Genomic DNA, 57671 nt, shown 5'->3' with positions numbered 1-57671 from the left:
ATCTATTTTTCGAGCAGTATCAAAGCCGTCGAAGTCGTAGTCAGTTGGCCCGATCGATTTGGGCAGACGAAAACGCTTTCCTTACAAACCCAATTCTCCAATTACAGTGAATTTGATTAATATCGACGAAGCTAAACTTGTTATCAATTAACATTGTTACCGCACTTCTGTTACTTGCTCTATTCCCTCTACCGCTCATCACTTTCAATGAATAAAAGTGTATGGCGCATTGCCAGTCCGATTTGACTGATTTATACACTATGCTTATATAATCGGGCAGTTTGCGTGCTAGTTAGTGGAATGTTTTGGATATGTGTACTCTGATGTTGTTTTTCTGTTACTTGTTCGGGTGTTTTTTGCAAAATAAGTCTACAAAAATGGAAATACTTCCAAATTATCTACTAATTTAATTTTTTTTACATAAAATAGTCGCGAAGAAAAATGACACAGTGAAGCTGCCTTAAAGTTCACGAACCACAACATCACAATGGAGTTACCATGAGTAACCAGACTATCAACCAAGCGCCAACGCCAAAGCCGAGTGGCATGGATCGCTTTTTAAACGCAATTGAGAAGGCAGGAAACAAGATCCCAGATCCTGCTATTCTATTTTTCTGGGCATTAGTTATTGTTTGGGTCGCATCTGCCGTTCTATCTAATGTTAGCTTTGATCTTATTAACCCTCGTACTGGTGGTGCGTTAGAGGTTAATAACTTGCTAACGGGTGAGGCACTTGCCAGCTTCTTAGCAAACATGGTAACCACGTTTACTGGCTTCGCACCTCTTGGCATCGTATTGGTTGCGATGTTAGGTGTTGGTGTTGCAGACTCTTCAGGCTTTATTCAAACTGGCTTGAAGAAAATGCTTAACTTCACGCCAGCAAAATTGCTAACGCCAATGCTTATCTTGGTTGCAATTGTTTCCCATACCGCTGCTGACGCAGGTTATGTATTGGTTATTCCGCTTGGTGGTATCATTTTCCACGCGGCAGGTCGTCACCCTCTTGCTGGTATTGCCGCTGCATTTGCTGGTGTATCGGGCGGTTTCTCTGCAAACTTCATCCCATCTGGTATCGACCCACTGTTGGCTGGCTTCACACAAACGGCTGCTCAAGTACTAGACCAAGACTATGTGATTAACCCACTTTCGAATATTTTCTTTACTGGTTTATCTTCTGTTTTGGTTATCGCGATTGGTTGGTGGGTTACTGAGAAAGTAATCGAACCACGTCTAGCAAACCTTCCTGTCGATGAAGATGCAGAAGAAGCACCAGATCTTGGTTCTTTTACTGCTGTTGAGTCTAAAGCATTCCGTGCGGCTGGTTGGGCAATGATGGCGGGTATCGCCTTGCTTGTTTTCGCACTTTTGCCAGAAGATTCAGCACTACGCTCTCCTGAAGGTGAAATTACTGCATTCTCTGCGCCGATCATGCAATCCATCGTACCGTTAATCTTCATCCTGTTTATTATTCCAGGCATTGTTTACGGTCGTGTTGCGGGTACGTTTAAAGATAGCAATGACATCATTAAAGCGATGTCTCACACCATGTCTACCATGGGTGCGTACATTGTTATGTCGTTCTTCTGTGCACAATTCTTGTCAGCGTTTGCTCAGTCAAATATCGGTACTATGTTAGCGCTTTACGGTGCGGAAGGTCTGAAAGCAATGAACCTACCAGGTCAAGCGACCATCGTGGGTATGATTTTGTTGACGGCTTCAGTTAACTTACTGGTCGGTTCTGCATCGGCTAAGTGGGCGTTGATTGGTCCAATCTTGGTTCCAATGCTAATGGCTGTAGGCATCTCTCCTGAGCTATCTCAAGCAGCATACCGTGTTGGTGATTCAGTATCGAACATCATCTCTCCATTGATGGTCTTCTTCCCATTGGTTGTGGTTTACTGTCAACGTTATGTGAAATCAACAGGTATCGGTACATTGGCTTCTCTAATGATGCCATTCTCTATCGCGATGCTAATTGGTTGGACACTGTTCTTGCTAGCTTATTGGGCGCTAGGTATCCCACTAGGTATTCAAGCACCGTACACGTACACCATGTAAGTTATAGCTAACTAAATCAGGTATAAAATACTGATAAGCCCGCCAGAATTGAACTGGCGGGCTTTTTTTATCTGAGTCTTAGTAACTCAATGGGGGTGTTACGCTGTTAAGAACTGAGCGTGGAAGCGTAAGTGGTCCTCAATAAAACTCTGTATAAAGAAATAGCTGTGGTCATAACCTGGTTGCATTCTAAGCGTCATGTCACTGCCTGAAGCTTTGGCTGCCGCGACCAGTAGTTCAGGCTTAAGCTGCTCTTGTAAAAAACTGTCGTCTTCCCCTTGATCAACCAGAATAGGTAAGGCAGCTTTACTATGTTTTAGAAGCTCAACGCTGTCATAGGCCTTCCAATCTTCAATATTATTCCCAAGGTAGTGGCTAAATGCTTTTTGCCCCCAAGGACAGTTAATAGGGTTCGTTATTGGGCTAAAGGCTGAAATCGAACGGTATTGTTCGCTATTTTTTAGACCAATAGTGAGTGCACCATGCCCGCCCATGCTGTGGCCAGATATCGACTTGGCTTGTGTGACAGGGAAATGCTGTTCGATTAATGCCGGTAGCTCGTCAACAATATAGCTATACATGTGGTAATGCTTATCCCAAGGTGCTTGGGTGGCATTGAGATAGAATCCTGCGCCAAGGCCTAAGTCATACGCCCCTTCTGCGTCATCAGTCACCCCTTCGCCTCGTGGGCTAGTATCAGGAGCAACAATCGCAACGCCAAGCTCCGCAGCTATTTTAAATGCCCCTGCTTTTTGCATGAAATTTTCGTCGCTGCAGGTTAAGCCAGACAGCCAATAAATGACAGGCACGGGATTTTCTTTGCTCGCTTGTGGTGGAAGGTAAACGGCAAATCTCATCGCGCAGTTTAGAACGTTAGATTGATGCGTATATTGCTTGTGCCAACCACCAAACACTTTTGCTTGGCTGCTATTTTCGATAGTCATGTTTACTTCCTTACTAAAGGTCAATAAGACGCGGCGACTTAAGGGGCATTATTACCAGTAAGACTAGCCTAAATGGCGCCGTTTGTTTTGATAGGTATAGTATATTTATTTCTAATGAGATGATAATTAGGACTATTTGAAATAAACTATTACGGTACTGTAACAATAGGCGGCGTAGGTCGTTGAGAATAGAGTAAAGGGTAGAGCAATGGCAGATTGGGAAGGCGTCAATGAGTTTGTTGCGGTGGTGGAAAGCCAAAGTTTTACAGGTGCTGCAAATAGACTTAATACATCGGTTGCAAATATCAGCCGACGAGTCAACGCACTTGAGCAGCGACTCGGGGTGAAGCTGTTAGTCAGAACAACGAGAAAAGTCTCGGTTACTGAGGCTGGAGAAAGTTATTTTCGCCACTGTAAGCCATTGCTTGAAGGGCTAATGTCTGCCGAATTGGCGGTGACTCAGCTGCAAGTCGCACCGAAAGGGTTGATTAAGGTCACCGCCCCAGTGACATTTGGTGAGCAAGCGTTAGCGCCAATTCTTCATCAATTTTTGAAATCACACCCACAAATTGAGCTGGATGTGATGCTTTCAAATCAAAAAATAGATCTGGTGCAAGAAGGGTTTGATCTGGCAATTCGTTTAGGGCAATTAGACGACTCTTCGATGATGGCGAGAAAGTTACTGGATCGGCAGGTTTTTGTTTGCTGTAGTCCTGAGTATCTATCGACCTATGGCGAGCCTCATACCTTGTCTGAGCTAAAAAGGCATCAGTGTTTACGAGGGTCTGTTCGCCACTGGCGTTTTAGCGATGCAGGCAGTGAAAGAGTGATTAATATTAACGGCAGACTACAGTGTAATAGTGGCTATGCGTTGGTTGATGCGGCACTAAAGGGGTTAGGGATCGTGCAGCTTCCTGATTATTATGTGCAGTCTTATCTGGAGTCTGGTGAATTGGTGGAATTGCTGAGTGACTATCGTGGTAATCGAGAGGGTATTTGGGCGCTCTATCCACAAAATAGAATGCTGACGTCCAAAGTAAGAACATTGATAGATTATCTTGTAGAGGCTTTTAGTCAATATGGAAAGTAATGACAATTCCGTACCTTGTACTGAAGAATATAGCGAGGAAGATCGCCAGTTTATGCGACGTGCCATTGCACTTGCTCATGAAGCTGAGCGTGAGGGTGAGGTTCCCGTTGGGGCGGTGTTGGTGAAAGATGGCGAAATCATCGCTGAAGGTTGGAATCGCTCGATTGGGCTGCATGATGCAACGGCGCATGCTGAAATTCAAGTATTGAGAGCGGCTGGGAAAACGCTTGAAAACTACCGACTACTTGATACCACGCTTTATGTCACCTTGGAACCGTGCCCAATGTGCGCGGGTGCTTTATTGCATAGTCGAGTGAAACGAATTGTCTACGGTGCACCCGATCTTAAAGCGGGAGCGGCTGGGACAGTACTTAATTTATTCGAGAGTCAGGCGTCTTATCATTACGCTGATGTTGAGGCTGGTTTGCTCGCCAACGAGTGCCGTGAACAGTTACAGGCGTTTTTTAAGCGTCGAAGAAAAGAGATAAAGGAAGCGAAAAAGGCGCGGCGTTTACAGCAAGATAAAGGGGAAACAAACACCTGAGAGACAGGTGTTTGTCAGTCAGGGTGTTTCAGCGAGTCGTTAAGGCGCAATCAATTGCATGAAAGCACGATTTCGCCAAATGATTTTCTTTTTATTATTCGCTAACTTTCGCTTTCTGCGATTCGCAGACACGGTTTTACTTAAGTTTCTTGATTGTATTCGTCTCTTAGCAAGCATGAAACGATCTCCTATCACTAATAATTCGGTGCTCAACAAGGTATCGGATTAATGGGATACCTTCAAAGGGCGATGTTAAGGGGGATGTAGCACGGCGCAGACAATATCACTAATTCAGCGCTATAGCGCTATGTTAATTGATAATTACAATGGGCAGAGGTGTTCTTGGTTAGCGAGTATTGGTTAGCGTGTATTATTTAACGTGTATTGTTTAACGAGTATTGCTTGGCTGTCGTTAGTCTTTAACCCTTTCTCATAATGTAGAACAAATTGAGTTGAGTTCAAGAATTCGCAAATGTGAATTCTTGAACTCTCGCTACCTTTGCAGTAAGCGAGCGATGCGTTAGCTTGCGCCGCTTATACAGCTTTAAGGTGGCTGCTCTAAGGGTTCGAGTCTGCGGCGGCCTCTGAGGTTGCTATCGCTTCGCTGACAGCAGATTGTATGGTTCCAACAGCGGCAGAGCTTACCGCGACGGGTGTGATGACAGTGAGCCCGTCTGTACTATTGTCTAGTTCCGCTTCAGCGGCGATTTGTTTATCAACATGGCCGATGATGCTTTGATAGTAGCGACGTATATTCTCTACGTAGTTTTGCGCTTCATCGCCGCGCGCATAGCCATATCGTGTCTGACTGTAGTATTTCTTTTGGCGCAGCAGGGGTAAGCGGTCTTTCACATCCGCCCAAGCATCAGGGTTACCACCTTGTCGCTTAGTTAAGCGTCTTGCGTCCATCATATGGCCGAACCCGAGGTTATACGAAGCCAGCGCAAACCAAATTTTCTCATGCTCAGTAATGGAGTCAGGCACTCGACCGACAATATAGCGAAGGTACTGCACCCCGCCTCGTACCGATTGTTCAGGGTCAAGACGATTGGTCACATTGACAATTTTTGCGGTTGGTAGCGTCAACATCATCATGCCACGAACCCCTGTTGGTGATTTAGCAACCGGGTTCCAGTGCGATTCTTGATACGCGAGGGCCGCGATTAAGCGCCAATCGAATTCTTGAGAATACTGTTTAAACAACGGTGACCATTTAGGCAGTTTGCTGTCGAGAGCTCGAATAAAAGCGCGAGTATCAACGTAATCAAAAGTGCCAATATGACCGATGTATTTTTCTTCTAAGTTGGCGAGCTCACCACTTTGTTTTAAACTGCCGAAAAATTCGATCAACAATGCGTATAAGCTTTCGTCGTCAGATTTTCTCATGTACCAAGAAATAGGTTGATCCTCGGTCATCTCGAAAGCTAGGGCGAGGTCGGGGTAGATGCGTTGCGAGAGCGATAACTCAACAGAGTCAGCCATAGTGAAGAGCAGTTCACCTTCAGAGACTTGCTTGAGTAGATCGTTGACATCCGCGTTAGCATCAACCTTAAAGCGAAATTCGGCATTGTCTTTGGCGACTTGATTTAAGGTACGCTCGAAATGAGAGTCTTGCACCACAGCAAACACATCTTCGCCATCGGCTTTTTCGATTAATTCAGCTTGATTGGCTAATAGTTGCTCAAGGTTTCTTGGTCGCCATTGGCCTTTCTTATACACCACTTGTTGACTCACGTAGTAATAAGCGGGACCAGCACGAAATTGCTCGATACGCTGCGGTGATTGGCTTAACCCGGCAGATATAATATCAATCTCACCTTTTTCTAGCGCAGGAAAGAGGCTTGAAAGGCGGTAGGCGGGTTTCATCTCCAACTTAACACCGAGCTCGTCTGCGAACTGGCGGGCTAATTCATAATCCAATCCGGTTGGGCCGTCTGGACCAATGTAGTAAGAGAGCTGGTTGTTCAGCGTTCCTACTCGCAGCACGCCTCGTTCCTGGATGCTTTCCAATTCGCTTTTGGGATCAGAGTCTATTTGGCACCCGAAGAGGCCTAACGATAAGGTCAACAACATCGTCAGTTTTAGCCAACGAACAGAATAATTATTTCGCATTAATTTAGTTATCTCACGAGAACGATGTTGCCTTTATACCAAAGCTAGAACTTCTGGCAAAGCAACATCATAGAAAGTCTCGTTTACTGTCACTTTATCGCCTTTGTTCGTTGTATTTTTGCAATTAAGAAAAAAATGACGAAAACGTTTGCGCAAGTGGTTACGTCACAAAAAAAAATACACTATAATACGCCGGAATCAAGGGGGCAGAAATTGGCATATGTTCATTTTTTAAATGTAACTTGTTGAATTTATTCCAATATCACCTCAAATCAATTGCATAAGAGACCTAAGCACATGAGAATTTTGCGTGGCTCCCCAGCTCTTTCTGAGTTTCGTGTTAACAAGCTAGTAGAGCTTTGTCGTGAATTAAGCCTACCTGTCACAGGTATTTACGCTGAGTTTGCCCACTTTGCCGACCTGACATCAGACTTAGATGCGTCTGAAGTCGAAAAATTGGAGAAGTTGCTGACTTACGGTCCAACAATCGAAGAACATGAACCAACGGGTACACTATTACTAGTTACGCCTCGTCCGGGTACTATCTCGCCATGGTCGTCTAAATCGACAGATATTGCGCATAACTGTGGTCTGAATAAAGTCACACGTTTAGAGCGTGGTACCGCTTTTTATGTTGAATCATCAAGCGAATTAACTGAGCTTCAATTAGTAGAGTTGAAAGCGATCCTTCATGACCGCATGATGGAAGTAGTGTTCAATGACTTTGATTCTGCAGCGGCGCTTTTCACTGTGGCAGAACCAGCACCTTATGCTGAGGTTGACCTGCTTAGTGGTGGTCGTAAAGCGCTTGAAGAAGCAAACGTTACCCTAGGTCTTGCCCTTGCTGAAGATGAGATTGATTACCTTCTTGAAAGCTTTACAGAAAAGCTAGGTCGCAATCCAACAGACATAGAGCTTATGATGTTTGCACAAGCAAACTCAGAGCACTGTCGTCACAAAATTTTTAACGCTGACTGGACTATTGATGGCGTTAAGCAAGAAAAATCATTGTTTAAGATGATTAAGAACACGTTTGAAACGACACCAGAACACGTGTTATCTGCTTATAAAGATAATGCAGCAGTTATGACTGGTTCAACTGTTGGTCGTTTCTTCCCAGATCCAGACACGCGCCAATACAACTATCATCAAGAGAAAACGCACATCTTGATGAAGGTTGAGACGCACAACCACCCAACGGCTATTTCTCCTTGGCCGGGCGCATCAACCGGTTCTGGCGGTGAAATCCGTGATGAAGGCGCAACCGGTATTGGTGGTAAGCCAAAAGCAGGTTTGGTGGCGTTCTCTGTCTCTAACCTTAAGATCCCGAACTTCGTTCAACCTTGGGAAACGGATTTTGGTAAGCCAAGTCGCATCGTTACTGCTCTGGATATTATGCTTGAAGGCCCTCTTGGTGGCGCGGCGTTTAACAACGAATTTGGTCGTCCAAACCTATTAGGTTACTTCCGTACTTACGAAGAGAAAGTCAACTCTCACGCAGGTGAAGAGGTACGTGGTTACCACAAGCCAATTATGTTAGCTGGTGGTCTTGGTAACATTCGTGATGAGCACGTTCAGAAGAAAGAGATCCCAGTAGGTGCAAGCTTAATCGTGCTGGGTGGTCCAGCGATGAACATCGGCCTTGGTGGCGGCGCAGCCTCTTCTATGGACTCGGGTTCTTCTTCAGAAGATCTCGATTTTGCTTCTGTACAACGTGAAAACCCAGAAATGGAGCGTCGTTGTCAGGAAGTGATCGACCGTTGCTGGCAGCTAGGTGATGCAAACCCAATTGCCTTCATTCATGATGTGGGCGCAGGCGGTATTTCAAACGCACTTCCTGAGTTAGTGGACGATGGTGAGCGTGGCGGTATCTTTAACTTACGTGACGTACCAAACGATGAGCCGGGCATGAGCCCACTTGAGATCTGGTGTAACGAATCTCAAGAGCGTTACGTAATGGCGGTTGCTGACGAAGATATGGCAACGTTCGACGCGATTTGTAAGCGTGAACGCGCACCATATGCCGTTGTAGGTAAGGCAACAGAAGAGCGTGAACTTAAACTAGAAGATTCACACTTCGATAACACGCCAATTGATATGCCAATGGACATCTTGCTAGGTAAAACACCTAAGATGCACCGTGACGCGCAAACGCTGAAAGCAAATAACCCAGCGATTGATCGCTCTGGTATCGAGATGAACGAAGCGGTTGACCGCGTTCTTCGTCTACCAACGGTTGCAGAAAAAACATTCCTTATCACCATCGGTGACCGCTCGGTAACAGGCCTTGTGGCTCGTGACCAAATGGTAGGCCCTTGGCAGGTTCCTGTTGCGAACTGCGCAGTAACAGCAGCCAGCTACGACACGTACCACGGTGAGGCGATGTCTCTTGGTGAGCGTACGCCAGTTGCTCTACTCGATTTCGGTGCATCGGCTCGTCTAGCGGTTGGTGAAGCAATCACTAACATCGCAGCGACAAACATCGGCGATATTAAGCACATTAAACTGTCGGCTAACTGGATGTCTCCAGCTGGTCACCCAGGTGAAGATGCCGGTCTTTATGAAGCGGTAAAAGCGGTAGGTGAAGAGCTTTGTCCGGCGCTGGGGCTAACTATCCCAGTAGGTAAAGACTCAATGTCGATGAAGACCAAGTGGGAAGAAAACGGCGAGCAGAAAGAAGTCACCTCTCCGCTATCTCTCGTTATCACTGCGTTTGCTCGTGTTGAAGATGTTCGTAAGACCATTACTCCGCAGCTACGCACTGACAAAGGTAACACGTCACTGGTGCTTATCGACCTAGGCAACGGCAAAAACCGTATGGGTGCGACAGCACTGGCTCAGGTATACAAGCAGCTTGGTGATAAGCCAGCAGACGTCGACAATGCAGCACAGCTAAAAGGCTTCTACGAAGGTGTTCAAGCACTCGTTGCTAACGACCAAGTTGTGGCTTACCACGATAAAGGTGATGGTGGTTTATTCGTTACGCTAGCGGAAATGGCGTTCGCAGGTCACTGTGGTGTGAATGCTGACATTACCGCTTTAGGTGAAGACACATTAGCGGCTCTATTTAACGAAGAGTTAGGTGCGGTCATCCAGGTACGTAACGAAGACCTAGATTCAGTACTGTCTACGTTAGCATCGAATGGCCTAGAAGCTTGTTCACACGTTATCGGTTCAGTAGAAGCTTCAGATGAAGTCGTCATTAAGTCAGGTGAACAAGTTGTTATCGAGCGTAACCGTACGGAGCTTCGTACGATTTGGGCTGAAACAACACATAAAATGCAATCACTTCGTGATAACTCTGCGTGTGCCGATCAAGAGCATGAAGCGAAGAAAGATAACTCAGACCCAGGTCTAAACGTTAGCCTGAGTTACGATGTTAATGAAGATATTGCAGCGCCATATATTGCGACAGGTGCGAAACCTAAGATGGCGATTTTGCGTGAGCAAGGTGTTAACTCTCACGTTGAAATGGCAGCGGCATTTGACCGTGCAGGCTTTGAAGCAACCGATATTCACATGAGTGATATCCTAACGGGTCAAGCGGTTCTAGAAGAGTACAACGGCCTTGTGGCTTGTGGTGGCTTCTCTTACGGTGACGTACTAGGTGCTGGTGAAGGTTGGGCTAAGTCAGTACTGTTTAACGACTCTACACGTGACCAATTTGAAAACTTCTTCAAGCGTGAAGATACCTTCTCTCTAGGTGTGTGTAACGGTTGTCAGATGCTGTCTAACCTACGTGAATTGATTCCGGGTGCAGAGTACTGGCCTCGTTTCGTACGTAACGAATCTGAGCGCTTTGAAGCTCGTTTCAGCTTAGTAGAAGTTCAGAAGTCTGATTCTGTATTCTTCAACGGCATGGAAGGTTCTCGTATGCCTATCGCGGTTTCTCACGGTGAAGGCCGCGTAGAAGTTCGTGATAACGAGCACCTAAACGCGATTGAAAATTCAGGTACAGTGGCGCTACGTTACGTTGATAACAACGGTAATCCGACGCAGCAATACCCGAATAACCCGAATGGTTCACCAAACGCTATCACCGGTCTAACGACAACGGATGGCCGTGTAACCATTATGATGCCTCACCCAGAGCGAGTATTCCGTACGGTTGCTAACTCTTGGGCTCCGGAGACTTGGGGTGAAAACGGTGCTTGGATGCGTATGTTCCAAAACGCGCGTAAGAATATCGGTTAATCGCTAGGTTAATGACATAGTCAATTGGAAAGGTCGTCAGTATAAGTGCTGGCGACCTTTTTTATTGCTAGCTGATTTATGGTGATTACTCGCATTTTAATACGCTAAAAAAACCGTCTCTGTTGCAAAAAATAGTGGAGCGTAATTGAACTAATTGTGTTCTAATACCGCGCTGGCTTAGGGATGGCTGACAAAGTAATGATAATTATGTTGGAACATCCCTTAACAAAACCCTTAGGAATCATCTAAATGTCTGAAAATAAAAAATTTGCTATCCGTCTAACGGAAAAGCGCAATGGTTGGTCTGCAGAAATTACTCGCCAAGTAACCTCTCGTAGAACGGTAGTATCTAAGCGTGAGATGGGTTTTGAAAGCGAAGAATTAGCACAAGCTTGGGCAGAAAAAGAGCTGCAAGGCTTTATTGCAAGCCAAGCTGAACGTAATGCTCGTAAATCTGAAGCTCGTAAAGAGAAAGAAGCCAAAGAGCACGCGAAAGAAGCTCTAAAAGCAGTAAAAGCTGCCGCTCGCCAAGATAGCGCTGAGCAAGAAGACGAAGAGTAATAGTTTCTAGTACGGTTGACGAGCTTTGATTCGTTGATAGGTACCAATGAAAAACCGCTGAAGTATCAGCGGTTTTTTTATGCACGTTTTTCACGGGTCGAGTATACACCCTTAAGGCCTTTGTTATCTTCGACTTAAAATACTTGTTCTTCGAGTTTGCTGACTAGTTCTGGTGGAAGCTGAAGTTGTTTTGCCAGTTCTTGTAAGTAGGCTTTTTCCATAAAGTTTTGTTCATCCACTACAAGTAAACTCGCAAGATAAATTTCCGCTCCTTGCTCTGGTGAGTGTGAAAGCTGCGCAATATAGCTAGGATCAAGCGGTTTTGCGATTTCAGCTTGAACTAATGCCTGAAGATGAGCGTCGGCATGCATTCGTTGTAGCGCTTGGTCAATTTTACTCATTTCTGCTTCATCAATATGACCATCGGCTTTGGCTGCCCCAATCATGGCTTTGAGAACGATTTCTTCATGATTGGTATTGGCAAATTCATTGATGGTTGCCCCTTGTGAATCTGAGGCATTCTTTTTATCCCAATCGTTGTAAATCTTAAATGCCAGAGCGCCAAGGGCGGCAGCGCTGCCAACGCCTAGTGCTGTTTTGCCAATTTTTTTGGTTTTCTTCGATCCCATTAGCATACCAAGTAAGCCGCCGCCGACGGCCCCTGCACCTAATGCACCCATGGTTTTCTTGTCACTGAGAGCAGAGCTAAGGCTCGATGATGACTGAGAGGCTTTTTGGGTCGCTTTACTCACGACATCTGATTTGAGTGCTTGATTAAGTAGTGATTTCAGATCCATCGTATTCTCCAAAATATATGAGTAGAATTTAGGTTTTCGAGCGGTTCGTGCTTAAGATCTAATGCGATTGGCACGTCATATCTATGATGGTAATAGAGTGAATCTGAACTGAAGATGAAGATGAAGATGAAGATGAAGATCAGGTCGGTTTGTTTATCGGCATTAAAAAGGCAGCCAATAGGCTGCCTTCTACGACCGAGGTCGTTTCATTTGCGATGATCAGTTGCGCTGATCAATTGCGGTATAGCGTTACGCTAATTGCGCTTTGACATGCTCAACGATGTCTGAGATAGCAATTGGTGCTTTCTCGCCATTGCGACGGTTCTTATATTCGAAGTTGCCTTCGTCCATGCTACGGTCACCAATAACGATGGTGTGTGGAATACCGATAAGTTCGATATCTTTAAACATCACACCAGGGCGCTCTTTACGGTCATCAAACAGGACTTCGATACCCATAGCCGTTAATTCAGCGTATAGCTTCTCAGCCGCTTCCTTCACACGCTCTGATTTATGCATGTTCATTGGCACAATCGCCACTTGGAAAGGGGCAAGGGCGTCTGGCCATACGATGCCGAATTTATCGTGGTTTTGCTCGATAGCGGAGGCAACAACACGTGATACACCAATGCCGTAACAACCCATCTCTAGTGTTACGCTCTTACCGTCAGGACCAAGAACGTTACAGTTCATTTTCTCTGAGTAGTTAGTGCCCAGTTGGAAAATATGACCCACTTCGATACCACGCTTAAGTTGGATAGTGCCTTGACCACATGGGCTAAGGTCGCCTTCAACAACGTTACGTAGGTCTTCAACTTGAGCAAGCTCAACGTCACGACCCCAGTTGATGCCGAAGTAATGCTTACCGTCTACGTTTGCGCCAGCGCCGAAGTCGCTCATTACTGCAACAGAGCGGTCAACGATGAATGGTAGCTCTAAGCCAACAGGGCCAAGTGAACCCGGACCAGCACCAACCAGTGCACGAATTGCAGCTTCATCAGCCATTTCTAGTGGAGAAGCAACCTGTGGGAGGTTTTCTGCTTTCACTTCGTTAAGTTCATGATCACCACGGATGATAAGAGCAATGATATCGGCATCTACTTCATCAGAAGCTTTAACGAACAGAGTCTTAACTGTTTTCTCGATTGCTAGACCGTGTTGCTCAACCAGCTCTGCGATTGTTTTTGCGTTTGGTGTATCAACCAGTTCCATCTCTTGAGTCGGCGCAGCCGCGTCAGTTGCAGGGGCGAGTGCTTCGGCTTTTTCGATGTTCGCTGCGTAATCCGATTCAGAAGAGAAGGCGATGAGGTCTTCGCCGCTTTCAGCAAGAACGTGGAACTCTTGAGAGCCGCTGCCGCCGATTGCGCCAGAGTCTGCCAATACTGGACGGTACTCAAGGCCCATGCGGTCGAAGGCTTTACAGTAAGCATCGTGCATGGCTTGGTAAGATTGCTCTAGACCGTCTTTGTCGATATCAAAGCTGTACGCATCCATCATAGAGAATTCGCGAGCACGCATTACGCCAAAACGAGGGCGGCGTTCATCGCGGAATTTAGTTTGGATTTGGTACAGGTTTAGAGGAAGCTGCTTGTAAGAGCTAATCTCGTTGCGAACTAGGCTTGTGACGACTTCTTCCGCTGTAGGGCTAAGTACAAACGGACGAGAGTGGCGGTCGGTGAAACGAAGCAGTTCCGGCCCCATTTTCTCGCTGCGACCAGTCTCTTCCCAAAGCTCAAACGGTTGAACGACGGGCATCAAGATTTCAACGGCACCGGCATTATCGATCTCTTGGCGAACGATATTTTCTACTTTACGCAGTACACGTAGACCAGTAGGTAGCCAAGTATATAAACCTGAAGCTAGCTTACGGATCATACCTGCACGTAGCATCAGCTGGTGGCTGATAACTTCTGCGTCGTTTGGAGTTTCTTTCAAAGTGGAAAGAAGGTAGTTACTGGTACGCATTCTATGGTATCCGTTTCATCATGATTGTAAGAGATTCAAGCCATCGCTTAAATCGAGTTAAGCCGACTATGATATCAGCGTATTGCCGTTCTACAAAGGTTCAATCGCGGTAACTAATGCTGATTCATCTATTATTTTGAATTTAATATTCCAGTCGTACAGTTTCACTCCATACTCTTTATTGTCCGGTTTGCCTTTTTTATATGCAGGCCTAGGATCTTGAGCGAGAACCTGTGATATCACCTGACGTCGGTGCTCGCCATCTTGTCGCTGATTAAAGACAGATTCGATACTGCTCGAAAACTGGACATCAATGAGTTCAGGTTCATCGGAAGCATAGCCGCCTTGCGCTTGAGGAATGGCATCTGAGTAAGGGATGTAGGGTTTGATATCAACGATGGGCGTTCCATCAACTAAATCAACGCTGCCGATATGTATTAAGGTTTGTGAACCCTGCTGTTCAACGCCTTTTAGTTCAACTGCGGACATGCCGATACCATTGGGTCTAAAAGTAGAACGAGTAGCTAACACTCCCATTCTTTCATTGCCTCCAAGGCGAGGGGGGCGAACCGTTGGCTTCCAGCCCGCGTCGATGTTTTGATCGAATAAAAACAGCAACCACAGATGAGAGAATTGCTCGATGCCTTTAATGGCCTCTTGGCAGTTTGCTTGCCCCTGCAGTGTTACGGTCGCAGTCGCAGAAGAGACGAGGCGCGGTTGTCTCGGCACGGCAAATTTTTCTTTATAAGGCGAGCTGATAATGCCAATCGGTTCAATGTGGTAGGTCAAAGGCGTCACTTTAGGTCACAAAATTAAAGATTCATCATTTCAGATGTGCTTGGGGTTTTCAATAGGAGGCGAGAGGCAAGTTTGGCGTATAACATATTGGTGTGTTGATCAAAAAACGCATTTGTCATAAGAATGTTATTTTTTAATTGATATAGATATCAGTATATATGATTGATTGCTATTAAATCGACTGGTTGAATATTGCGCTAATTTTACATTTAGCAACATATTGGGCTTTTAATTGCGCTTTTGGTCACGTACCCTTCGCCTGCTTTTTACAAAGTTGTCAGAAAAGGACGATAGCTTTGTTAAATAAGCCAGGACAATATAATAAAAGGAGGGGACAGATGAGTTCATCTGCCGCAATGAAACACAACAAACCAAAAAAGCCGATATTTACCCGTTTTTTAGACGGCGTTGAATATTTGGGGAATTTATTACCCCACCCAATCACACTTTTCGCTATATTCTGTGTCGCCATTTTAGTCATGTCTGGTATTGCCGGTTACTTTGACGTTGCGGTTGTCGACCCTCGCCCAGAAGGCGCACCTGGTCGTGCTGCTGATGGAATGATCAAAGTTGTCAGCTTATTCAATGCTGAGGGCTTACAGCTTATCGTTACTAACCTTGTTAAGAACTTTACTGGCTTTGCTCCTTTAGGAACTGTGTTGGTTGCCATGCTTGGTGTTGCGATTGCTGAACACTCTGGCATGTTGTCTGCTGCAATGCGTGGCCTGGTTATGGGCGCGTCTCAACGCATGGTTACTGTAACGGTAGTTTTTGCAGGCATTATCTCTAATACCGCTTCAGAGCTTGGCTATGTGGTTCTAATTCCACTCGCTGCGATGCTATTCCACTCTCTAGGGCGCCACCCTCTAGCTGGCCTAGCAGCCGCATTTGCCGGTGTGTCTGGTGGCTATTCTGCAAACCTATTAATTGGTACGGTGGATCCGTTGCTTTCAGGCATTACTGAGACAGCAGCACAAATGATTGACCCAACTTACACCGTTGGCCCAGAGTCAAACTGGTACTTTATGTTTGTGTCTACTTTCTTCATCTCAATTACTGGTGCATTTGTTACCGAGAAAATTGTTGAGCCGAAGTTGGGTAAATACAATGAAGAAGAGGCGGCTGAAGACTTATCCAACGACCGTATGGGTAAACTGTCTGATGTTGAAAAGAAAGGTCTAAAAATGGCCGGTCTTGCGGTACTGATTGTGAGTGCTGTGATTGCTTCGACGATCGTTCCTGCGAACGGTGTACTTCGTTCTGCTACGGGAGAAGTGGCAGGTTCACCTTTCTTGAAGAGTATCGTCGCGTTTATCTTTGTTTTCTTTGCTATTCCTGGTTTTGTTTACGGTAAAGTAACAGGAACCATGAATAACGATCGTGATGTAATCAATGCTATGTCTAAATCGATGTCTTCAATGGGCATGTACATAGTGCTGGTATTTTTTGCGGCTCAGTTTGTTGCATTCTTTAAGTGGACAAACTTTGGTCAGGTATTTGCGGTAGGCGGTGCTGATTTCTTACAAACCATTGGTTTGACTGGTCCGGCGTTGTTCTTTGCCTTCATTCTTATGTGTGGCTTTATCAACCTTATGATTGGTTCTGCATCTGCTCAGTGGGCAGTAACTGCACCGATCTTTGTACCAATGTTAATGTTGGTTGGCTACGCGCCTGAGACGATTCAAGCGGCATATCGTATTGGTGATTCGACGACGAATATCATCACACCAATGATGAGCTACTTCGGCCTTATCTTAGCGGTAGCGACACGCTACATGAAGAACCTTGGTATTGGTACTTTGATCGCCACGATGCTGCCGTACTCTATCTGCTTCTTAGTAGGCTGGAGTGTACTGTTCTATATTTGGGTATTCGTATTTGGCTTACCTGTTGGCCCTGGTGCCGCGACGTACTACACGCCTTAGTTAATGGTCGGTGGTACAGCGTTATCAAAATAAAAATGCTCCCAATTGGGAGCATTTTTTTGTTGAAGGGTGTTATTTTAGTTTTTCTAAATCGGCTTCAATCTCTGCAATTTTACCAGAGACGACTTTTTCTAAGTGACGAAGATCAGATAGGATTTTTTGTTTCACATCGACTTCTGCCACCTCAACGGGCTTAGTGATTTTGTTGAGCTCATCAATGACTAAGGTTAAGTTGCGGTTGATCTCTGTGACTTCTTTATAGCTTTGGCTGCTGCTATTTACCCTGACGTTTTTAACTTGCCTTGGGTATTTGAACTTAACACTCTTAGCAAACAGTTCGCCTTTCTGTTTACGAAAATATATTTTTAACACATCCTTGTGCGCTTCTTGTCGAATTGAGTAACGCTCAATTTGTTTAGGTTCATGAATGCCTAAACTCGTGAGGTTTGGATACATAGTTTACCTCTTTCATTGTGTGTTCTAAGTACAAATGTAGCAGTCTATTGGTGTGGTAGATAGTTGATAAGTTGAACGATTAAGAAGAAATGTGGGGGAGATCGCTTAATATTCATTCTAAATAAGTAGGGAAAGCTAGGTTCATAATAGAACCTAGCTTTTTAGATTGAAAATTTTGCCATTAGGCCGATATTTGTTCTGAAATGGTGTCGTGCAGTTTCTGTTTCAATGCTTCTTCTTCCTCTTCAGAAAGGCGTCCTCCACTGGCGCTGGTTAAAATGAATAGATCTTCTGCGCGCTCGCCAATGGTCGTGATTTTGGCAGCATGGAGGCTTATATCACACTGTGCGAATGTAGCACCTACCTTCGCAAGTAAGCCAGGTGCATCGAGTGCGACGAGTTCCATTAATGTCCGCTTCTTACTTTTCGTTGGTAGAAAGTCCACTTTGGTTTTTACGTTGAAATGTTTTAAGTTTCGCGGTGCACGGCGCGCCTTTATTTTGGTTGGCTTGCCACTTTCAAGTACTCGTATTAAGTGCTTAATGACAGCTGAGTGACGAGTGGTATCGATTTTTTTACTGTGATGATCGAGTACCATAAACGTATCGAGAACATAACCGTCTTTACTCGTCATGATTTGTGCGTCGTGGACATTAAAATTACGTCGATCGAGCTCAGCGACCACTGTCGCAAATAGAGCGGGTTGGTCTTTGCTGTAAACAAAAACTTCAGTGCCGCCCCGTGTGGCCTTTTTACTCATCAACACCAGCGGTTTAGATTGGTCTTCGGAGTTTAAAATATGCTCACAATGCCAGGCGATTTGTTTGTGAGTATGGCGTAGGAAGTAATCCGCTTTAAATCGTTGCCACAAGACTTCAATTTCACGGGCAGCAAAGCCTTGCTTTCTTAGCAATGCAGAGGCGAGTTGTTGGTTGTGGCGAATACGGTCTCGAACATCAACGGGGTTTTCAAGCCCTCGTCTTAATACGCGTTGGGTGGAGTGAAATAACTCCGCGAGGAGCGTTCGTTTCCAACTGTTCCAGAGTTCAGGGTTAGTGGCACAAATGTCGGCCACGGTGAGGCAGACCAAGTATTCCAAATATTCTTCATCACGTACTTTTTTGGCAAATTCAATGATCACGTCTGGATCGTAAATATCGCGTCTTTGCGCGGTGACTGACATTAACAGGTGACTTTGCACCAGCCATGAGACTAACTTGGCTTCAGGTTTTGACAGCCCATGTTCAATGCAAAACTCGAATGCTTCAACCGCGCCAATTTCAGAGTGATCCCCACCGCGACCCTTACCGATATCATGAAAAATAGCCGCGAGGATCAGCAGTTCTTTCTTTTGCATTCTTGGATAGACTTCGCAGCAGATAGGGTGCTTAGAATAGTTTTCTTCCAAACTAAAGGTATGGATGTGGTTGAGCAATCGGATACTGTGCTCATCGACGGTATAAACATGGAACAGGTCGAATTGCATCTGGCCAACAATTTGGCTCCACTGTGGCAGATAGGCCGCTAACACCCCTAACTTATGCATCAACCGGAAAGCTCGGTGGAGGGCGTTGGGGTGACGGACAAGATCCATAAACTTGTCTCGCGCCGCGGGAATCTCATGTAGAAACTTATTTAACCGACGACGAGCAGTACGCAGCTGTCGCAGCGTAGCTGGGCTAACGCCTTCGATGCTTGAATCGTTGGCAATGTGGATAAACATATCCAAGATGGTTTCTGGACGCGCTTGGAACAGAGCGGGTTTCCTGGCCTCGATTAGGTGCCCCCGACGTTGAAAGTCACTATCGAGGATTTCAGCGGCAACAATTTGTCCTTTGTTGATGATGGCTTGGTCGAATAGTTTTAACAGCATTTTATTGAGTTCAGCGACACGTCTTAGCGTGCGATAGAACTCTTTCATCATCATTTCGACGGCAATGTTGCCTTCACCGACAAAGCCAAGGCTTTCTGCAACTTGGGCTTGATGACCAAAGGTGAGTCGATTGTCATAACGTCTGAGTTCGATATGCAGGGCAAAGCGCACGCGCCATAAGAAATTCTGACATTCGACCAACTCGCGATATTCCGCATCAGTGAGAAAGCCAAAACGGCTCATTTCAAATAAAGACGTGGCGCCAAAGTGGCGACGAGCTACCCAACTTAGAGTATGGATGTCCCTCAGACCGCCGGGTGTAGATTTGATATCGGGCTCTAAATTGTAAGTGGTATCGTGATACTTCGAGTGACGGGTTTTTTGTTCGTTTATTTTTGCTCGATAAAAGTCTTCTGATGTCCAAAAAGTGTCGGAATCCACGACGTTTTTCAGTTGTGAAAACGTATCCTCACTACCACATAGCAATCTTGCTTCTTGTAGATTGGTTGCGACCGTAAGATCTGACTGTCCTATTTCAACGCACTCTGCGACCGTTCGAACCGCATGACCGACCTCTAATCGTAAGTCCCATAATAACGTGATGAATTCACTGACGGTAGTTTCTAGCGCTGGCGTGAGCTTATTACGAGAGACAAACAGAATATCGATGTCAGAAAGTGGGTGAAGTTCACCCCTGCCATAACCACCGACCGCGACCAATGCAAGGTTGGTCTGGTTGTTAAGACCACTGTGCTGCCAAAGTCGGTTAAGTAATAAATCAATATAGTCTGAACGACCAAGAATCAAATCTGCGATGGGGTGGTGATTTAAAAACTCGTACTTTTGATGGTCGGAAAAGGTATCCAACTGGGCTTTGAGTTCTTCAACCGTCAGCTGTTCATCGCTGAGAGTTGTGGGCGTCTGAAAAGTCATAAAAGGCGCAATCCGTGCAAGCAAAAAGAAAAGTCTAACTACGGTTATACCAAAATGGTGAAGATAAAAAAATATCCTCACGTTGTGAGGATATTTTTAAAAGACGGAATGATGGAGCAATTAGGCGTTGTTCATATGGCGAGGAATGGTTTCCTCCGCTCTCAGTGTTAGGACTTCACAACCTGTCTTAGTCACGACTATCGTATGCTCCCACTGTGCTGAGTTCTTGCCGTCACCAGTGTAGACAGTCCAGTCGTCATCGGCGTCGATGCTACAACCAAATTTGCCTGCATTAATCATTGGCTCAATGGTAAACACCATGCCTTCTTTTAACACGCGGCGATCGGCATTTTTATAGTGAACAACCTGAGGCTCTTCGTGGAATTCAGAGCCAATACCGTGACCACAAAAATCTTTTACGATTGAGAATTTTGCGCGAGGGTTGTTTTTATTATTGGTCTTAATGTACTTCTCGATCTCAGTACCAATAGCGCCAACCGTTGAGCCAGGCTTAACGGTTTTCATACCTAAATACAGCGCCTCTTGAGCCACCATGCATAGGCGTTTATCTGCTGGAGAAACATCACCAATTAAGAACATCTTTGATGTGTCGCCGTGATAGCCTTCTGGTCGAGTATCGAGTGAGGCATTGTCATCATTTGGGATGATGACGGTGACATCAACGTTGACGATATCACCGCTCTTAAGTACAGCAGGCTTTGTTTTGCCAGTTGTTCCCATGGCATCGTTATCTGCAGGAATACCGTGGCAAACGATATGGTTGATAGAAGTACAGATAGACTTTGGATAACCATGGTAGTCGAGAGGAGCGGAATATGCGCCGTTCTCTCGTGTGTAGTCAGCACAAATTCTATCAAGCTCCTCGGTAGTCGCGCCCTCTTTGACGTGGGGCTCGATCATTTCTAAAAGCTCGGCCGCAAGTTTACCTGCGATACGCATTCTTTCGATTTCAGCTTCAGTTTTGATTTTGATAGACATTTGTGTTCTCTACTCTCTAATTTGACGCGTTATTCTAACAACGACGAGATTAAGCGCAACAAGAATAAAACTCGTTTCTAAGATTGTTGTACTGATAACGGTAGTTCAGTTTAGCTATTTACGCTGTTCCTTAGTGGTTCGAATTTGCTCAATTATTGTGATTTTTCTGGCATTGAGGTAGCAAAATATGGTATAAAGCGCGCCAGAATATAGAGTCAGTTTCTCCCTTGCGGCGAGCTGCCTTTGTTTTCTCATTAACTTTAATTTAAATCACACACATTTCGTCACATGTTCCGGGGTGCTTGAGTAATCATTCATACCAAGTCGGATTCATGGGAAATGTGGAGGCCTAACCCCATAGAGGATTTTAAAATGGCAACTGTATCAATGCGCGATATGCTTAAAGCTGGTGTTCACTTCGGTCACCAAACTCGTTACTGGAACCCAAAAATGAAGCCATTCATCTTTGGTGCTCGTAACAAAGTTCATATCATCAACCTAGAAAAAACTGTACCTATGTTCAACGATGCACTAGCTGAGCTAGCTAAAATCGGTGAGAAAAAAGGTAAAGTTCTTTTTGTTGGTACTAAGCGCGCTGCGTCTGAAGCTGTTAAAGAAGCTGCAATCAACAGCAACCAGTACTACGTGAACAACCGTTGGTTGGGCGGCATGCTAACGAACTACAAAACAGTTCGTCAGTCTATCAAGCGTCTTAAAGAATACGAAGCGCAAGCTCAAGACGGTACTTTCGAGAAAATCACTAAGAAAGAAGCTCTAATGCGTACTCGCGAAATGGAGAAGCTAGAGAAGTCTCTTGGTGGTATCAAGAACATGGGCGGTCTTCCTGACGCACTATTCGTAATCGATGCTGATCACGAGCACATCGCTGTTAAAGAAGCAAACAACCTAGGTATCCCAGTTTACGCTGTAGTTGATACTAACTCTAACCCAGACGGCGTTGACTTCATCATTCCTGGTAATGACGATGCAATCCGTGCAGTACAGCTTTACCTAAATGCTGCTGCAGACGCGGTTAAAGAAGGTCGTAACAAAGATGTTGCTGCTGTAGCTGCTGAGAAAGACGGTTTCGTAGAAGAAGCTGAATAATAGCGACTATAAGTCACACTTAGTTTTGGGCGACGTCTAGTTTTCATATAAACTAAGTTATAGTTAGCATCAGGGGCCCAATGAGAGCCCCTGATTTTTACCTTGTGTAGAATCAACTGAGGATTTAAGAATGGCAACTGTTACTGCTGCTCTTGTAAAAGAACTTCGCGAGCGCACAGCCGCTGGCATGATGGAATGTAAAAAAGCGCTTGTTGAAGCAAATGCTGATATCGAATTAGCAATTGAAAACATGCGTAAAAGTGGTGCGGCTAAAGCTGCTAAAAAAGCAGGCAACGTAGCTGCTGAAGGCACAATTATCATTAAAGAAGATGCTGGCGTTGCTGCTCTTGTTGAAGTGAACTGCCAAACTGACTTCGTAGCAAAAGATGCAAGCTTCCTTGCATTCGCTAACGAAGTAGCTGACGCTGCTCTAGCTGAGAAACTAGACGCTGCTGCTCTTCAAGCTAAATTTGAAGATGCACGTATTGCTCTAGTAACTAAAATCGGTGAGAACATCAGCATCCGTCGCGTTGCATTCATCGAAGGCACAAACGTTGGTTCTTACCGCCACGGCGACCGTATCGGTGTTGTTGTAGCTGGTGAAGCTGACGCAGAAACGATCAAGCACGTTGCTATGCACGTTGCAGCATCTAAGCCTGAGTTCGTAAACCCTTCTGACGTACCTGCAGATGTAGTTGCTAAAGAGCAAGCGGTTCAAGTTGAAATCGCAATGAACGAAGGCAAGCCACAAGAGATCGCTGAGAAAATGGTTATCGGCCGCATGAAGAAATTCACGGGCGAAATCTCTCTAACAGGTCAAGCTTTCATCATGGAACCTAAGAAAACTGTTGGCGAAATCTTGAAAGAGAAAGGCGCTACAGTAACTAACTTCGTACGTTTAGAAGTTGGTGAAGGTATCGAGAAAGCAGCTGAAATGAGCTTCGCTGACGAAGTAGCTGCGGTACAGAAAGGTTAATCCTTCTCTGTCTCGTTGATATAAAGACCGTAGCCAAGGCTGCGGTCTTTTTGCGAGTAGACTAGGTGGTAATTTTTTAACCGTCATGAATTGAGATTTGCTTGGCTAGCATCAGCATTGCTACGTTTCGTAAGGGCTAGATGTTACAAGAGCTAGATGTCACAAGTGCTATATTAGTAATGAATCTTAATCCATGACCGTTAATCGACAACTCTCTTTGGAAGGTGAACTCCATGACAACGAACCCAAAACCAGCGTATCAACGTATTCTGTTAAAACTCAGTGGTGAAGCGCTGCAAGGCGAAGAAGGCTTTGGTATTGATCCATCTATCTTAGAGCGCATGGCTCAAGAAGTGAAAGAATTGGTGGAGCTGGGCGTTCAAGTTGGTGTCGTGATTGGCGGCGGCAACCTTTTCCGTGGCGCAGGTCTTGCTGCAGCGGGTATGAACCGTGTTGTGGGCGACCACATGGGTATGTTGGCGACGGTAATGAACGGCTTAGCAATGCGTGATGCATTGCACCGTGCTTACGTGAATGCGCGTGTGATGTCAGCAATCCCACTTAAGGGTGTGTGTGATGATTACAACTGGGCGGATGCTATCCGTGAACTAAGACAAGGTCGTGTTGTTATCTTCTCAGCTGGTACTGGTAACCCGTTCTTTACTACTGATTCTGCAGCTTGTTTGCGCGGTATTGAAATTGAAGCTGATGTGGTACTAAAAGCGACAAAAGTAGATGGTGTATTCAGTGCTGACCCAGTCGCTAACCCAGATGCAGAATTATATGATAAGCTTGCCTACAATACCGTTCTAGATAAAGAACTTAAGGTTATGGACTTAGCTGCATTTACTCTGGCGCGTGATCATAAAATGCCGATTCGCGTGTTCAACATGAATAAGCCAGGTGCACTTCGTCGAGTTGTGATGGGTGAGGCGGAAGGCACACTTATCAGTGACGTAGAATAATAGTAGACTCTGTCGCTAGAAATTATCGAAAACGACCTAAATGCGGATTCGCATTTAGGTTCACATTATTAAGGTGATATTGTGATTAACGAAATTAAGCAAGACGCTCAAGAGCGTATGGAAAAAAGTGTTGAAGCACTGAAAAACAATCTATCAAAAATTCGTACAGGTCGTGCGCACCCAAGCCTACTTCAAGGTCTTTCTGTTGAGTACTATGGCGCACCAACGCCTTTGAACCAGGTTGCTAACGTTATTGCTGAAGATGCACGTACTCTTGCTATCACAGTATTTGATAAAGAGCTGACGCAAAAAGTTGAAAAAGCGATTCTAATGTCAGATTTAGGTTTAAACCCTATGTCTGCAGGTACGGTTATTCGTGTACCGCTACCACCGCTAACAGAAGAACGTCGTAAGGACCTTGTTAAGATTGTTCGTGGTGAAGCTGAAGGTGGTCGTGTGGCTATCCGTAATATTCGTCGTGATGCAAATGGTGACCTTAAAGCACTATTAAAAGACAAAGAGATCTCTGAAGACGAAGATCGTAAAGCGCAAGATGAGATCCAAAAACTGACTGACATTGCTGTGAAAAATGTAGATGACACATTAGCAGCAAAAGAAAAAGAGTTAATGGAAGTTTAATTCTTAACCACTTGCACCTGCGAAAAACGCTGTGCTGACAGCACAGCGTTTTTTTATGCTACTCTGTTTGTCCCAAATTATTACTAAACTCTTTTATGCAGAACTCAGAAGTCTTCAATGATTCCCTTCCTCAACACATTGCTATCATCATGGATGGTAATGGACGTTGGGCAAAATCTAAGGGAAAACCACGTGTATTTGGACATAAGAAAGGCGTTTCTGCGGTTCGGAAAACCATTTCGGCAGCCGCTAAGCTAGAGATTAAAGCCATCACTCTTTTTGCGTTCAGTAGTGAAAACTGGCGACGACCTGAAGAAGAAGTAGGCTTGCTAATGGAGCTGTTTATCACAGTTCTATCTAGTGAAATCAAAAAATTGCATAAGAATAATCTACGACTTCGCATTATTGGTGATACCACCCGTTTTAATGACCGACTACAGCGTAAAATTGCTGATGCGGAAGCGTTGACAGCTAACAATACGGGGACGGTGATTAATGTTGCAGCCAATTATGGCGGTAAATGGGATATCACCGAGGCGCTGAAAAAAGTTGCAGCCCAAGTTGAGCTTGGTGAGTTAAAGGCTGCAGATATCACGGAAGAGTTGATATCCGAGCATGTCACAATGTCGGATTTGCCGGATGTTGATTTACTTATCCGTACTAGTGGCGAATGCCGTATTAGTAACTTCATGCTTTGGCAAATGGCGTATGCAGAAATGTATTTTACTGAACAATTTTGGCCTGAGTTCAATGAAGACAGCTTAGTGGAAGCTATCACTTGGTTTGTGAATCGCGAACGGCGTTTTGGTTGTACCGGAGAACAAGTCAAAGCGTTAATGGAAGCCAATTAAGGACGATTTAGTTTGAAACAACGAATTATCACAGCTCTAATCCTCGCTCCGCTGGTGGTTTGGGGTATTTTCTCTCTGCCATTTTTGTGGTTTATGATAGCGGTTGCCGCTATTACCCTGATTGGCGCGTGGGAGTGGACACAATTTACGTTAACGCCATCACGCGTTGTCGCAATGCTGCCACCTGTGGTTGCCATTGCGTTATCGGTACTGCTTGTTCCCGTCGACGTCATAGCATTTAATCAAGTTGGGTTGGCACATATTGTCATATTGGGTGTGGGATTTAGTTGGTGGTTAGTCGCGAGTGGTCTTGCTATGACATACCCTAAATCTGCCGATTATTGGCAACATTCTAATTTGCTACGACACCTATTTGGTTTATTAACGTTACTACCATTTTTATGGAGTATACTCATACTTCGTGCCCAGTCGTACCATCAAGACCCTTATCACGGCGCTAAGCTCGTGTTGTTTGTTTGCCTTATTGTTTGGGCGGCAGATAGTGGTGCTTACTTCGCTGGTAAAAGCTTGGGTAAACGAAAAATGGCGCCACACGTGAGTCCTAATAAAACTATTGAAGGTTTGTTAGGGGGGATTGTTGCTGCGCTAGGTGTGGCATGGGGAAGCTCGGTTATGTTTGATATTGAGTTTACCAGTGTAGCAAGCATGATTGTTATTACGTTAGCTACGGTTGTCATCTCAGTGTTGGGCGATCTTGTTGAGAGTATGTTCAAGCGAGTGTCTAAAATAAAAGACAGCAGCAACATTATCCCTGGTCATGGAGGCGTATTGGATCGCGTTGACAGTTTAACGGCCGCCTTCCCAATTTTTGCTCTTCTTTATCTCATTTTCTAATCTCATAAAGAGGGTGTTCATCACCCTCTTTATGTTCGATAAGCGGTTGTACTAGCATGCAAAATTTAACCATCCTTGGTGCTACAGGCTCTATTGGCGCAAGCACCCTTAAAGTGGTCGCTCAAAACCCTTCGCTTTACTCAATCTATGCTCTAGTGGGCGGCAAAAATGTGACCAAAATGGCCGCACTGTGCCTGCAATGGCAGCCCAAATTTGCAGTAGTTGCAGAAGAGAGTGATGCGAAACGTCTGAGAGTAGAACTAAACGGTTTGGTCGATACTCAGGTTTTGTTCGGACAAGACGCAATGTGCCAGGTTTCAGCAGATGATGACGTTGATATGGTTATGGCTGCTATTGTGGGTGCTGCAGGCTTGTTACCGACTCTGGCTGCGGTTAAAGCAGGTAAGCGTATACTCCTTGCCAATAAAGAAGCCTTGGTCATGTCTGGGCAGTTATTTATTGATGCGGTTCGTACTTCTGGGGCTCAGCTCCTTCCTGTGGATAGTGAGCATAACGCTATCTTCCAATGCTTGCCGAATTCAATTCAAACCGATCTTGGCTATTGTAATTTAGCGCAAGCTGGAATTGACCATATATTATTAACGGGGTCGGGCGGGCCATTCCGTTACAGCGATGTTTCTACTCTGTCTTCAGTGACGCCAGCACAAGCGATTGCTCACCCGAATTGGTCTATGGGACCTAAAATTTCGGTGGATTCTGCGACCATGATGAATAAAGGGTTGGAGTTTATAGAAGCCAAATGGTTGTTTAATACCAGCAAGGAACAGCTAAAAGTTATTATTCATCCTCAGTCCGTGATCCACTCAATGGTTCAATATCAAGATGGTTCAGTACTTGCTCAAATGGGGCAGCCGGATATGGCTACACCGATTGCTTACTCGATGTCGTACCCACAGCGAATACCTGCCGGTGTTCCAGCTCTAGATTTTACAAAGATGAATGAGCTGACTTTCTTAGAGGTTGATTTTGAGCGTTACCCTTGCCTTGCTTTAGCTATCGACGCTTGTTATGAAGGTCAGCATGCGACAACAGCGATTAACGCTGCCAATGAGGTCGCGGTTGAAGCCTTTTTATCTGGTGGGATAAACTTCACAGATATTAGCCTGATAAATGAGCGTGTTATGTCGAAGGTTTGTGCATCAAACCAATATAACGTGTTAAGTGACTTGGAAAGCATTCTTGAGCTAGATAGAATGGCTCGAATCTATGCAAGTGAGCTTACTCACCGCAAGTAGCTATGCTGGCAGTAATCTGAACTCAGCACATACTAAATAACTATCATTAGTAACCATCACTAATAACCATCATCACAAGGCGTATGAGCCATGAGAGATAATTGACTATGACAGACATACTGTGGAACTTTGCCTCTTTTGTGATCGCCTTGGGGGTTCTCGTCGCTGTACACGAGTTTGGCCATTTTTGGGTGGCAAGGAAGTGTGGCGTTTACGTCGAAAAGTTCTCGATTGGGTTCGGTAAATCCATCTGGTCAAAAACGGCAAATGATGGCACAGAATACAGTATTTCGATGATTCCTCTTGGTGGCTATGTCAAGATGCTAGATAGCCGCGTTGACGAAGTCTCTGAAGCGGATCACAAGTATGCCTTTGATAAAAAGCCTCTTTGGAAAAGAACCGCTATCGTAGGTGCAGGACCTGCATTTAACTTTATTTTTGCAGTGTTTGCCTATTGGTTAGTGTTTCTGATTGGTGTCCCTGCTGTAAAGCCTGTGATCGGCGAAGTGACTCCGCATTCTATTGCTGCCCAAGCTGGTTTCGAACCCGGAATGCAGATTAAATCTGTTGATGGTAAGCAAACACTGGATTGGGAGTCGGTGAATTTGGGTTTGGTATCTCATATTGGAGATAATCAAATGATGGTCACAGTTTCATCCAGTGACCAAATAGGAATGGATAAAAAATTAACATTTGACCTGTCTGGTTGGAACTTTAACCCAGAAACAGAGTCTGCTATGGGGACGCTTGGTTTTAGACCGTACTCGCCGTCTATCAAGACGACATTAGCAAATGTGAGTAGTGATGGCGCTGGTGCGGCTGCAGGTATTTTAGCTGGCGACAAAATTATTGCGATTGACGGACAAGCTATCCAGCAATGGCAACAAGTCGTCAATGCGATTCAAGCGAACCCTAATACACCAGTTGATGTCACGGTTGATAGAAACGGCGACGATATGACGCTATCACTGATGCCAAACTCAAGAACATTGAAGGATGGGACGAAAATTGGTTTCGCTGGTATCGCACCAGAAATGGAAGCGTGGCCCGAAGACTATCGCTTTGATCTCCAGTATGGTCCGGTTGAATCTGTTGGGCGAGCATTTGTTAAAACTGGCCAGATTATAGAACTCACCGTTTCCATGCTGAAAAAGCTGATTACGGGTGATGTGGGTCTTAACAATTTAAGTGGCCCTATTTCCATTGCGAAGGGAGCAGGGGCGACGGCCGATTATGGTTTGGTATACTTTTTAGGCTTTTTAGCGCTGATTAGTGTCAACCTTGGAATAATAAATCTGGTGCCATTACCGATGCTAGACGGTGGTCATTTGCTGTTTTTTGCAATCGAAGCGGTCATTCGTAGACCGGTGCCAGAAAAAATACAAGAAATGGGTTATCGAGTGGGTGGGGCGATTATTTTTTCACTCATGTTGATCGCAATTTTTAACGATTTTACACGCCTCTGATATCAGAATTTAGGCAGCAGTATTAGCAAAGGATTAATTAGAGCAGGTATGGCGATTAAGCATATTCTATTCGCGTCTCTACTAGCGACCAGTGTGTCGGCGAATGGAGCTGAGGATTTTGTTGTACAGGACATTCGTATTGAAGGCTTGCAAAGGGTAGCACTGGGTGCTGCGCTATTGAAAATGCCGGTGCGAATTGGTGACACCGTTGATGGGAAGGATATCTCAGAAATTATTAACGCGCTCTACAAGTCTGGCAACTTTGAAGATATCAAGGTATTGCGAGATCAAGATGCGCTTGTTGTTCAGGTGACAGAGCGCCCGACAATTGCCAGCATTTCATTCTCAGGAAATGATGCTATCAAGGAAGAGCAGCTACAGCAAAACTTGGACGCGTCTGGTGTTATTGTTGGTGAAGCACTCGATCGTACGACGCTGAGCAATATAGAAAAAGGGTTAGAAGACTTTTACTACAGCGTGGGTAAATACAACGCTAAAGTGCAGGCGGTTGTGACGCCATTGCCACGTAATCGTTCGGATTTGAAATTTGTCTTTACCGAGGGTGTATCTGCGAAAATTAAGCAGATTAACTTCATCGGCAACCAAGTCTTTACCGATGATGAGTTGCGTTCTCGCTTTAATTTGAATGTAGATGTTGCATGGTGGAATTTCCTTGCCGACGATAAATACCAGAAGCAAGTATTGGCTGGTGATATTGAAGCATTGAAATCATACTACCTTGATCGTGGTTACTTGAAGTTTAAAGTCGATACCACACAAGTCTCTATCTCTCCGGATAAAAAAGGTGTCTACATTACGTTAGGCATTGATGAGGGCGCACCTTACCAAGTCGAAGGGGTGAAATTCCGCGGACAACTCATTGGTAAAGAAGCTGAGTTCCAAGGGATGGTTCCGTTTAAAGACGGCGATACCTACAATGGCTCAAGTGTCACTGCGCTAGAAGAAAGCATTAAGCGAGTACTGGGTGAATCAGGTTATGCTTACCCACAAGTACGTACTATTCCTGAGTTTGACGATGAGAATAACCAAGTTTCCTTGGTAATTAATGTCGAGTCCGGTAATCGTATCTACGTGCGTGACATTCGTTTCACTGGTAACAACTCAACGAAAGATGAAGTGTTACGTCGTGAAATGCGTCAAATGGAAGCCAGTTGGTTGAACTCAAAATCTATCGATGTAGGTAAAGACCGATTAAACCGTCTTGGCTTCTTTGAAACCGTAGATGTACAAACGGTTCGAGTGCCAGGCTCTGAAGACCAAGTCGATTTAGTTTATGACGTCAAAGAGGCAAACTCTGGCAGTGTCAACTTTGGTGTCGGCTATGGTACGGAATCAGGGATCAGTTTCCAGGTTGGTCTACAGCAAGATAACTTTGCTGGTAGTGGTGACCGTGTTGGTATCAGCGCAATGACCAACAAATACCAAAAGAACATTACCCTAGACTACCGAGACCCATACTGGAACTTGGATGGTGTCAGCTTAGGTGGGCAGATTTTCTACAACGAATTTGAAGCGTCGAAAGCGGGTATTATTGACTATACCGACCAAAGCTACGGCGGAACGCTGACTTGGGGCTTCCCTGTTGACGAATTAAATTATCTGGAATTTGGTGGAGGCTATACCCACAGTCGCCTTGGCAACATCAAAGAATACGTACAGATTGAAAAATTCTTGCAAGCCCAAGAAAAGAACCGTGATGCGGAAGGTAACCTTATTACCGATGATTTCCACATGACAGCTGCTTGGACTCGAAATAATTTGAACCGCGGTCGTTTCCCAACGGCGGGTAACCATCAAAAACTCTATGGTAAAGTGACGGTACCTGGCTCGGATGTTCAATACTTCAAGACGCAATATGACGTTAGGCAGTATTTTCCGATAACACAAAGTCACAATTTTACGTTATTGTTAAAAGGTCGACTGGGTTACGGTAATGGTTATGGGCAAACCAATGGCAATGACAACTTGTTGCCATTCTACGAGAACTTTTATGTAGGTGGTTTCTCTACGTTGCGTGGCTTTAGACAAAACTCGGTAGGCCCGAAAGCCGTTTATGATGATCCTAACGGCTGTTCAAGTAACGCAGGCGGTAACAACCCATGTTACTCCGCAACTGAGCAGTCGGTTGGTGGTAATGCGGTTGCATTGGCGAGTGTAGAACTTATCGTACCGACACCGTTCGCGTCTGACGAGTTTCGCAACCAAATTCGCACCAGTGTGTTCTTTGATGCCGCTAGCTTGTGGGATACAGAGTTTACGTATTTGTCACCGGACCCTAACATGTCAGGGCAGAAATACTATTACGATTACTCGGATCCATCGAATTATCGAGCATCTGTCGGCGTAGCGGTTCAATGGATGTCTCCAATGGGACCATTGGTATTTTCACTAGCAACGCCAGTTAAGAAGTTTGAAGGTGATAAAACAGAAGCCTTCACATTTACGATTGGTAATACGTTCTAGTATTAGAGCGCAGAATTTAAACTTTAGAGCCTGGTTGATAGGCGATAAAATATTGCATATAAATAGAGGAATTGACCTTGAAAAACATGATGAAAGCGGCTGGTCTTGGCCTGGTAATCCTAACGTCTTCACTTTTTGCTAATGCAGCGGAAGCGGCACAAAAAATTGGTTATGTGAATACGCTTCAGGTGTTCCAAGCTTTACCACAACGTGAGGCTGTTCTTCAGAAGCTTCAAAGTGAATTCAAAGATAAAGCGGCGGAATTGCAAGCTATTCAAGCTGATGCGGCTAAGAAAATGGAAAAGCTACAACGTGATGGTGAGCTATTAGGTACAGAAGAAGTAGAAAAACTTCGTATCGAGATCGGTCAACTTGATAGTAAGTACAAAATCAAAGGCCAGGCTCTAGAAAAAGCGAGCCAACGTCGTGAAGCGGAAGAAAAGCAAAAGCTATTTAAAGTGATCCAAGAGGCAGTAGAGAAAGTCGCAGAGAAGCAAGGCTACGACATGATCATTGACATTCAAGCGGTAGGTTACGCGAAAGAAGAGTTCAATATCTCTCAAAACGTTATTGATTCACTTAAGTAATTGATCAAAAGCAATAGATTAACAAAGCGGTAGGACAACGATGACAGAAATGACTTTAGCTCAACTTGCTGAAATCACTAATGGCCAATTACATGGCGACGGGGACACTCGTATCCATGCGGTTGCGCCAATGGATAGTGCTGGTAAAGGTGAGATTACTTTCCTGACAAATGCAAAATATGCAAAGCATTTAGCGGAGAGTCACGCTTCTGCCGTCATGGTTAAAGCCGCTGAACTAGAGCATTGTCATACCAACGCTCTAGTGGTTGCCGATCCTTATGTGGCTTACGCAAAAGTGGCCCAAGCCTTGGATTCAACGCCAAAAGCAGCTGAAGGTATTGCCGCGACTGCGGTTATTTCTTCTGAGGCTAAATTGGGAGCGAATGTTTCTGTTGGTGCTAATGCTGTGATTGAAGCCGGGGCAGAGCTGGCGGACAACGTTAGCGTTGGCGCGGGTTGCTTTATAGGTAAGGGTGCCAAGTTAGGTGCTCATACTCAATTATGGTCAAATGTCAGCATTTATCATCGTGTTGAGTTAGGTGAGCACTGTTTAGTCCAAGCAAACACGGTGATTGGCTCCGACGGTTTTGGTTATGCAAACGAGAAAGGCGAGTGGGTGAAAATTCCACAAGTTGGCACTGTTCGCATAGGCAACCGAGTTGAAATCGGAGCGTGTACAACGATAGATCGTGGTGCGCTCGATGATACGGTAATTGAAGATAATGTTATTATCGACAACCAGTTACAAATCGCTCACAACGTGCACATCGGATATGGTACGGCTCTTGCTGGTGGTACAATCATTGCTGGCAGCACTTCTATAGGCAAGTACTGCCAAGTTGGTGGTGGCAGTGTCATTAACGGCCATATTCAAATTGCCGACGGAGTGATTGTCACCGGTATGGGGATGGTGATGCGAAGCATCACAGAGAAGGGTATTTATTCTTCTGGTATCCCATTGCAAACCAATAAAGAGTGGCGTAAAACAGCGGCTCGAGTCCATCGAATCGATGATATGAATAAGCGACTAAAAGCCGCTGAAAAACAGTTAATTGATAAACAAGATTAACACTTTTATCTTTTTCAAAAAGGCTCGCAATAGGCGGGTCTTTTTATTGTTTGTCTGCTTATCTACATCTTAGCTGCCCTCACTGCCACTTGAGTGGATTTGGGTATATAATGCCTGTAGTAAGATATAAGAATTGAAATAGGAATATAGCTTTGAGTACTGATACTAAAACAATGACCATCACTGAAATTCAGGAACTATTACCTCACCGTTATCCTTTTCTGTTGGTTGACCGTGTTACCGACTACGAAGAAGCAAAATACTTAAAGGCGATCAAAAACGTATCAGTTAACGAGCCTCAGTTCACCGGCCACTTCCCTCAAATGCCAGTGTTTCCTGGTGTATTGATTCTTGAAGCGATGGCTCAAGCAACTGGGCTATTGGCGTTTAAATCTTTTGGCGCCCCTCAAGGTAACGAGCTCTACTACTTTGCTAGTGTTGATAAAGCGAAGTTTCGTAAGCCAGTAACACCCGGTGACCAATTGGTTATCGAAGTCGAATTTCTGAAAGAACGCCGTGGCATTGCAGCCTTTAATGGCGTTGCGAAAGTAGATGGCGAAGTGGTTTGTTCTGCTGAATTGAAATGTGCCCGTCGAGAGTTCTAGTATGATTCATGAAACCGCGAAAATTCATCCAAGTGCCGTGATTGAAGGTAATGTGTCTATTGGTGCGAACAGCAGCGTTGGCCCATTTACTTACATTTCAGGTGATGTGTCGATTGGTGAAAATAACGAAATCATGTCGCATGTTGTCATTAAAGGGAACACGACGATTGGTTGCGATAACCGTATCTTCCCCCAAGCTATCATTGGTGAAGAAAACCAAGATAAAAAATATGGTGGTGAAGACACAAGAGTTATTATTGGCGATCGTAACGTTATCCGTGAAAGTGCTCAGATTCATCGAGGCACCACTCAAGATAAGACACAAACTGTCGTAGGTAATGATAACTTGTTGTGTGTTAACGCGCATATTGCCCATGACGTGATTGTTGGAAATCATACTCACATTGGTAACAATGCTATTTTGGGTGGGCATGTGACAGTCGGTGATTATGCTGGTGTGATGGCTCTGTCTGCGATTCATCCATTTTGCACCGTCGGTGCTTATGCTTACGTTGGCGGATGTTCAGCCGTTGTTCAAGATGTCCCTGCGTATGTACTTGCACAAGGTAATCATGCAACGCCATTCGGTCTCAATTTAGTTGGTTTGAAGCGTAACGGTTTTGAAAAGCCGGAACTAAGAGCACTACAAAAAGCGTATAAAGAAATATACCGCTCTGGCAAAACTTTGGCTGAAGTGAAGCCTGTTTTAGAAGAAATGGCGGTAGAGTTTCCAGCTGTACGCCGTCTGATCGACAGTTTCGAAAATTCAGAGCGCGGCATTATCCGCTAAATACGGACAGACATGTATCGTCTGCAAATGACGAGAACAAAAGATCGCTGGTGTGATACTTAGCGGTCTTTTTGTCTTTTAGATTCGATATAACCTTACTTGGACAAGAATGACGTCAACAAAGGGAAAAAGCATGGCAAGACCACTTCGAATTGGCATTGTCGCCGGTGAGTTATCTGGCGACACGTTAGGTGAAGGTTTCATCACATCAATCAAACAACGCTACCCTGATGCAGAATTTGTCGGCATTGGTGGCCCTAAAATGATTGCGCAAGGTTGTGAGTCTCTATTTGATATGGAAGAACTTGCAGTCATGGGCCTGGTTGAGGTATTGGGTCGCCTAAGACGTTTATTGCATGTTAAGGCGGAGCTTGTTCGTTACTTCTCTGAAAATCCTGTTGATGTCTTTGTTGGTATTGATGCCCCGGATTTTAACTTAAGGCTAGAATTAGACCTTAAAAAAGCGGGCACACCGACAGTACATTATGTCAGCCCGTCTGTTTGGGCCTGGCGACAAAAACGTATTATCAAAATTGGTGAAGCCACTAACCTTGTGTTGGCTTTTTTGCCATTTGAAAAGGCATTCTATGATCAGCACAATGTGCCTTGCGAATTCGTTGGACACACATTAGCCGATGCTATTCCTTTGCAGTCAGATCAGCACTCCGCTCGCGCACTCTTAGGTCTTGAGCAAGATAAAACTTGGCTCGCAGTGTTACCAGGAAGCCGAAATAATGAACTTAAGATGTTATCTCAGCCGTTTATCGAAACTTGTCAACGACTGCACGCTGATAACCCTAACTTAGGCTTCGTGGTTGCAGCTGTCAATGACAAGCGCCGACAGCAGTTTGTTGAAGCTTGGAAAACCTTCGCCCCAGAGTTAGATTTTCACATAGTTCAAGATACCGCGAGAAACGTCATCACCGCTGCTGATGTCGTATTGCTCGCATCGGGAACCGTAGCACTAGAGTGTATGTTGATAAAAAGGCCGATGGTTGTTGGTTACAAAATGAATGCGATCACCACATTTTTAGCCAAGCGCTTAGTGAAAACCAAATACGTGTCATTGCCTAACATTTTAGCCGATGATGGGATCGTAGAAGAATGCTTGATGGACGCGTGTACGGTCGAAAATCTGTATAATGCGTTAACCGTATTATTAAACCAAGATAACACCGCGGTGCTAGACAAGTTCACCGAAATGCATCATTGGATCCGGAAAAACGCCGATGAGCAAGCCGCTCAAGCCGTATTAAAACTAATTAATAAGTGAAGAACATGACCAAGAAAACGCCTGTAGAGTATCCGCCTTTTGAATATCCGCATGGTTATAGCATGATTGCAGGGGTGGATGAGGTTGGGCGTGGACCACTAGTTGGGGACGTCGTGACTGCCGCGGTCATTTTAGATCCAAATAACCCGATATCGGGTCTGGCTGACTCCAAAAAGCTGTCGGAAAAAAAACGGTTAGCGCTCTACCCAGAAATTAAAGAAAAAGCGTTAGCATGGGCAGTAGGGCGTTGCTCGCCAGAAGAGATTGATGAATTGAATATTCTTCAAGCAACGATGGTCGCGATGCAACGAGCGGTTGCTGGGCTTCAAGTCAGTCCTGATCTTGTGTTGATTGACGGCAATCGCACTCCGAGTTTAACGATGGACTCACAAGCCGTGGTAAAAGGGGACTTGCGCGTCTCGGAAATTAGCGCGGCATCCATTATTGCTAAAGTGGTACGGGATGCGGAAATGGACGAGTTGGATAAACGTCACCCTCAATTTGGTTTTGCTAAACACAAAGGTTATCCGACAAAAGCACATTTTGATGCGATTGAGCAACATGGTGTTATTGACGAGCACCGCAAAAGTTTTAAGCCGGTTAAACGCGCGTTGGGTATCGAATAAGTAATGATGACCATGAATCACACTATCGTGACAATTAGGATTTAGTATGTCAGATCCCAAGTTTATACACCTGCGTGTACATAGTGACTTTTCTATGGTGGATGGCCTATCGAAAGTGCCGCCACTCGTCAAGAAAGTTGCTGAGATGAATATGCCAGCTATGGCGCTTACCGATTTTACTAACTTGTGTGGCTTAGTGAAGTTTTACAGCAATGCACATGGCTGCGGAATTAAGCCCATCATTGGTGCTGATTTTGCAATGCAGTCCGATGAGTTTGGCGATGAACTGACGAGTATTACGGTTCTTGCTATCAATAATACCGGCTACAACAACCTGACATTGCTCATTTCCAAAGCTTATCTTCGCGGCCATGTCCAGCACCAGCCAGTGATTGATAAAGCATGGCTCCCTGAGCTATCAGAAGGTTTAATCGTACTTTCTGGAGGCAAGAATGGCGAAGTCGGTAGGGCATTATTAAAAGGCAACCGAGCGTTAGCGAATCAATGTCTGGAGTTTTACGAAACCCATTTTACCGACCGATTTTACCTCGAGTTACTGCGTACGGGTCGTCCTGACGAAGAGAGCTACTTGCACTTTGCAATTGAAATTGCCGAAGCGCGAGGTTTACCTGTTGTTGCCACGAATGAAGTCGTTTTTGTCGAACCTGAACTGTTTGATGCCCATGAAATTCGCGTCGCGATTCATGATGGTTACACGATTGATGATCCTAAACGACCAAAGCGTTATAGCGCACAGCAGTACCTTCGTTCTGAAGAAGAAATGTGTGAGTTATTTGCTGATATCCCTGAAGCGCTGCAGAACTCAGTTGAAATCGCGAAGCGCTGTAACGTAACGGTTCGCTTAGATGAGTATTTCCTGCCTGCGTTCCCGACGGAAGGGATGCTGGAAACGGACTTCTTAGTGAAAAAATCACAAGAAGGCTTAGAAGAGCGACTTGAGTTTTTATTTCCAGATGAAGAAGAGCGGACTAAGCGTCGTCCAGAATATGATGAACGCTTACAAATAGAGCTCGATGTAGTCAATGAAATGGGCTTTCCTGGTTATTTCTTGATCGTAATGGAGTTTATTCAGTGGTCCAAGGACAATGATATCCCTGTTGGGCCAGGACGAGGCTCTGGTGCGGGTTCACTTGTTGCCTATGCGCTAAAGATCACTGACTTAGATCCGTTGGAATATGACTTACTGTTCGAACGTTTTTTGAATCCAGAACGTGTCTCCATGCCCGATTTCGATATCGATTTCTGCATGGACAAGCGTGATCAGGTTATCGACCATGTAGCTGAAATGTATGGGCGTGATGCGGTATCTCAAATCATCACTTTCGGTACCATGGCCGCTAAAGCGGTTATTCGAGATGTTGGTCGTGTCTTAGGACACCCCTTTGGCTTTGTGGATCGGATATCAAAATTGATCCCACCAGATCCGGGGATGACGCTGGAAAAAGCCTTCAAGGCTGAACCTGCATTGCCTCAGTTATATGATGGCGATGAAGAAGTCCGCGATTTGATTGATATGTGTCGAATTCTGGAAGGTTGTACGCGTAATGCGGGTAAGCACGCGGGTGGGGTTGTTATTTCGCCTACCACGATCACGGATTTTGCCCCAATTTATGCAGATGCAGAAGGTAACTTCCCCGTCACTCAGTTTGATAAGAATGACGTTGAAACCGCAGGCTTGGTTAAGTTCGATTTCTTAGGTTTAAGAACATTGACCATCATTGACTGGGCGCTGGGGTTGATTAATCCGCGTTTGGAAAAAGAAGGCAAAGACCCGGTTCGTATTGAGTCGATCCCTTTAGAAGACCCCGCATCGTTTAGACTACTGCAAAACTCTGAAACAACGGCCGTGTTCCAATTGGAATCACGTGGTATGAAAGACTTGATCAAACGTCTTCAACCAGACTGTTTCGAAGATATTATCGCTTTGGTGGCGCTTTTCCGTCCAGGTCCATTGCAATCAGGCATGGTAGATAACTTTATCGACCGTAAACATGGTCGCGAAGCCGTCTCATACCCAGATGAAAAATGGCAACATGAGTCACTAAAAGAGACGTTAGAGCCGACGTACGGCATTATCTTGTATCAAGAACAAGTGATGCAAATTGCCCAAATTTTAGCCGGTTATACGCTAGGCGGCGCCGATATGCTTCGTCGTGCGATGGGTAAGAAAAAGCCAGAAGAGATGGCAAAGCAACGTACTATCTTTGAAGAAGGTGCGGTGGCGAATGGCGTGGATGGTGAGCTCTCGATGAAGATCTTCGATCTGGTTGAGAAGTTTGCAGGCTATGGCTTTAATAAATCTCACTCCGCCGCTTATGCGCTGGTGTCTTATCAGACGCTATGGCTTAAAACCCATTATCCTGCCGAGTTCATGGCTGCGGTAATGACGGCGGATATGGACAACACAGAAAAAGTGATTGGACTGGTGGACGAGTGTCTACGCATGAAGCTTAAGTTGTTGCCACCAGATATCAACTCAGGGCTGTATCGCTTTAATGTCGATGATGATGGTGCTATCGTTTATGGTATCGGCGCTATCAAAGGGGTGGGTGAAGGTCCAATTGAAGCCATTATTGATGCACGAAATAAAGGTGGACATTTCCGAGACTTATTCGACTTTTGTGCACGTCTTGACCTTAAAAAAGTCAACAAGCGTGTTATAGAAAAACTGATTATGGCGGGCGCACTAGACCGATTAGGTCCACACCGAGCAGCGTTGATGGCATCACTTAACGATGCAGTGAAGGCCGCCAGCCAACATCATCAGGCTGAAGCATTCGGCCAGTCGGATATGTTTGGGGTATTGACCGAAGCACCAGAAGACGTTGAGCATAAATACGTTCAGGTACCAGCATGGCCTGAAAAAGTGTGGTTAGAGGGAGAACGAGAAACACTCGGTCTTTATTTGACCGGCCATCCCATTAATGCGTATTTAAGGGAACTGAATAAATACACCAGTTGTCGACTAAATGAAGCGACGCCAACACGACGAGATCAGTCGTTAACACTTTCCGGCTTAGTGATTGCTGCGAGAGTGATGACAACAAAGCGTGGTAATCGTATTGGCTTGATGACATTGGACGACCGTTCTGGACGTATGGAAGTGATGTTGTTCTCAGATGCGCTAGATAAATATGCTGAATTGCTCGAAAAAGACAAAATAGTGGTCGTTTCTGGACAGGTCAGCTTTGATGACTTCAATGGTGGGCTTAAAATGTCCGCCCGCGAAGTTTTAGACTTGGGAAGCGCACGCGAGAAATTTACTCGTGGATTATCAATTTCGTTGCTAGAAAAACAAATTGATGAGCGTTTTTACCAACGCTTTACTGATATTCTAGCGCCACATAAAGCTGGAACAGTACCGGTTAATATTTATTACCAGCGTGAAGATGCGCGAGCAAAACTAACACTGGGAACAGAATGGCGTGTCACGCCAAACGACACGTTGTTAGAAGAATTACAGCAGTTACTTGGTCAAGACCAGGTAGAACTCGAATTTAACTAATTGGGTCCTCACACTATCCGAGGACTGAATCGAAAAGGATTCATTGATGAGCTTGAACTTTCTTGAATTTGAAAAGCCAATTGCAGAACTAGAAGCTAAAATCGAAGCCTTGCGCGATGTATCTCGCCATGGTGGTGATAGCGCGATTGATTTAGACAAAGAAATTGAACAACTAGAAAAGAAAAGCCTAGAGCTTAAAAAGAAGATCTTTAGTGATTTAGGTGCATGGCAAGTTGCACAATTGGCTCGCCACCCTCAGCGCCCTTACACGCTGGATTACATCGAACACGCGTTTACAGAGTTTGACGAGCTAGCGGGTGACCGTGCTTTTGCTGACGATAAAGCTATCGTTGGTGGTATGGCGCGACTAGACGGTCGTCCAGTGATGATTATTGGTCATCAAAAGGGTCGTGAAACGAAAGAAAAAGTGAAGCGTAACTTTGGTATGCCAAAGCCAGAAGGTTACCGTAAAGCATTGCGCTTAATGGAAATGGCTGAGCGCTTCCAAATGCCGATCATTACTTTTATTGATACCGCTGGCGCTTACCCTGGTGTTGGCGCGGAAGAGCGTGGCCAATCTGAAGCGATCGCAAAAAACCTGAAAGTGATGTCTGGTCTGACAGTGCCAGTCATTTGTACGGTTGTTGGTGAAGGTGGTTCTGGCGGCGCATTAGCCATTGGTGTGGGTGATTACGTGAATATGCTTCAGTACTCAACGTACTCGGTAATCTCACCAGAAGGTTGTGCGTCTATTTTATGGCGTGATTCAGACAAAGCCCCACAAGCGGCTGAAGCGATGGGTTTAGTTGCCCCTCGACTAAAAGAGCTTGAGCTTATTGATGATATCATCGAAGAGCCACTGGGTGGCGCACATCGTGATCCAATTAAGATGGCAGAGAACCTCAAGGCAACGCTATTACGTCAACTTGAAGATTTGGAGCAGCTGGATCATGACTCGTTGCTTGACCGTCGTTATAAGCGTTTAATGAGCTACGGCTACTGTTAAGTCCATCTCATTAGTATAATAAAGCGAGCATAGGCTCGCTTTATTTGTTTTTAGGATCAGCAATGGCACTTTATCAGCAATTTTCAAACGCTTTATCTGCGTCATTAATCGATAGCTCTAAGATTATTCTCGCGTTGAGTGGTGGTATGGACTCGCGCGTATTATTGCGATTGCTTGCTATTTATGCCAAGCAACACCCGACCCGACAATGTCTTGCGGTTCACATTCACCATGGGCTGAGTGATAACGCTGAGCGATGGCTAGCGGACTGTCAGCGTTGGGCTTCTGAAGAGGGAATTACGTTTGCGGCAGAGAGAGTGCAGCTTAGTCTTAGTGATAGAGAAAGTGTGGAAAAGGCTGCGCGCGACGCTCGATATCACGCGTTAGGACAATATGTTGAAGCGGATGATGTTTTATTAACAGGGCAGCATTTAGATGATCAAGCCGAGACGTTTTTACTGGCGCTAAAACGTGGGAGCGGACCGAAGGGGTTATCCTCAATGGCAGAGGATATGGCTTGGGGAAAAGGGCGTCTTGTTCGCCCTCTTTTGACAACTTCTCAATCGGCTATTGCCTCTTTTGCTCAGCAAGAAAAGCTTGAATGGGTCGTGGATGAGAGCAATGAGGATACGCGTTTCGATCGTAACTTTCTTCGTCATCAAGTGCTGCCTATTCTTAATCATCGTTGGCCGAGTTTTGCTCATGCTGTACATCGAAGTGCTCGTTTATGTGCACAGCAAGAAACGTTACTTCATGAAATGCTGCGCCCAGAGCTGGACGCGATGCTTGGCGCGTTGGGTGGACTATCCATATCAGCATTGACGCCCTTGTCCGCTGTGAAGCGTGATTATCTGTTGAGGCTATGGCTGGAGTTGTTGTCAGTCGCGCTTCCTAGTGAGCGGCAGTTACAGGTACTTTGGCAAGAAGTGGCCTGCGCCCAAGATGATGCGAATCCAGAGTTGAAGTTAACCTCAGGCTCTATAAGGCGCTTTGATGGGCAATTATATTGGGTTACTCATAGTCAAGATGTGTCGGGGAGTTCGCAATGTTGGGACTTATCGAGCAAGTTACCTTTACCCGATGATTTGGGAATGCTGCGTGTTATCAGTGCTACTCAACCGGCAACGATGACATTAAATCGCTCAGCGCTAACGGCGCCCGTCACGGTCACGTTTAATCCGGAAGGCCTCTGTGCTCATCCTCAGGGGCGCAGCGGTTCACGGAAAATGAAAAAACTATATCAAGAGTACAGAATACCAAGTTGGCAGCGTCGTCGTTTGCCTATCTTAATGGTTAATGAGAAAGTAGTAGCGGTGGCTAACTTATTTGTCGATAAAGCTTTTTATGGCTCAGACTGTGAACTAATTTGGGACAAGTGAACCAATTTCATGTCACAATCGTAAGCATAATAAATCGCCAGATACGGGAAGGCGTCTTCGATAACTTGTTATCTGGTATATATGGAAATAGCAAAAAGGTAATGCAATGAATAAATTCGTGATAGGTGCAGCACTCGCTGTCAGTGTATTGAGTGGAACCGCAGTCGCGGCTGACGTACAAGCAGGTAAGGCAAAAGCAGCGATTTGCGCCGCTTGTCACGGAGCCGATGGCATGGCTGTGATACCGGGTTACCCACACCTTAAAGGTCAGAACGAACAATATTTAGTGTCATCCATTAAGGCTTACAAAAACAAAGATCGTAATGGTGGCTTAGCGGCAGTGATGCAGGCTCAGGCTTCTATGCTTAGCGATGAAGATATCGCCAATGTTGCCGCTTACTATGCAAGCTTGAAGTAATTATTACAAAAAATTCTAATCTAGAGCCCGAAGCTGTCCTTCGGGCTTTTTGTTTTGATTGATTGTTTTTACTGGCTGCCAGATAATATCGATATAAAAGTGATGTAAGGGAAGAACATGAAAAAGATTGAAGCGATTATCAAACCTTTTAAGCTAGATGACGTGCGTGAAGCGCTAGCAGAAGTGGGTATCACAGGTATGACAGTATCTGAAGTCAAAGGGTTTGGGCGTCAGAAAGGACACACTGAGCTTTACCGCGGTGCGGAGTACATGGTGGACTTCCTTCCTAAAGTGAAGCTAGAGATTGTCGTCTCTAGCGATGTTGCGGACCAGTGTGTTGATACTATTATCGAAACCGCTCAGACTGGCAAAATTGGTGATGGTAAAATCTTTATTACCGATATCGATCGTGTAGTACGTATTCGTACTGGCGAGGAAGATGAAGACGCAATTTAATCCAATTCGGATACACTGTAAAAAGGAGTAGTTATCTACTCCTTTTTTTATTGGGAGGTAGTAACGAATGAAAGTGAAGTGGCTGATATGGGGAGTCTTTGTTGTCACCCTAATGATGTTCGGCAGTTTCCAACTGATTTTTACTACGCGAGCTACCCCTGAAGTGACGTCCATTCATAGCGGTAACGTCGCCACAGAGCTTAAATGTCATCAAAGCGATAGTGCGCAAGCTATCGATGATGCTGGTAGGTTGAATATATTAGTTTGGAACATCTATAAGCAGAACCGTGAAAACTTATTGCCTGAGCTGGAACGTCTGTCTAAGGGTAAGCAGCTTGCATTGTTGCAAGAGGCCAATCTCGACGCGTCTTTTTTGCAATGGCTAAAGGAATCAAGTTGGAGTAGCCAGCAAGCAAGCGCTTTTAAGGCTTTTGATGTATCTGCAGGCGTGCTTAATCTTAGTACTCACATGCCGTCTATTGCGTGTGCAAATTTGCAAGTTGAACCATGGCTGCGGTTACCTAAATCGGGTTTATATGCAGAGTACGCATTAAGTAATGGGACAAAACTCATTACCGTGAATCTTCACTCTGTTAACTTTACGGTCGGGACAGAGGAATATCAGGCGCAGTTAGAGTCGTTTAAACAGGTGCTAATTAGCCATAAAGGTGCTCTGTTGATTGCGGGGGACTTTAATAGCTGGAGCGAGGAACGTCTTGAGGTTTTACGTAGTGTGCTTAAAAAGTACCACATTAAAGAAGTGACGTTTAAAGATGATAATCGAAAGCGCTTTATTACTGGTTTGCCTCTAGATCATATTTTTTATCGTGGAATGACGTTATTGTCTTCGTCTTCACCGCCATCCACAGCATCGGATCATAATCCAATGATGGCTGAGTTTCGCCTTGATTGATGCATTGTGAAGAGAGCATAAAAAAACGGCCGTGATAGGCCGTTTTTTTGATTTTTATTTCGTAATAGCGATGACTTATTTTAGTCAGGCTAAGCGATTAAGCACTAGTTTTAGTGACATCAACATAAAGCTTGAGTTTTTGGCCAGGCTTTAAGTATCGCTGTTTCTCAAGACCGTTCCATTTGACGACGTCATTAGTGCGAACATTAAACTTATGCGCAATGCCACTGACGGTATCGCCACTTCTCACCGAATAAAATACCGTTCGAATGATGGCACCATTTGACTGGTCTTTCCAAATGACAATCTCTTGTCCAATACGAAGGGTATCTCTTGGGCCCATACCGTTCCATTTCGCTAACGATTGATGAGACACTTTGTTGGCTTTTGCAATCGACCATAAACTGTCACCACTGGCGACTTTATGAGTGATTTTGTAATTACCGCGAGATGTTGACTGTGTCTTTGCTAGGCGGTTAGAGGCACTTAAAGCGTAGATGTCATCATTTTTCGTTGAAGTCGGGACCAGTAAATACTGGCCAGCGCGAATGTTGTTATTTCTTAGTCCGTTGGCTTTTTGAATGACTTGGGTCGTGGTTTGATGTTTCTGTGCAATCACGCTTAACGAATCCCCCGATTGAACCTTATAGCGCACTAGGCGCATTCCTTTTCCGCGGTTCTTCTCTAGTTCTTCTTGGAATTGCTCAACACTTGCGATTGGCAGAAGTAACGATTGTGGCCCTGATGGGGCGGTCGCCCATTGATTGTAGGCAGGGTTGTAACCTTGCAGTTCTTTAACTGAAATACCAGCATATTTTGCCGCGATGGCTAAATCGAGCTGCTCTTCTGGATCGATCAACTGTAATGCTGGTTGGTTTGGGATCGCAGGGATGTTGAGGCCGTACTTTTCTTGATTGGCGAGTACGTCAGCTAGCGCAAGTAATTTTGGTACATAGCTGCTGGTCTCTTTAGGGAGATCGAGTGAGAAAAAATCAATAGGCTTGTTGAGTTTTTTGTTTTTACGAATGGCGCTGTTTACACGTCCACCACCGCTATTATAAGCCGCGATAGCATGATGCCAGTTGCCATCAAAACGTTTATTAAGTTGCGTTAGGAAGTCTAATGCTGCGGTTGTCGAGGCGGTGACGTCTCTTCGTCCGTCATACCAATAGGTTTGCTCTAGTCCGAATGCTTTGCCTGTTGCGGGGACGAATTGCCATAAGCCTGCAGCACTACCATGTGAATACGCAAAGGCATCAAATGAACTCTCAACGACAGGTAGCAGTGCTAACTCTAAAGGTAGCCCACGCTTTTCAATTTCCTCGGTAATTAAATAAAGGAATGGCTGAGCGCGTTGTGAAACCGTTTTTAGGTGACTTGGGTGCTTGATATACCATTGGCGATAGTAATCGACTTTAGCGTGATCTGGCGTTGGCATTTTCAGCTGCATCGCAATGCGCTTCCACACATCTTCTTGCTGCTGTGGGGTAAGGGTTTTAGGTTCCGCGACAGCAGGCTCAACAGAAGCAGGTTTGGTGGTTGTAGTTTTTGCTGTTTCTGAAGGAGAGTTGGTCGGCTCTGTTGTGGTACTGCTTGAATCTGGCTGAGTCATTTGACACCCAGCCAGCAACAGGGCTAAGGCCCAACTGATTTTCTTATGCATAGTTTTTACTACAAACGATTACTTGAACGGTCGTGCATAATACTAATACGGTTGGTGCCAATACAAGCAGGAAAACGTTAAAATTCGTTTTTCCACTCACGTAATGCGGTAAAAGTAGACACAGGATCGTTGTTGATGCTTCTATTTGCAACGGATTTCATCACTTCTATTTGCTGAGTTCGCAAGAATGGGTTAATGCGTTTCTCGATGGAAATTGAGGTCGGCAGAGTAGGAATGCCTTGTACTCGCTTCTGATTGGCTTGCTCTCGATAATCGTGAAGGTAGGCATTATGAGGCTCGATTGCCATCGCGAAAGCAAGATTGCTCAGCGTATACTCGTGGGTGCAATATACGTCAGTTTCTTCTGGTAACAATGTCAGTTTCTGTAAGGAGTTGAACATCTGTTCTGGCGTACCTTCAAAAATTCGACCACACCCGGCTGAAAACAACACATCACCACAAAATAGTTTTGCGTCGCCAACATAGCCAATATGATCGAGGGTATGCCCGGGTAAATCTAAGACTAAGAATTCTTCACCAAATAAGTGAATGCGGTGTCCTTCGGAGACTTGATGCGTTAAGTGCGGAATGACGTCGTTTTCTGGGCCTATTACGGTGAGATTAGGGTACTTGGCTACGAGTGCTTCAATACCATTAATATGATCCCAGTGATGATGGGTAATCATGATGGTGGTGAGTTCAAGCTGATTTTTTTCTAAATAGGCGATGACGGGTTCCGCATCACCAGGATCGACAACAGCGCACAACTTCTGGTTATTTTGAATCAGCCAGATGTAATTATCATTAAATGCGGGTATGCTTTTGATATGTAACATTGTTGTTTCTCCAATTCACTTTGAGAGAGAGCGCGAAAATATGAAGCCAGCACGCAGCAAGAAAAAGCTCGACCATCCCCATTCTTGGGAAGAACTTGCCAACGGTCAATGGGTTTCTGAATCTATTCAGACTCGTTTAGATGAGTGGTGCCCAAAGCTTTTTGGTTATCATATGCTTAAACTCGGTGGCTTAAGCTGTGAGTTGACAAGCTGTAACTGCAATATACAGCATCAAGTTAATTTAGACGCTAAAAACCCACTGCACAATGTGATCGCTGATCGTTATGAATTGCCTTTCTTAGAAAAAAGTTTTGATGCGGTGATTCTTTCCCACCAACTTGAGTACTGTGATGATCCCCATCGCTTATTACGCGAGGTTGACCGTGTGATGATTGATGACGGTTATCTTATTATCACCGGCTTTAATCCAATTAGCTTCACCGGGCTTGCGAGTTTGATGCCTTGGCGGCGCAATAACTTTCCATGGAGTGGGCGCATGTTTACGCCCAATCGAATTCGAGATTGGCTAAGTGTACTTAATTATCAGGTCATCCATGCTGACACCTATGCGTTGTTTCCAATGAAGCGACATCGCACGATGTGGACATGGCTAGAGAGTAGCGTGGGGGACTGGGCTTCACCTATGGGGAGTTTGTACTTCATTGTTGCTCGAAAGCGGACGTATCCGCTGAAACCAATTAAGCCGCATTGGCAGTTAAAGAAAAAGCTCACGCCGGTGAGCTTAAATTATCGAACCGCCGATAAACGCAAGACTAACTAGGCTGATAGCCTACATCGTCTTCGGTCGGGTTTTCAGCCCCGTGTCTTGCCAGTTCATCACACATTTCATTTTCGCGGTGGCCCGCGTGCCCTTTGACCCAGCGCCAATCGACAGAGTGGCGCACGGTCTCTTCATCTAGCGCTTTCCAAAGGTCGGCATTCTTTACTGGTTTCTTATCTGCGGTCTTCCAACCGCGTTTTTTCCAGTTGTGAATCCACTGTGTAATGCCTTGACGTACATATTGACTGTCGGTGGTAAGAATGACATCGCACGGCTCTTTGAGTGTTTTAAGTGCCACGATGGTTGCCATCATCTCCATGCGATTGTTGGTTGTGAGCTGATAGCCTTTGGATAATTTTTTTTCAGTTTGTTTATAGCGCAGTACGATGCCATACCCGCCAGGCCCCGGATTACCTAAGCAAGATCCGTCAGTGAAAATTTCAACCTGTTTCGCCATGATTTGATACTATGTAGGTCTGTAACTTTATTTCTATAGTCTGACATACAAAACATCATGAATACCAGTCTCAATTCAGAACAACGCAGAATCATCGTACTCGATACGGAAACGACGGGTATGAACCGTGAAGGTGGCCCTCACTACCTAGGGCATCGAATTATAGAAATTGGTGCGGTTGAGATCATCAATCGAAAATTCACCGGAAGGCACTTCCACGTTTATATCAAGCCCGATCGTCTGATCCAGCCCGATGCGATTGCCGTTCACGGTATTACGGATGAGTTCTTATTAGACAAACCAGAATATAAGCAAATCCATGCCGAGTTTCTTGAATTCATTTCTGGTGCTGAGCTGGTGGCTCACAACGCGCCCTTCGATGTGGGCTTCATGGATCTTGAGTTTTCCATGGTGGATACGAGCATTGGCAAAACGGAAGATCACTGCAAGGTTACCGATACCTTGGCAATGGCAAAGCGTATGGCCAACATGCCCGCAAGGAAAAACCTTGATTCCTTAGCGAAGCATTACACCATCGATACCTCTGCTCGTATATTGCACGGCGCTTTACTCGATGCGGAAATTCTTGCTGACGTTTATTTAGCAATGACAGGTGGGCAGACGCACTTACAGTTCAATGCTGGTCAATCTGGGGACTCGGACTCAGAAATGATCAAAAGATTAACGACAGGACGAAAAGCGCTAAAGGTTTTGCATGCAACGGCCGATGAAATAGAAGCGCATAATTCGCGTTTGGATATCGTAGCAAAAGGCGGTAACTGTTTGTGGCGCCAGTAGGAGAAAAGCATGCAGAGGATTTTCATAGCGTTTAGTCTGTGGTTGACGCTCATTGGGACAGCGATGGCCAGTGACTCTGCTATGTCATTTTTGGATAACCGATTTCGTGTAGATGAAACCATTGAGCGAATTACGTTTCTTGTTTATCGCAAAGATAATTCTCGCCCTGTCACCTTAGTTCGCCCTGATGGCAGAAAATACTATGCTTGGAAACATCCTGCTAACGTGCATTGGATTGAAGAGCCTACCGCTGATATTGTGACGATTGAGCGCCCTATGCCAGGCCCTTGGCAAGCCATTGGCAAAGTCACCCCTAAGAATAATATCCAGTTAGTCTCTAAGCTGTCGCTAAAAGCGCAAACCCTGCCTGAGCGTCTGTATCAAGGTGAAAAAGTTAAATTTACAGCTCGTCTTCTCAGTGACGGCGAGCCGCTTATTATCGACAGCATTCTGACTCATGTGAATTTAAAAGTTGTCATGACACGCTATCTTGAGGAGCAGGGGGCCAAGGATTCTAAGGTGACACCTATTCCCATCGTTATCGGTGAGTTTTTTGATAATGGTGCAGGGCTCGATGAGCGTTCTGGTGATGGTGTCTTTACTGTTGAACTTCCTATCACCATAGAGCCGGGCAAGTATAATGTCCGAATTACCACAGGTAATGGTGTATTTCTTCGGGCGCTAGAGCAAGAGGTGTTTGTCTATCCGACACCGTTTGTCACTCGCTTTATACAAGGTGATGAAAACTCTCCTCACCAACTATTACTGCGTGGTGAAGCAGCCACTATCGAGGCCGGCAGTTTGGCTACATCAATAGAGTTGATATCTCCTAGCGAGAGTGAGCAGGTTGTGCAAGCTCAAGCGGGTGGCAGTGAGATGGAAGTGACGTCACTGTTTACCGATCTTAATGAAGTTGGCACCTATCATTGGTCTGGGCATGTTTATGCCGATGAGGCGGTGACAGAGCGAGAGCTCGTCTTTGATTTACCTAGTCGCTCATTTAGTGTGGTGGGAGCGATTGACCTGAACAAAGCACAAGAATTGCAAGAGGCAGCTCGAGAAGCGAAGAAGAAAGCGCAGCAAGAAGCGCAAATCGCGCAACATCGAGCAGAGGTAAAACAGCGTGCGCTTATTGCGATTGTTGTTGGTAATACGGTATTGCTGCTGGTGGGAGCGTTGGTGTGGTGGATTGTCAGACGAAAGCGGGCAATACGTGCGGTAACCCCCGAAATGCAGTTGAAGATGCCAAGCTAACCGGTAAGGGCGCGCTGCGGTCTACTTCGTGGTGTATGGAACAAAAAATGCCAACCGTATGGTTGGCATTTTATTAGGAGAATAAAAATAGGCTAATCTCTATCTTCAACTAAATCTCTATCTTCAACTTCCTCTCTATCGCTGTTTATGCCACTTCCTCCATGGCTGGATAGACTGGCTTTGCTGCGAGTTCCTCTGATGAGAAGTCATCGACATTAATGGTATAGAGACGATGGGCTTCCGCCGTTTTTAATACCATCGCTTCGTCTTGACCAATAATGCCTTTCTCTAATCCAATTTCGGCGACATGGTCAAGATTGGTGAATGGACGGCGTTGACCTATTTCTTTACAGATCTTATTGAAAATAGGTTCTGCTTTTAATACCATTTCTAAAGCAAGCTCAATACGACCTGCAGGGTTAAACTCCGTCGGCTCTAAGTATTGACCGCGGCCAAGGCGACTGCGCGCACCACAAGGCGTTTGAAGGATTCGCGCTACTTGGCTATCGAGTTTATCCGATGGTGCGACTCTCACAGTGCCAAACGGTAAAACCACAACGCGTAACAATCGACCAATGGTCTTATTAGGGAAGTTGGTTAAAAAGTCATCCAAAGCTTGTTCGGTTTGTTTCAAACTATCTTGCAGGCCCCAGTGCATCAGCGGCAGATCTTCACTTTGACGACCTTCGTTATCAAAGCGTTTAAGTGCAGCAGTACTCAAATACAATTGGCTTAAAATATCACCAAGACGAGCAGAGAGACGTTCTTTACGTTTTAGTGAACCACCTAGCACTGCCATCGAGACGTCTGACAATAAGGCGAGGTTAGCACTGTAACGATTAAGCTGTTGATAGTATCGCTTTGTCGCATCTTTATGAGGCGCATCTGAGCCGCGACCATCGGTAATACCTAACCACAAGCTGCGAATGAAGTTACTAATGGCAAATGACACGTGACCTGCTAGCGCCTTATCAAAGTCTGAGACGGCGCTGCCCTGTGTTGAGTAGGCGGCTTCCATTTCTTTTAGGACGTAAGGGTGACAACGAATCGCACCTTGCCCGTAAATGATCATTGAACGTGTCAGGATATTCGCGCCTTCAACGGTAATCGCAATAGGTGCACCTTGGTAGCCTCGTGCCAGGAAGTTTGATGGACCAAGACAGACGCCTTTACCGCCAACAATGTCCATTGCATCGATAATGGCGCGCTGACCTCTGTGCGTACAGTGATACTTAACAATGGCAGAAATCACCGAAGGCTTCTCTCCCAAATCGATACCTGTGACCGTTAGGCTGCTTGCCGCGTCCATCACGTAAGCATTACCAGCAATACGTGCCAATGGCTCTTCAATCCCTTCCATATGGCCGATAGGCTGTTTAAATTGACGACGGATGCGTGCGTAGGCCCCTGTCGCTAATGCTGCTGTTTTTATGCCACCTGTGGAGTTTGAAGGCAGGGTAATCCCCCGTCCTACTGACAGACACTCAACTAACATGCGCCAGCCTTGACCGGCCATTTTAGGTCCACCAATGATGAAATCGAGAGGAACGAAAAGAGACTGCGCTTTAGTCGGGCCATTTTGGAACGGCAAGTTTAATGGGAAATGACGATTACCGATTTCCACACCTTTAAGGTCAGTGGGGATCAGCGCACAAGTAATACCGAGGTCGGTTTTGTCTCCAAGTAGACCATCGGGATCTTGAAGTTTAAAAGCTAGTCCCAGAACCGTTGCGACTGGTGCTAACGTGATATATCGCTTATTCCAGGTGAGGTTCATCCCTAATACTTCTTTGCCTTCCCATTTTCCTTTACAGACTACGCCAAAGTCAGGGATGGATCCCGCATCAGAGCCAGCCTCTGGACTGGTTAATGCAAAGCATGGAATTTCTTTACCCACCGCTAAGCGAGGTAAGTAATAATCTTTTTGCTCTTCGGTACCATAATGCTGTAATAACTCACCTGGACCCAGTGAATTTGGGACACCAACGGTAGAGGATAGGACGCTAGATACACCGGTTAGTTTTTGTAGTACCAGTGATTGAGCGTAAGCGGAAAACTCTAACCCACCGTATTGTTTCTTAATGATCATGGCGAAAAATTTATGATCTTTTAGGTATTGCCAAACTTCAGCAGGAAGATCGGCAAGTTCGTGAGTGACTTGATAGTCGTTGACCATCGCACAGACTTCGTTGACTGGCCCATCTAAAAAATCTTGCTCTTCTTGGCTAAGTTTAGGGGCGCTGATGTGTTGCAGCGTTTGCCAATTTGGTTTGCCTTTGAACAACTCGGCTTCCCACCATACCGTACCGGCATCGAGTGCTTCTTTTTCTGTTTGAGACATAGCTGGTAGCACTTTCTTAAAAAGTGCGAGTGCTTTTTCTGATACCAGTGTTTGACGTATAGCAGGAACACAAGTCACCGCGATGAGTAGCACATAGACACTCCAAGCAATAAAGCCAAAAGTGCCAAGTAGTGTTCCTATTGCCAAAGCTGCAGAAACAAGTAAAAGAGATTTTGCTAACGATGCACGTTGATAAAAGCTAACGCCAACCGCTCCGAGCAATATGACAGTAGAGAGCAAGATGTCCATGATGGTTCCTTTATCTGGGTATTGTTATTGGGTTTTTGTTATTGGGTCTATAACGCCTCTTCATGAGCAAAAATAGCAAAGGTAGGAGGTCGTACCAGTTGCTATTGTAAACTAATTATTGCAAAAATGTAAAACTTGAAGGTGTTTGCTATCACAGAATAAAGAGATGGTGAGTGTGGCTTGGGGAACCTTTGACTGAATTCAGAGAAAAAATTGATGATGTGGAGCCGATTGAACTGTGATGACTATCGACAGTCTCTCTGATTTATAGGTACACTCAAGTTAATCGATAACAACCGAACATATCGGTGAAACAAAGAGAAGAACCCTATGTACCAAGATCTGATTAAAAGTGAATTAAGCGAAGCTGCAGATGTCTTGAACGCGTTTTTAAGCGATGACGATAACATCGCAAAAATTGAAGCCGCAGCAAAAATGATAGCGGCATCATTTAAGCAAGACGGTAAAGTTTTATCTTGCGGTAATGGCGGTTCTCATTGTGATGCTATGCATTTTGCGGAAGAACTGACAGGACGCTATCGTGAAAATCGTCCAGGTTATGCTGGTATTGCTATTTCAGACGTAAGTCACCTTTCTTGCGTAAGTAACGACTTTGGGTATGAGTATGTCTTTTCGCGTTATGTTGAAGCGGTAGGCCGCAAAGGTGATGTCCTGTTTGGTCTGTCTACATCCGGTAATTCTGGTAATATTCTTAAAGCGATTGAAGCGGCAAAAGAGAAAGGCATGACAACCATTGCCTTAACCGGTAAAGATGGTGGCAAAATGGCTGGACTCGCTGATATTGAAATCCGAGTACCACATTTTGGTTATGCCGATCGTATTCAAGAGATTCACATTAAGATTATTCATATCATCATTCAGTTGATTGAAAAGGAAATGGAATAGTCGTTGCGTCGTATTTTAGAGCTGCGAGCTGTAGAACAATAGGTTATGGAGAATAAGGAACGTAATGTGTGAATTGCTTGGCATGAGCGCCAATGTGCCAACGGACATCTGTTTTAGCTTTACTGGTTTGATTCAGCGAGGTGGGAATACAGGTCCTCATAAGGATGGATGGGGAATTACTTTCTATGAAGGGAAGGGCTTTAGAACGTTTAAAGACCCAAACCAGAGTTGTGATTCGCAGATAGCGGAGTTAGTGCAAAGTTATCCAATAAAAAGCCGAGCGGTGGTGAGCCATATTCGTCAAGCAAACCGTGGTCAGGTGAACCTAGAGAATACTCACCCATTTACTCGGGAGTTGTGGGGACGCTATTGGACATTTGCGCACAATGGTCAACTGAGTGATTACCAAAGTTTGAGAACAGGGCGTCATCGACCTGTCGGTGAAACGGACAGTGAACTGTCGTTTTGCTGGTTGCTCAGTAAATTGGAAGATCGCTTTCCTGAGCCTCCGCAAGACATGATGGCCATGTTCGCTTATGTGGCAGAATGTTGCGATGAACTGCGCCAGTTTGGTGTCTATAACATGATGCTGAGTGATGGTGAGTTTGTTATGACATTTTGTACTAATCACCTATATTGGATCACCCGTAAAGCGCCATTTGGAAAAGCGACGTTATTGGATGAAGATGTCACCATTAACTTTCAGGTGGAAACCACACCTAATGATGTTGTCTCAGTGATAGCAACTCAGCCATTAACCGGTAATGAAACTTGGCATCGAATGAAGCCAGGTGAGTTTAATCTGTTTCATTTTGGTGAGTTGGTATTGAGCAATTCTGAGCAATTGAAGGATGTTCCGTACGCGGCAGCAAAACCCGCGAGTCAGGCTCCGACGGAGCCGCTATAGCGCAAGTTATATTAGATGCGACGTTCATTATTTTCTTAAAAATAGTGGAAGAATTAAAAAAGCGAGTGTTAAAAACACTCGCTTTTTTGTATCTGCATCTTGCTAGTTAAAGCCGTGCTTTGTTATTGATCAGCGTAACCTTGAACACCAAGTTCTTTGCCATCAAGTATCGCTTTACTGCCATCCATAGACAGGCGATCCTCAACGAACCATTTCACCACCAATGGGTAGATTTGGTGTTCTTGGGTTTGAATTCGTTGTTCTAAAATTTCCACTGTGTCGTTATCAAATACTGGAACTTTAGCCTGCAAAATGATTGGGCCGCCATCAAGTTTCTCGGTGACAAAGTGGATGCTAGTACCATGATGCTCATCGCAGTTATCAATGGCGCGTTGATGCGTATTGAGACCTGGATATTTTGGTAATAGTGAAGGATGAATATTGATCATTCTCCCCATATAGTGGCGAACAAATTCACCACTCAAAATACGCATGTAACCAGCGAGTACCAATAAATCAGGATTATGCACGTCAATGCGTCGCATAAGCTCGGCATCGAAGGCTTCTCGTGATTCACTGGCTTTTGGATCAAGGAACTCAGCTTCGGCACCGGCTTTTCTTGCCCGCTCTAAAGCAAAGGCTGATTCTTTATTCGAGAATACAGCGCGCACTTTTGCGTTGGTGATCGACGTTTCACAAGCATCAATAATCGCTTGTAAATTCGTGCCATTCCCTGAAACTAAAACAACGATATTCTTCATGAATTACTTGATCTCTACTTGCTCTTCACCAGCTTCGGCAGTTGCGATCTCACCAATAACCCAAGCGTTTTCACCTTCAGCTTGTAGCAAAGCTACTGCAGCGTCAGCTTGTTCTTTTGGAAGAGCGACAACAAGACCTACGCCACAGTTAAATGTACGGTACATTTCAAATGTTTCGACATTGCCTTTCTCTTGTAGCCAGTTGAAGATAGCAGGCCATTCCCAACTCTTACCGTCGATAACCGCTTTAGTCCCTTCAGGAAGTACGCGAGGGATGTTTTCCCAGAAGCCGCCGCCAGTGATGTGAGAAATAGCATGAATGTCATGCTCTGCGATCATTTTCAATGCCGATTTGATATAGATTTTTGTTGGTTCTAGTAGGTGCTCGCCAATGGTGCGCTCACCTAGAATTTCATTTTTGTCTGCGCCAGATACTTCAAGCACTTTGCGGATCAAAGAGTAGCCATTTGAATGCGGGCCACTTGAACCTACAGCAATGAGTGCATCACCTGCCGCCACTTTTGTGCCGTCGATGATGTCTGCTTTTTCTACGACACCAACACAGAAGCCAGCAACATCGTAGTCATCACCTTCATACATGCCAGGCATTTCAGCAGTTTCACCACCAATCAGTGCACAACCTGCTTGAACACAGCCTTCAGCAATACCAGAAACAACGTCTGCTGCAGTATCAACGTCCAGTTTACCTGTCGCGTAGTAATCTAAGAAAAATAGTGGCTCACCACCTTGAACGATAAGATCGTTCACGCACATTGCGACTAAGTCGATACCAATGGTGTCGTGTTTTTTCAGGTCTAGTGCCAGGCGAAGTTTGGTGCCTACACCATCAGTGCCGGAAACCAATACAGGCTCTTTGTATTTAGTTGGCAGCTCACATAAAGCACCAAATCCACCGATGCCTCCCATTACTTCAGGGCGACGAGTGCGCTTAACTGCGCCTTTAATACGGTCAACTAACGCGTTACCTGCATCAATGTCTACACCAGCGTCTTTATAGCTTAGGGAAGTGTTGTTTCCGCTCACGGGACAGTCCTCGATAAATAATTGGAAGTGAAAAGCGGCGCTATTCTAACAGGGCTTTACGCAAAAAGGAAAACGTTTGCGTAAGAAAATTTAAACTATTTTTTAAGGCATGGTTTAACAAGAATAAGCAGGATTAGATCAAACTTTTCCGTGGAAAGTTACCGTTAATGGTGAAACTCACCTGAAATAAGCCAATAAAGCATGTATAATTTTGGCGTTTTGTAAAAATTGCCGGAGTTGGACATGAAAGTTGTTGAAGTTAAACACCCACTTGTTAAGCACAAACTTGGTTTGATGCGCGAAGGGGACATCAGCACAAAGCGTTTTCGTGAGCTTGCGACTGAAGTTGGTAGCTTGCTGACTTATGAAGCAACAGCAGATTTTGAGACTGAAAAAGTCACAATTGAAGGTTGGAATGGTCCAGTGGAAGTGGATCAGATTAAGGGTAAAAAAGTCACAGTTGTTCCAATTCTTCGTGCTGGTCTAGGCATGATGGATGGCGTTCTTGAGCATATGCCAAGTGCACGTATTAGTGTTGTTGGTGTTTACCGTGATGAAGAAACACTTGAGCCAGTGCCTTACTTTAACAAACTAGCATCAAACATGGACGAGCGTATTGCACTAGTTGTTGACCCAATGCTAGCAACGGGCGGTTCAATGATCGCCACTATCGACCTTCTTAAAGAGAAAGGTTGTAAGTCGATTAAAGTACTTGTACTCGTTGCAGCGCCGGAAGGTATTGAAGCGCTGGAGAAAGCGCACCCTGAAGTGGAGCTTTACACTGCTGCTATCGATGAATGCTTGAACGACAAAGGTTACATTGTTCCGGGTCTTGGTGACGCGGGTGATAAAATCTTCGGTACACTGTAATTCCGGTCGGCGATAATTTAAGTCATTCTTTGCTTAGATTACGATTGAATTGGTGATTAAAAAGGCTGACATTACGTCAGCCTTTTTTTGTCGATAGCGTTTTAGTCTTCCATTTGTGCGTTATCAACAACTTTGTTTTCACCTAGGTCATGAGGGAGAACAAGGTTCAAGATAATCGCGACGATACCGCATAAGCTCACGCCTTGAAGGCTGAAATCGCCAATACCGAAAGCCATACCACCAATACCGAATACTAAAGTTATTGCGACAATCACAAGGTTGCGAGACTTATGAAGATCAACATTATT

Annotated in this window: 49 protein-coding genes (2 of these 49 only partly in view); 34 read left to right on the top strand and 15 right to left on the bottom strand. The window is 45.1% G+C overall.

Annotated elements, in window-relative coordinates; translation table 11 throughout:
- Together L4D74_RS13945 and L4D74_RS13940 are read left to right on the top strand one after the other, a co-directional pair.
- Positions 1 to 120, top strand: partial view of a type IV pilus modification PilV family protein gene (locus L4D74_RS13945; RefSeq protein WP_428752672.1) — the final stretch only. The gene continues 294 nt to the left of window position 1, outside the view; 120 of the gene's 414 nt are visible here — the last part of the coding sequence; its start codon lies beyond the left edge, outside the window; its stop codon occupies positions 118 to 120.
- Between the two features lie 378 nt (positions 121 to 498).
- The gene (locus tag L4D74_RS13940) at positions 499 to 2058 is read left to right on the top strand and encodes an AbgT family transporter (RefSeq protein WP_265674505.1); all 1560 of its coding nucleotides are present in this window, start codon (positions 499 to 501) and stop codon (positions 2056 to 2058) included.
- A 98-nt stretch (positions 2059 to 2156) separates the two neighbouring features.
- Here the strand turns inward: L4D74_RS13940 and fghA are convergent, their stop codons facing one another.
- Positions 2157 to 3002, bottom strand: a complete 846-nt coding sequence (fghA, locus tag L4D74_RS13935) for an S-formylglutathione hydrolase (protein ID WP_428752671.1) — start codon at positions 3000 to 3002, stop codon at positions 2157 to 2159.
- Positions 3003 to 3210: 208 nt separating this feature from the next.
- On the opposite strand from fghA, the gene L4D74_RS13930 reads away from it, so the two are divergent.
- Both L4D74_RS13930 and tadA read left to right on the top strand, forming a co-directional pair.
- Entirely contained in the window at positions 3211 to 4092 is an 882-nt protein-coding gene (locus L4D74_RS13930; RefSeq protein WP_428752669.1) for a LysR family transcriptional regulator, read from the top strand.
- Complete coding sequence (tadA, locus tag L4D74_RS13925) at positions 4082 to 4636, top strand: tRNA adenosine(34) deaminase TadA (RefSeq protein ID WP_428752667.1); 555 nt, start codon at positions 4082 to 4084, stop codon at positions 4634 to 4636. Before L4D74_RS13930 ends, tadA begins: the two co-directional genes overlap by 11 nt.
- A gap of 558 nt (positions 4637 to 5194) precedes the next feature.
- Here tadA and mltF read toward each other — a convergent pair.
- On the bottom strand, positions 5195 to 6709 hold the full coding sequence (gene mltF, locus L4D74_RS13920; RefSeq protein ID WP_428752780.1) for a membrane-bound lytic murein transglycosylase MltF: 1515 nt from the start codon (positions 6707 to 6709) through the stop codon (positions 5195 to 5197).
- 336 nt (positions 6710 to 7045) lie between these two features.
- On the opposite strand from mltF, the gene purL reads away from it, so the two are divergent.
- Positions 7046 to 10942, top strand: a complete 3897-nt coding sequence (gene purL, locus L4D74_RS13915; RefSeq protein WP_428752666.1) for a phosphoribosylformylglycinamidine synthase — start codon at positions 7046 to 7048, stop codon at positions 10940 to 10942.
- 249 nt (positions 10943 to 11191) lie between these two features.
- On the top strand, positions 11192 to 11503 hold the full coding sequence (locus L4D74_RS13910; protein ID WP_265674511.1) for a DUF3622 domain-containing protein: 312 nt from the start codon (positions 11192 to 11194) through the stop codon (positions 11501 to 11503).
- A 134-nt stretch (positions 11504 to 11637) separates the two neighbouring features.
- Here L4D74_RS13910 and L4D74_RS13905 read toward each other — a convergent pair whose 3' ends face one another.
- The 3 genes from L4D74_RS13905 to tsaA form a co-directional block, all read right to left on the bottom strand.
- Positions 11638 to 12300 carry a tellurite resistance TerB family protein gene (locus L4D74_RS13905; protein WP_428752665.1) on the bottom strand — a complete coding sequence of 221 codons (663 nt, stop codon included), beginning with the start codon at positions 12298 to 12300 and terminating at the stop codon, positions 11638 to 11640.
- A 249-nt stretch (positions 12301 to 12549) separates the two neighbouring features.
- Positions 12550 to 14265 (bottom strand): proline--tRNA ligase, encoded by a 1716-nt coding sequence (locus L4D74_RS13900; protein ID WP_428752663.1) that lies wholly within the window; start codon positions 14263 to 14265, stop codon positions 12550 to 12552.
- Positions 14266 to 14355: 90 nt separating this feature from the next.
- Entirely contained in the window at positions 14356 to 15054 is a 699-nt protein-coding gene (gene tsaA, locus L4D74_RS13895) for a tRNA (N6-threonylcarbamoyladenosine(37)-N6)-methyltransferase TrmO (protein ID WP_428752662.1), read from the bottom strand.
- Positions 15055 to 15401: 347 nt separating this feature from the next.
- Between tsaA and L4D74_RS13890 the strand changes: the two genes are divergently transcribed.
- Entirely contained in the window at positions 15402 to 16988 is a 1587-nt protein-coding gene (locus tag L4D74_RS13890) for an AbgT family transporter (RefSeq protein ID WP_428752660.1), read from the top strand.
- Positions 16989 to 17060: 72 nt separating this feature from the next.
- Here L4D74_RS13890 and L4D74_RS13885 read toward each other — a convergent pair whose 3' ends face one another.
- From L4D74_RS13885 to map, 3 genes are all read right to left on the bottom strand, one after another.
- Entirely contained in the window at positions 17061 to 17444 is a 384-nt protein-coding gene (locus L4D74_RS13885) for a DUF3461 family protein (RefSeq protein WP_265674516.1), read from the bottom strand.
- A 181-nt stretch (positions 17445 to 17625) separates the two neighbouring features.
- Positions 17626 to 20250 (bottom strand): bifunctional uridylyltransferase/uridylyl-removing protein GlnD, encoded by a 2625-nt coding sequence (gene glnD / locus L4D74_RS13880; protein WP_428752659.1) that lies wholly within the window; start codon positions 20248 to 20250, stop codon positions 17626 to 17628.
- A 120-nt stretch (positions 20251 to 20370) separates the two neighbouring features.
- Positions 20371 to 21249: a type I methionyl aminopeptidase gene (gene map, locus L4D74_RS13875; protein WP_428752657.1), complete on the bottom strand. Its 879-nt coding sequence runs from the start codon at positions 21247 to 21249 to the stop codon at positions 20371 to 20373.
- Positions 21250 to 21621: 372 nt separating this feature from the next.
- On the opposite strand from map, the gene rpsB reads away from it, so the two are divergent.
- From rpsB to L4D74_RS13770, 21 genes are all read left to right on the top strand, one after another.
- On the top strand, positions 21622 to 22356 hold the full coding sequence (rpsB, locus tag L4D74_RS13870; protein WP_428752655.1) for a 30S ribosomal protein S2: 735 nt from the start codon (positions 21622 to 21624) through the stop codon (positions 22354 to 22356).
- A gap of 130 nt (positions 22357 to 22486) precedes the next feature.
- Positions 22487 to 23332, top strand: coding sequence for a translation elongation factor Ts (gene tsf, locus L4D74_RS13865; RefSeq protein WP_265674519.1), 846 nt, complete (start codon positions 22487 to 22489; stop codon positions 23330 to 23332).
- A gap of 233 nt (positions 23333 to 23565) precedes the next feature.
- Entirely contained in the window at positions 23566 to 24297 is a 732-nt protein-coding gene (gene pyrH / locus L4D74_RS13860) for a UMP kinase (RefSeq protein ID WP_428752654.1), read from the top strand.
- An 81-nt stretch (positions 24298 to 24378) separates the two neighbouring features.
- A complete protein-coding gene (frr, locus tag L4D74_RS13855; protein WP_250618337.1) occupies positions 24379 to 24936 on the top strand; it encodes a ribosome recycling factor in 558 nt (185 codons plus the stop codon).
- A gap of 95 nt (positions 24937 to 25031) precedes the next feature.
- On the top strand, positions 25032 to 25787 hold the full coding sequence (gene uppS, locus L4D74_RS13850; protein WP_428752653.1) for an undecaprenyl pyrophosphate synthase: 756 nt from the start codon (positions 25032 to 25034) through the stop codon (positions 25785 to 25787).
- A 12-nt stretch (positions 25788 to 25799) separates the two neighbouring features.
- Positions 25800 to 26642 (top strand): phosphatidate cytidylyltransferase, encoded by an 843-nt coding sequence (locus L4D74_RS13845; RefSeq protein ID WP_428752651.1) that lies wholly within the window; start codon positions 25800 to 25802, stop codon positions 26640 to 26642.
- A gap of 56 nt (positions 26643 to 26698) precedes the next feature.
- On the top strand, positions 26699 to 27898 hold the full coding sequence (gene ispC, locus L4D74_RS13840; protein WP_428752650.1) for a 1-deoxy-D-xylulose-5-phosphate reductoisomerase: 1200 nt from the start codon (positions 26699 to 26701) through the stop codon (positions 27896 to 27898).
- A 107-nt stretch (positions 27899 to 28005) separates the two neighbouring features.
- The gene (gene rseP, locus L4D74_RS13835; RefSeq protein WP_428752648.1) at positions 28006 to 29364 is read left to right on the top strand and encodes a sigma E protease regulator RseP; all 1359 of its coding nucleotides are present in this window, start codon (positions 28006 to 28008) and stop codon (positions 29362 to 29364) included.
- A 48-nt stretch (positions 29365 to 29412) separates the two neighbouring features.
- Positions 29413 to 31848, top strand: coding sequence for an outer membrane protein assembly factor BamA (gene bamA / locus L4D74_RS13830; RefSeq protein WP_428752647.1), 2436 nt, complete (start codon positions 29413 to 29415; stop codon positions 31846 to 31848).
- A gap of 86 nt (positions 31849 to 31934) precedes the next feature.
- Positions 31935 to 32435: an OmpH family outer membrane protein gene (locus L4D74_RS13825; RefSeq protein ID WP_250618387.1), complete on the top strand. Its 501-nt coding sequence runs from the start codon at positions 31935 to 31937 to the stop codon at positions 32433 to 32435.
- A 40-nt stretch (positions 32436 to 32475) separates the two neighbouring features.
- Positions 32476 to 33504: a UDP-3-O-(3-hydroxymyristoyl)glucosamine N-acyltransferase gene (gene lpxD / locus L4D74_RS13820; protein ID WP_428752645.1), complete on the top strand. Its 1029-nt coding sequence runs from the start codon at positions 32476 to 32478 to the stop codon at positions 33502 to 33504.
- Between the two features lie 173 nt (positions 33505 to 33677).
- On the top strand, positions 33678 to 34109 hold the full coding sequence (gene fabZ, locus L4D74_RS13815; protein WP_390902915.1) for a 3-hydroxyacyl-ACP dehydratase FabZ: 432 nt from the start codon (positions 33678 to 33680) through the stop codon (positions 34107 to 34109).
- A gap of 1 nt (position 34110) precedes the next feature.
- A complete protein-coding gene (lpxA, locus tag L4D74_RS13810; protein ID WP_428752643.1) occupies positions 34111 to 34899 on the top strand; it encodes an acyl-ACP--UDP-N-acetylglucosamine O-acyltransferase in 789 nt (262 codons plus the stop codon).
- Between the two features lie 133 nt (positions 34900 to 35032).
- Positions 35033 to 36172, top strand: a complete 1140-nt coding sequence (gene lpxB / locus L4D74_RS13805) for a lipid-A-disaccharide synthase (protein WP_428752641.1) — start codon at positions 35033 to 35035, stop codon at positions 36170 to 36172.
- A gap of 5 nt (positions 36173 to 36177) precedes the next feature.
- Positions 36178 to 36798, top strand: a complete 621-nt coding sequence (gene rnhB / locus L4D74_RS13800) for a ribonuclease HII (RefSeq protein ID WP_265674527.1) — start codon at positions 36178 to 36180, stop codon at positions 36796 to 36798.
- A 46-nt stretch (positions 36799 to 36844) separates the two neighbouring features.
- Positions 36845 to 40324 carry a DNA polymerase III subunit alpha gene (dnaE, locus tag L4D74_RS13795; RefSeq protein ID WP_265674528.1) on the top strand — a complete coding sequence of 1160 codons (3480 nt, stop codon included), beginning with the start codon at positions 36845 to 36847 and terminating at the stop codon, positions 40322 to 40324.
- Positions 40325 to 40370: 46 nt separating this feature from the next.
- Complete coding sequence (gene accA / locus L4D74_RS13790; RefSeq protein WP_265674529.1) at positions 40371 to 41330, top strand: acetyl-CoA carboxylase carboxyl transferase subunit alpha; 960 nt, start codon at positions 40371 to 40373, stop codon at positions 41328 to 41330.
- Positions 41331 to 41392: 62 nt separating this feature from the next.
- A complete protein-coding gene (gene tilS, locus L4D74_RS13785; RefSeq protein WP_428752639.1) occupies positions 41393 to 42709 on the top strand; it encodes a tRNA lysidine(34) synthetase TilS in 1317 nt (438 codons plus the stop codon).
- Between the two features lie 106 nt (positions 42710 to 42815).
- Positions 42816 to 43127, top strand: coding sequence for a c-type cytochrome (locus L4D74_RS13780; RefSeq protein ID WP_265674531.1), 312 nt, complete (start codon positions 42816 to 42818; stop codon positions 43125 to 43127).
- A 117-nt stretch (positions 43128 to 43244) separates the two neighbouring features.
- Complete coding sequence (gene glnB, locus L4D74_RS13775) at positions 43245 to 43583, top strand: nitrogen regulatory protein P-II (protein ID WP_250618351.1); 339 nt, start codon at positions 43245 to 43247, stop codon at positions 43581 to 43583.
- A gap of 67 nt (positions 43584 to 43650) precedes the next feature.
- Positions 43651 to 44496, top strand: coding sequence for an endonuclease/exonuclease/phosphatase family protein (locus L4D74_RS13770; protein WP_428752637.1), 846 nt, complete (start codon positions 43651 to 43653; stop codon positions 44494 to 44496).
- Positions 44497 to 44593: 97 nt separating this feature from the next.
- Here the strand turns inward: L4D74_RS13770 and L4D74_RS13765 are convergent, their stop codons facing one another.
- Positions 44594 to 46159 carry a lytic transglycosylase gene (locus tag L4D74_RS13765; RefSeq protein WP_428752635.1) on the bottom strand — a complete coding sequence of 522 codons (1566 nt, stop codon included), beginning with the start codon at positions 46157 to 46159 and terminating at the stop codon, positions 44594 to 44596.
- 77 nt (positions 46160 to 46236) lie between these two features.
- The gene (gloB, locus tag L4D74_RS13760; protein ID WP_428752634.1) at positions 46237 to 46995 is read right to left on the bottom strand and encodes a hydroxyacylglutathione hydrolase; all 759 of its coding nucleotides are present in this window, start codon (positions 46993 to 46995) and stop codon (positions 46237 to 46239) included.
- 40 nt (positions 46996 to 47035) lie between these two features.
- Here gloB and L4D74_RS13755 point away from each other — a divergent pair, with 40 nt between their 5' ends.
- Entirely contained in the window at positions 47036 to 47776 is a 741-nt protein-coding gene (locus L4D74_RS13755; protein ID WP_428752633.1) for a class I SAM-dependent methyltransferase, read from the top strand.
- Here the strand turns inward: L4D74_RS13755 and rnhA are convergent.
- The gene (gene rnhA / locus L4D74_RS13750) at positions 47769 to 48233 is read right to left on the bottom strand and encodes a ribonuclease HI (RefSeq protein ID WP_428752632.1); all 465 of its coding nucleotides are present in this window, start codon (positions 48231 to 48233) and stop codon (positions 47769 to 47771) included. The genes L4D74_RS13755 and rnhA overlap by 8 nt on opposite strands.
- Positions 48234 to 48290: 57 nt before the next feature.
- Here rnhA and dnaQ point away from each other — a divergent pair, with 57 nt between their 5' ends.
- Both dnaQ and L4D74_RS13740 read left to right on the top strand, forming a co-directional pair.
- A complete protein-coding gene (gene dnaQ, locus L4D74_RS13745; RefSeq protein WP_428752630.1) occupies positions 48291 to 49031 on the top strand; it encodes a DNA polymerase III subunit epsilon in 741 nt (246 codons plus the stop codon).
- A gap of 9 nt (positions 49032 to 49040) precedes the next feature.
- Complete coding sequence (locus L4D74_RS13740; protein WP_428752629.1) at positions 49041 to 50285, top strand: TIGR03503 family protein; 1245 nt, start codon at positions 49041 to 49043, stop codon at positions 50283 to 50285.
- Positions 50286 to 50430: 145 nt separating this feature from the next.
- Here the strand turns inward: L4D74_RS13740 and fadE are convergent, their stop codons facing one another.
- A complete protein-coding gene (gene fadE / locus L4D74_RS13735) occupies positions 50431 to 52875 on the bottom strand; it encodes an acyl-CoA dehydrogenase FadE (RefSeq protein WP_428752628.1) in 2445 nt (814 codons plus the stop codon).
- Between the two features lie 330 nt (positions 52876 to 53205).
- Here fadE and lpcA point away from each other — a divergent pair, with 330 nt between their 5' ends.
- Positions 53206 to 53781 (top strand): D-sedoheptulose 7-phosphate isomerase, encoded by a 576-nt coding sequence (gene lpcA / locus L4D74_RS13730; protein ID WP_265674540.1) that lies wholly within the window; start codon positions 53206 to 53208, stop codon positions 53779 to 53781.
- Positions 53782 to 53845: 64 nt separating this feature from the next.
- Positions 53846 to 54688 carry a class II glutamine amidotransferase gene (locus tag L4D74_RS13725; RefSeq protein WP_428752627.1) on the top strand — a complete coding sequence of 281 codons (843 nt, stop codon included), beginning with the start codon at positions 53846 to 53848 and terminating at the stop codon, positions 54686 to 54688.
- A 122-nt stretch (positions 54689 to 54810) separates the two neighbouring features.
- Here the strand turns inward: L4D74_RS13725 and purN are convergent, their stop codons facing one another.
- Together purN and purM are read right to left on the bottom strand one after the other, a co-directional pair.
- Positions 54811 to 55449 (bottom strand): phosphoribosylglycinamide formyltransferase, encoded by a 639-nt coding sequence (gene purN / locus L4D74_RS13720; RefSeq protein WP_428752626.1) that lies wholly within the window; start codon positions 55447 to 55449, stop codon positions 54811 to 54813.
- Between the two features lie 3 nt (positions 55450 to 55452).
- Positions 55453 to 56493, bottom strand: a complete 1041-nt coding sequence (gene purM, locus L4D74_RS13715) for a phosphoribosylformylglycinamidine cyclo-ligase (protein ID WP_265674543.1) — start codon at positions 56491 to 56493, stop codon at positions 55453 to 55455.
- Positions 56494 to 56736: 243 nt separating this feature from the next.
- On the opposite strand from purM, the gene upp reads away from it, so the two are divergent.
- Positions 56737 to 57363 carry a uracil phosphoribosyltransferase gene (gene upp / locus L4D74_RS13710; protein ID WP_265674544.1) on the top strand — a complete coding sequence of 209 codons (627 nt, stop codon included), beginning with the start codon at positions 56737 to 56739 and terminating at the stop codon, positions 57361 to 57363.
- Positions 57364 to 57464: 101 nt separating this feature from the next.
- Here upp and L4D74_RS13705 read toward each other — a convergent pair whose 3' ends face one another.
- Positions 57465 to 57671 carry the 3' end of a uracil-xanthine permease family protein gene (locus tag L4D74_RS13705; protein WP_428752624.1) on the bottom strand. It continues 1035 nt past the right edge of the window, so only the last 207 of its 1242 coding nucleotides appear in the window; its start codon lies beyond the right edge, outside the window; it ends in the stop codon at positions 57465 to 57467.

The sequence above is a fragment of the Vibrio cionasavignyae genome, from assembly GCF_050337155.1.
Classification (GTDB): Bacteria; Pseudomonadota; Gammaproteobacteria; order Enterobacterales; family Vibrionaceae; genus Vibrio; species Vibrio nomapromontoriensis.
The sequence above is the reverse complement of the archived record's forward strand: the minus strand, read 5'-3'. Positions and strand labels throughout refer to the sequence as shown.

What these genes read in the sequence shown, in the direction of transcription:
- lpxB (WP_428752641.1), top strand. Translation starts at nt 35,033, where the DNA reads ATGGCAAGACCACTTCGAATTGGCATTGTCGCCGGTGAGTTATCTGGC.
- L4D74_RS13725 (WP_428752627.1), top strand. Translation starts at nt 53,846, where the DNA reads ATGTGTGAATTGCTTGGCATGAGCGCCAATGTGCCAACGGACATCTGT.
- dnaE (WP_265674528.1), top strand. Translation starts at nt 36,845, where the DNA reads ATGTCAGATCCCAAGTTTATACACCTGCGTGTACATAGTGACTTTTCT.
- rseP (WP_428752648.1), top strand. Translation starts at nt 28,006, where the DNA reads ATGACAGACATACTGTGGAACTTTGCCTCTTTTGTGATCGCCTTGGGG.
- L4D74_RS13910 (WP_265674511.1), top strand. Translation starts at nt 11,192, where the DNA reads ATGTCTGAAAATAAAAAATTTGCTATCCGTCTAACGGAAAAGCGCAAT.
- L4D74_RS13765 (WP_428752635.1), bottom strand. Translation starts at nt 46,159, where the DNA reads ATGCATAAGAAAATCAGTTGGGCCTTAGCCCTGTTGCTGGCTGGGTGT.
- mltF (WP_428752780.1), bottom strand. Translation starts at nt 6,709, where the DNA reads ATGTTGTTGACCTTATCGTTAGGCCTCTTCGGGTGCCAAATAGACTCT.
- rpsB (WP_428752655.1), top strand. Translation starts at nt 21,622, where the DNA reads ATGGCAACTGTATCAATGCGCGATATGCTTAAAGCTGGTGTTCACTTC.
- uppS (WP_428752653.1), top strand. Translation starts at nt 25,032, where the DNA reads ATGCAGAACTCAGAAGTCTTCAATGATTCCCTTCCTCAACACATTGCT.
- fghA (WP_428752671.1), bottom strand. Translation starts at nt 3,002, where the DNA reads ATGACTATCGAAAATAGCAGCCAAGCAAAAGTGTTTGGTGGTTGGCAC.
- fadE (WP_428752628.1), bottom strand. Translation starts at nt 52,875, where the DNA reads ATGGACATCTTGCTCTCTACTGTCATATTGCTCGGAGCGGTTGGCGTT.
- L4D74_RS13770 (WP_428752637.1), top strand. Translation starts at nt 43,651, where the DNA reads ATGAAAGTGAAGTGGCTGATATGGGGAGTCTTTGTTGTCACCCTAATG.
- lpxD (WP_428752645.1), top strand. Translation starts at nt 32,476, where the DNA reads ATGACAGAAATGACTTTAGCTCAACTTGCTGAAATCACTAATGGCCAA.
- L4D74_RS13885 (WP_265674516.1), bottom strand. Translation starts at nt 17,444, where the DNA reads ATGTATCCAAACCTCACGAGTTTAGGCATTCATGAACCTAAACAAATT.
- pyrH (WP_428752654.1), top strand. Translation starts at nt 23,566, where the DNA reads ATGACAACGAACCCAAAACCAGCGTATCAACGTATTCTGTTAAAACTC.
- L4D74_RS13740 (WP_428752629.1), top strand. Translation starts at nt 49,041, where the DNA reads ATGCAGAGGATTTTCATAGCGTTTAGTCTGTGGTTGACGCTCATTGGG.
- L4D74_RS13890 (WP_428752660.1), top strand. Translation starts at nt 15,402, where the DNA reads ATGAGTTCATCTGCCGCAATGAAACACAACAAACCAAAAAAGCCGATA.
- map (WP_428752657.1), bottom strand. Translation starts at nt 21,249, where the DNA reads ATGTCTATCAAAATCAAAACTGAAGCTGAAATCGAAAGAATGCGTATC.
- gloB (WP_428752634.1), bottom strand. Translation starts at nt 46,995, where the DNA reads ATGTTACATATCAAAAGCATACCCGCATTTAATGATAATTACATCTGG.
- glnD (WP_428752659.1), bottom strand. Translation starts at nt 20,250, where the DNA reads ATGACTTTTCAGACGCCCACAACTCTCAGCGATGAACAGCTGACGGTT.
- bamA (WP_428752647.1), top strand. Translation starts at nt 29,413, where the DNA reads ATGGCGATTAAGCATATTCTATTCGCGTCTCTACTAGCGACCAGTGTG.
- upp (WP_265674544.1), top strand. Translation starts at nt 56,737, where the DNA reads ATGAAAGTTGTTGAAGTTAAACACCCACTTGTTAAGCACAAACTTGGT.
- L4D74_RS13940 (WP_265674505.1), top strand. Translation starts at nt 499, where the DNA reads ATGAGTAACCAGACTATCAACCAAGCGCCAACGCCAAAGCCGAGTGGC.
- L4D74_RS13755 (WP_428752633.1), top strand. Translation starts at nt 47,036, where the DNA reads ATGAAGCCAGCACGCAGCAAGAAAAAGCTCGACCATCCCCATTCTTGG.
- glnB (WP_250618351.1), top strand. Translation starts at nt 43,245, where the DNA reads ATGAAAAAGATTGAAGCGATTATCAAACCTTTTAAGCTAGATGACGTG.
- L4D74_RS13900 (WP_428752663.1), bottom strand. Translation starts at nt 14,265, where the DNA reads ATGCGTACCAGTAACTACCTTCTTTCCACTTTGAAAGAAACTCCAAAC.
- rnhA (WP_428752632.1), bottom strand. Translation starts at nt 48,233, where the DNA reads ATGGCGAAACAGGTTGAAATTTTCACTGACGGATCTTGCTTAGGTAAT.
- tsf (WP_265674519.1), top strand. Translation starts at nt 22,487, where the DNA reads ATGGCAACTGTTACTGCTGCTCTTGTAAAAGAACTTCGCGAGCGCACA.
- dnaQ (WP_428752630.1), top strand. Translation starts at nt 48,291, where the DNA reads ATGAATACCAGTCTCAATTCAGAACAACGCAGAATCATCGTACTCGAT.
- lpxA (WP_428752643.1), top strand. Translation starts at nt 34,111, where the DNA reads ATGATTCATGAAACCGCGAAAATTCATCCAAGTGCCGTGATTGAAGGT.
- accA (WP_265674529.1), top strand. Translation starts at nt 40,371, where the DNA reads ATGAGCTTGAACTTTCTTGAATTTGAAAAGCCAATTGCAGAACTAGAA.
- L4D74_RS13930 (WP_428752669.1), top strand. Translation starts at nt 3,211, where the DNA reads ATGGCAGATTGGGAAGGCGTCAATGAGTTTGTTGCGGTGGTGGAAAGC.
- rnhB (WP_265674527.1), top strand. Translation starts at nt 36,178, where the DNA reads ATGACCAAGAAAACGCCTGTAGAGTATCCGCCTTTTGAATATCCGCAT.
- lpcA (WP_265674540.1), top strand. Translation starts at nt 53,206, where the DNA reads ATGTACCAAGATCTGATTAAAAGTGAATTAAGCGAAGCTGCAGATGTC.
- L4D74_RS13825 (WP_250618387.1), top strand. Translation starts at nt 31,935, where the DNA reads ATGATGAAAGCGGCTGGTCTTGGCCTGGTAATCCTAACGTCTTCACTT.
- tilS (WP_428752639.1), top strand. Translation starts at nt 41,393, where the DNA reads ATGGCACTTTATCAGCAATTTTCAAACGCTTTATCTGCGTCATTAATC.
- L4D74_RS13780 (WP_265674531.1), top strand. Translation starts at nt 42,816, where the DNA reads ATGAATAAATTCGTGATAGGTGCAGCACTCGCTGTCAGTGTATTGAGT.
- ispC (WP_428752650.1), top strand. Translation starts at nt 26,699, where the DNA reads ATGCAAAATTTAACCATCCTTGGTGCTACAGGCTCTATTGGCGCAAGC.
- tadA (WP_428752667.1), top strand. Translation starts at nt 4,082, where the DNA reads ATGGAAAGTAATGACAATTCCGTACCTTGTACTGAAGAATATAGCGAG.
- L4D74_RS13905 (WP_428752665.1), bottom strand. Translation starts at nt 12,300, where the DNA reads ATGGATCTGAAATCACTACTTAATCAAGCACTCAAATCAGATGTCGTG.
- purN (WP_428752626.1), bottom strand. Translation starts at nt 55,449, where the DNA reads ATGAAGAATATCGTTGTTTTAGTTTCAGGGAATGGCACGAATTTACAA.
- fabZ (WP_390902915.1), top strand. Translation starts at nt 33,678, where the DNA reads ATGACCATCACTGAAATTCAGGAACTATTACCTCACCGTTATCCTTTT.
- purL (WP_428752666.1), top strand. Translation starts at nt 7,046, where the DNA reads ATGAGAATTTTGCGTGGCTCCCCAGCTCTTTCTGAGTTTCGTGTTAAC.